This window comes from Rothia sp. HMSC073B08 (assembly GCF_001812975.1).
GTDB lineage: Bacteria > Actinomycetota > Actinomycetes > Actinomycetales > Micrococcaceae > Rothia > Rothia mucilaginosa.
In genome coordinates, this window is sequence record NZ_KV811082.1 from 1 (window position 1) to 57,671 (window position 57,671).

At 61.4% G+C, this 57,671-nt stretch carries 38 protein-coding genes and 1 riboswitch (1 of these 39 running past the window's edge); of the genes, 25 read left to right on the forward strand and 13 right to left on the reverse strand.

Translation table 11 applies throughout. The features are described from left to right. Positions 1–34 precede the first annotated feature (34 nt). Positions 35–583 carry an NAD(P)H-dependent oxidoreductase gene (locus tag HMPREF2884_RS06300; protein WP_070616308.1) on the forward strand — a complete coding sequence of 183 codons (549 nt, stop codon included), beginning with the start codon at positions 35–37 and terminating at the stop codon, positions 581–583. 387 nt (positions 584–970) lie between these two features. Further along, on the forward strand, positions 971–2,176 hold the full coding sequence (locus HMPREF2884_RS06305; protein WP_070616309.1) for a TerC family protein: 1,206 nt from the start codon (positions 971–973) through the stop codon (positions 2,174–2,176). A 114-nt stretch (positions 2,177–2,290) separates the two neighbouring features. Here the strand turns inward: HMPREF2884_RS06305 and HMPREF2884_RS06310 are convergent, their stop codons facing one another. Continuing rightward, positions 2,291–3,742, reverse strand: coding sequence for an alpha/beta fold hydrolase (locus HMPREF2884_RS06310; RefSeq protein ID WP_070616310.1), 1,452 nt, complete (start codon positions 3,740–3,742; stop codon positions 2,291–2,293). Between the two features lie 105 nt (positions 3,743–3,847). After that, positions 3,848–6,448 (reverse strand): DEAD/DEAH box helicase, encoded by a 2,601-nt coding sequence (locus HMPREF2884_RS06315; RefSeq protein WP_070616311.1) that lies wholly within the window; start codon positions 6,446–6,448, stop codon positions 3,848–3,850. A gap of 445 nt (positions 6,449–6,893) precedes the next feature. On the opposite strand from HMPREF2884_RS06315, the gene HMPREF2884_RS06320 reads away from it, so the two are divergent. From HMPREF2884_RS06320 to HMPREF2884_RS06330, 3 genes are all read left to right on the forward strand, one after another. Beyond that, complete coding sequence (locus HMPREF2884_RS06320; RefSeq protein WP_070616312.1) at positions 6,894–8,795, forward strand: ABC transporter transmembrane domain-containing protein; 1,902 nt, start codon at positions 6,894–6,896, stop codon at positions 8,793–8,795. Between the two features lies 1 nt (position 8,796). Then, entirely contained in the window at positions 8,797–10,545 is a 1,749-nt protein-coding gene (locus HMPREF2884_RS06325; RefSeq protein ID WP_070616313.1) for an ABC transporter ATP-binding protein, read from the forward strand. Between the two features lie 241 nt (positions 10,546–10,786). Further along, a riboswitch (TPP riboswitch) is annotated at positions 10,787–10,976 on the forward strand. Then, entirely contained in the window at positions 10,965–12,707 is a 1,743-nt protein-coding gene (locus HMPREF2884_RS06330; RefSeq protein WP_083309681.1) for a bifunctional hydroxymethylpyrimidine kinase/phosphomethylpyrimidine kinase, read from the forward strand. Its footprint overlaps the riboswitch before it by 12 nt. A 453-nt stretch (positions 12,708–13,160) precedes the next feature. Here HMPREF2884_RS06330 and HMPREF2884_RS06335 read toward each other — a convergent pair whose 3' ends face one another. From HMPREF2884_RS06335 to HMPREF2884_RS06350, 4 genes are all read right to left on the reverse strand, one after another. Continuing rightward, positions 13,161–13,934, reverse strand: coding sequence for a YoaK family protein (locus HMPREF2884_RS06335; RefSeq protein WP_070616314.1), 774 nt, complete (start codon positions 13,932–13,934; stop codon positions 13,161–13,163). Between the two features lie 205 nt (positions 13,935–14,139). After that, complete coding sequence (locus tag HMPREF2884_RS06340; RefSeq protein WP_005506196.1) at positions 14,140–14,913, reverse strand: slipin family protein; 774 nt, start codon at positions 14,911–14,913, stop codon at positions 14,140–14,142. Between the two features lie 284 nt (positions 14,914–15,197). Then, positions 15,198–16,040 (reverse strand): transposase, encoded by an 843-nt coding sequence (locus tag HMPREF2884_RS06345; protein ID WP_005509140.1) that lies wholly within the window; start codon positions 16,038–16,040, stop codon positions 15,198–15,200. Positions 16,041–16,042: 2 nt separating this feature from the next. Next, positions 16,043–18,460, reverse strand: coding sequence for a nitric-oxide reductase large subunit (locus tag HMPREF2884_RS06350; RefSeq protein WP_070616315.1), 2,418 nt, complete (start codon positions 18,458–18,460; stop codon positions 16,043–16,045). A gap of 594 nt (positions 18,461–19,054) precedes the next feature. On the opposite strand from HMPREF2884_RS06350, the gene HMPREF2884_RS06355 reads away from it, so the two are divergent. From HMPREF2884_RS06355 to HMPREF2884_RS06385, 7 genes are all read left to right on the forward strand, one after another. After that, positions 19,055–19,735 carry a lysophospholipid acyltransferase family protein gene (locus HMPREF2884_RS06355; protein ID WP_070616316.1) on the forward strand — a complete coding sequence of 227 codons (681 nt, stop codon included), beginning with the start codon at positions 19,055–19,057 and terminating at the stop codon, positions 19,733–19,735. A gap of 191 nt (positions 19,736–19,926) precedes the next feature. Continuing rightward, entirely contained in the window at positions 19,927–21,867 is a 1,941-nt protein-coding gene (gene uvrC / locus HMPREF2884_RS06360; protein ID WP_070616317.1) for an excinuclease ABC subunit UvrC, read from the forward strand. A gap of 175 nt (positions 21,868–22,042) precedes the next feature. Then, entirely contained in the window at positions 22,043–23,248 is a 1,206-nt protein-coding gene (metK, locus tag HMPREF2884_RS06365; RefSeq protein WP_005506182.1) for a methionine adenosyltransferase, read from the forward strand. A gap of 33 nt (positions 23,249–23,281) precedes the next feature. After that, positions 23,282–25,693: a primosomal protein N' family DNA-binding protein gene (locus HMPREF2884_RS06370; protein WP_070616318.1), complete on the forward strand. Its 2,412-nt coding sequence runs from the start codon at positions 23,282–23,284 to the stop codon at positions 25,691–25,693. A 110-nt stretch (positions 25,694–25,803) separates the two neighbouring features. Next, positions 25,804–28,395 (forward strand): aconitase, encoded by a 2,592-nt coding sequence (locus HMPREF2884_RS06375; RefSeq protein ID WP_246827940.1) that lies wholly within the window; start codon positions 25,804–25,806, stop codon positions 28,393–28,395. A 257-nt stretch (positions 28,396–28,652) separates the two neighbouring features. Then, complete coding sequence (locus HMPREF2884_RS06380) at positions 28,653–28,904, forward strand: hypothetical protein (protein WP_044143859.1); 252 nt, start codon at positions 28,653–28,655, stop codon at positions 28,902–28,904. Between the two features lie 363 nt (positions 28,905–29,267). Further along, complete coding sequence (locus HMPREF2884_RS06385; RefSeq protein WP_005509134.1) at positions 29,268–29,519, forward strand: hypothetical protein; 252 nt, start codon at positions 29,268–29,270, stop codon at positions 29,517–29,519. A 243-nt stretch (positions 29,520–29,762) separates the two neighbouring features. Here HMPREF2884_RS06385 and HMPREF2884_RS06390 read toward each other — a convergent pair whose 3' ends face one another. Both HMPREF2884_RS06390 and HMPREF2884_RS06395 read right to left on the reverse strand, forming a co-directional pair. After that, positions 29,763–30,890, reverse strand: coding sequence for a glycosyltransferase family 4 protein (locus HMPREF2884_RS06390; RefSeq protein WP_049337671.1), 1,128 nt, complete (start codon positions 30,888–30,890; stop codon positions 29,763–29,765). A 9-nt stretch (positions 30,891–30,899) separates the two neighbouring features. Next, positions 30,900–31,955, reverse strand: coding sequence for an alpha/beta fold hydrolase (locus HMPREF2884_RS06395; protein ID WP_070616319.1), 1,056 nt, complete (start codon positions 31,953–31,955; stop codon positions 30,900–30,902). Between the two features lie 246 nt (positions 31,956–32,201). Between HMPREF2884_RS06395 and leuS the strand changes: the two genes are divergently transcribed. The 13 genes from leuS to HMPREF2884_RS06460 all read left to right on the forward strand — a co-directional run bounded on the left by leuS (position 32,202) and on the right by HMPREF2884_RS06460 (position 53,660). Beyond that, a complete protein-coding gene (leuS, locus tag HMPREF2884_RS06400; protein ID WP_070616320.1) occupies positions 32,202–34,697 on the forward strand; it encodes a leucine--tRNA ligase in 2,496 nt (831 codons plus the stop codon). Between the two features lie 195 nt (positions 34,698–34,892). Further along, the gene (locus HMPREF2884_RS06405; protein WP_070616321.1) at positions 34,893–35,951 is read left to right on the forward strand and encodes a DegV family protein; all 1,059 of its coding nucleotides are present in this window, start codon (positions 34,893–34,895) and stop codon (positions 35,949–35,951) included. A 566-nt stretch (positions 35,952–36,517) separates the two neighbouring features. After that, a complete protein-coding gene (gene gap / locus HMPREF2884_RS06410) occupies positions 36,518–37,522 on the forward strand; it encodes a type I glyceraldehyde-3-phosphate dehydrogenase (RefSeq protein ID WP_005506148.1) in 1,005 nt (334 codons plus the stop codon). Positions 37,523–37,867: 345 nt separating this feature from the next. Continuing rightward, on the forward strand, positions 37,868–39,091 hold the full coding sequence (gene pgk / locus HMPREF2884_RS06415; protein ID WP_049349705.1) for a phosphoglycerate kinase: 1,224 nt from the start codon (positions 37,868–37,870) through the stop codon (positions 39,089–39,091). Positions 39,092–39,546: 455 nt separating this feature from the next. Further along, positions 39,547–40,137, forward strand: coding sequence for a DUF6318 family protein (locus HMPREF2884_RS06420; RefSeq protein WP_070616322.1), 591 nt, complete (start codon positions 39,547–39,549; stop codon positions 40,135–40,137). Positions 40,138–40,216: 79 nt separating this feature from the next. Then, positions 40,217–41,005, forward strand: coding sequence for a DUF6318 family protein (locus tag HMPREF2884_RS06425; RefSeq protein WP_246822831.1), 789 nt, complete (start codon positions 40,217–40,219; stop codon positions 41,003–41,005). A gap of 258 nt (positions 41,006–41,263) precedes the next feature. After that, a complete protein-coding gene (gene tpiA / locus HMPREF2884_RS06430) occupies positions 41,264–42,040 on the forward strand; it encodes a triose-phosphate isomerase (protein WP_005509126.1) in 777 nt (258 codons plus the stop codon). Between the two features lie 252 nt (positions 42,041–42,292). After that, the gene (locus HMPREF2884_RS06435) at positions 42,293–42,757 is read left to right on the forward strand and encodes a hypothetical protein (RefSeq protein WP_044143857.1); all 465 of its coding nucleotides are present in this window, start codon (positions 42,293–42,295) and stop codon (positions 42,755–42,757) included. Between the two features lie 108 nt (positions 42,758–42,865). Beyond that, positions 42,866–43,123 (forward strand): preprotein translocase subunit SecG, encoded by a 258-nt coding sequence (gene secG, locus HMPREF2884_RS06440; RefSeq protein WP_005506130.1) that lies wholly within the window; start codon positions 42,866–42,868, stop codon positions 43,121–43,123. 187 nt (positions 43,124–43,310) lie between these two features. Further along, positions 43,311–44,720, forward strand: coding sequence for an SWIM zinc finger family protein (locus tag HMPREF2884_RS06445; protein WP_049349690.1), 1,410 nt, complete (start codon positions 43,311–43,313; stop codon positions 44,718–44,720). 82 nt (positions 44,721–44,802) lie between these two features. After that, entirely contained in the window at positions 44,803–47,580 is a 2,778-nt protein-coding gene (locus tag HMPREF2884_RS06450) for a DUF6493 family protein (RefSeq protein ID WP_070616324.1), read from the forward strand. Between the two features lie 78 nt (positions 47,581–47,658). Further along, positions 47,659–50,568, forward strand: coding sequence for an endonuclease (locus tag HMPREF2884_RS06455; protein WP_070616325.1), 2,910 nt, complete (start codon positions 47,659–47,661; stop codon positions 50,566–50,568). 464 nt (positions 50,569–51,032) lie between these two features. Continuing rightward, on the forward strand, positions 51,033–53,660 hold the full coding sequence (locus tag HMPREF2884_RS06460) for a hypothetical protein (protein ID WP_070616326.1): 2,628 nt from the start codon (positions 51,033–51,035) through the stop codon (positions 53,658–53,660). Positions 53,661–53,774: 114 nt separating this feature from the next. On the opposite strand, the gene HMPREF2884_RS06465 is transcribed toward HMPREF2884_RS06460, so the two are convergent. The 5 genes from HMPREF2884_RS06465 to zwf form a co-directional block, all read right to left on the reverse strand. Next, a complete protein-coding gene (locus tag HMPREF2884_RS06465; protein WP_070604265.1) occupies positions 53,775–54,119 on the reverse strand; it encodes a type II toxin-antitoxin system HicB family antitoxin in 345 nt (114 codons plus the stop codon). After that, positions 54,112–54,363 carry a toxin HicA gene (locus tag HMPREF2884_RS06470; protein WP_070616327.1) on the reverse strand — a complete coding sequence of 84 codons (252 nt, stop codon included), beginning with the start codon at positions 54,361–54,363 and terminating at the stop codon, positions 54,112–54,114. Before HMPREF2884_RS06470 ends, HMPREF2884_RS06465 begins: the two co-directional genes overlap by 8 nt. 117 nt (positions 54,364–54,480) lie before the next feature. Then, positions 54,481–55,584 carry a 6-phosphogluconolactonase gene (locus HMPREF2884_RS06475; protein WP_070616328.1) on the reverse strand — a complete coding sequence of 368 codons (1,104 nt, stop codon included), beginning with the start codon at positions 55,582–55,584 and terminating at the stop codon, positions 54,481–54,483. Then, positions 55,577–56,563 carry a glucose-6-phosphate dehydrogenase assembly protein OpcA gene (locus tag HMPREF2884_RS06480; protein ID WP_005506118.1) on the reverse strand — a complete coding sequence of 329 codons (987 nt, stop codon included), beginning with the start codon at positions 56,561–56,563 and terminating at the stop codon, positions 55,577–55,579. Before HMPREF2884_RS06480 ends, HMPREF2884_RS06475 begins: the two co-directional genes overlap by 8 nt. Beyond that, on the reverse strand, positions 56,560–57,671 hold the 3' portion of the coding sequence (zwf, locus tag HMPREF2884_RS06485; protein WP_049327154.1) for a glucose-6-phosphate dehydrogenase. Its footprint extends 436 nt past the window's final position; only the last 1,112 of its 1,548 coding nucleotides appear in the window; its start codon lies beyond the right edge, outside the window — the gene reads right to left on this strand; the stop codon is at positions 56,560–56,562. The genes HMPREF2884_RS06480 and zwf overlap by 4 nt, the downstream gene beginning before the upstream one ends.

Genomic DNA, 57,671 nt, shown 5'->3' on the forward strand with positions numbered 1-57,671 from the left:
GCCTCCAACCACACTCAACTCTGAAGAGCCACATATGTCTAAGGCTCTTATCGTCTACGGTCACCCCACTCCCGAACTCTCGACCGCTAGCGCTGAAACTCTCCGTGTTGTCACTGAGACCCTGGGAGAAAACGTAGAGGTGCGCGAACTCGCATCCCACCGCGTCAACGGTTCATTTGATATTGCCGCAGAACAGCAGGCTCTCATGGAAGCGGACGTTATCGTTTTGCAGTTCCCCGTCTTCTGGTACTCGGTTCCCGCTTTGCTTAAGCAGTGGCTGGATGATGTTTTCACCTACGGATTTGCCTACGGGAGCGACGGCGATAAGCTTGCGGGTAAGACTCTCGTAGTTGCAGCAAGTGCCGGTGCAAACGCAGAAATCTATGCAGAGAAGCTACCGAACAACTTCCCTGAAATCTTCAACCCCTTGGAGAATACCGCTGCGTTTTCACGCATGAAGTGGGCGGAACCCGTGTATGTTTACAGCGCATTGAGCATGCCGGGCACCGAAGATATTGCTCGTTCTGCAGGTGTTGACCTGGGCCAGCAGCTTGTAGCACGTTTGCGTGAATTGAATATCTAAACCTATACCGCTGTTTTTAAACCGTGGAGGCTCTTCACTTGGGGAGGGGCTCGGAGTGGCAACTTCGAGCCCCTCTTCGCGCGCGTGTGGAGGTGCGCGTACTGTGCGGACACGACCTTTGGAGCCCTAAAGCGCCCTATAAATACCGGTGAATCCTTACCCTTCAAGCCGCCTAATAAACCGCCAAAAATATAAAAACTTCACTGGACCTTCATGGAATCATGAACCCTAAGGTATAATCGTTCACCGAGCAAGGGAGTATCCCACCAATCGACTCATCGTCAGCACGTTAGCCGAAGGCGCCTAACCGGTGAATCGAGCCGACCTCCATTCAGATCGGCGGGAGAGACTTGTGGTCCTGTACGCACACCACAAGAAAGGCTCCCCATGGAAGTTACCGGGTTGCAATGGTTGGTTACTATTCTCATCATCGCGGGTCTGTTGGCCTTCGACTTCGTGTTCCACGTTCGTAAGGCGCACGAACCCTCCGTCAAGGAAGCGGCCATCTGGTCGAGTATTTACATCGGCATCGCGCTGCTGTTCGGTCTGTACATTTTCGTGACGAACGGCCCCTCCGCCGCTACCGAATTCTATGCAGGCTACATCACCGAAGAAGCTCTCTCGGTCGATAACCTCTTCGTCTTCATGATCATTATGGGTACCTTCCGTGTTGCCCGTGAGAATCAGCAGAAGGTCCTGCTCTTCGGTATCGTCTTCGCGATCCTGGCGCGCGGTACTTTCATCTTCGCCGGCGCTGCGATCATTAACTCCTTCGCCTGGGTGTTCTACATCTTCGGCCTGGTCCTGCTCATGACCGCAGGTAACCTGCTCAAGGACGAAATCACCGAAGGCGACGGCGACGACGAAGCCGACAACATCATGGTCCGCCTCGCCAAGAAGTACCTGAAGACCAGCGACCACTTCGACGGTGACAAGCTCTTCACCATCGAAAACGGCAAGCGCGTCATGACCCCCATGATGCTCGTCATGGTCGCTATCGCTGGTTCCGACCTGCTCTTCGCGCTCGACTCGATCCCCGCGATCTTCGGCCTCACCCAGTCCGTCTACATTGTGTTCACCGCGACCGCGTTCTCCCTCATGGGTCTGCGCCAGCTGTACTTCCTCATTGACGGCCTGCTGGACCGCCTCGTCTACCTCTCCTACGGCCTGGCGACCATCCTCGCGTTCATTGGTGTGAAGCTCATCCTGCACGCAATGCACGAGAACAACCTGCCGTTCATCAACCACGGCGAGCCCGTGCACGTGGTCGAAATCAGCACCGAAATGTCGCTGATGGTCATCGTGGGCGTCCTGATTATTACCGTGCTTGCCTCGCTGCTCAGCCCCAAGGGCCGCGCACTGCAGACCATTCAGCGCGTTCAGGCGCTCTCCGAGAAGTACCTGGCACTGCCCGAGGATGCACCCGCCGCCGAGCGTGCGGACATCACCGCCCGCTGGCAGCAGGAAACCGAGAAGCTCAAGACTATTCCGCAGAAGCTGCGTGACGAGCTGATCGAGAAGGAAGACGAATACCACGCCCTCGTGATGCGTGCCCGCACCGCACAGGATGCGCACGCTTCCTCCTCGAAGTAGTAGTTTGAGCTACTGAGTATGCGGCCTCACCAGGCTGGCGCTAACACTAAAGCCCCTCACACCGGATCAACCGGAGTGAGGGGCTTTAGCTATATCAGAGATATCTCAGAAGAATTACTGGTTGTGAACCTCAGCCAGCATGTTCTTCAGGTGACCCAGAATGGTCAGCGAGTCAGAACCGAAACCGTCGTGGTGGTGGGTCTTCGAAGTCCACACGTGGGTGTTACCGACCCAGCGAGCGGTCTCCATGGAGTGCTCAAAGTCCACGTACACGTCCGGGTTGTACGCCGCAGCCACCACGGGAACCTCGTTCTTGTGCAGCTGTGCGTGGTCGTACAGGCGACCCCAGTCCTTCTTCTCAGCCAGCAGGTTCGCAACCTCAGCCAGCGGACGCAGCGAGGGATCCTCCTCGTAGTACCAGGGGAAGATGTGCTCGCCGGTGAAGAGCAGACGGTCCGCATCCGGTGCGAACTCGGGGCGGGAAGCCGCCACGCGAGCAGCAGACCAGTTGGTCGGCGCGGGGGAGGGGGACAGCTCGTAGCCGGGGATGCCGGGCAGAACGCCGTCAGCGGGGCCGTCAGCGTAAATGGTCTCGTGCATCAGGGCGTACAGCGGGTTCGCCTGGAAGGTCACCTCGGCACCCATAGCGGTCAGGAACTGATCGGACAGGTGGTCGTTACCCTCAGCGAAAGCGGTCTCCAGGAAGTAGTGCAGACCGCGCTCGCGCCAGCGGCCACCCAGGAAATGGCCGGCCATCTGGAAGCGGTGATCGGTCAGACGCTCACCGGTGGGCAGGTACTCCTTGTGGGTGCGCAGGTGCTCAGCAATGCGGGTAGCGAGCTCAGCGTCCTCGGGGAACCAGCTGTAGTACTCCTCAACACGTTCCTTCATGCGGTCGAAGGTGTGCTGGTAGACGTTGTCCACGGAGGTGCGAATCGGCGCCAGGCCCGCGGTGATGCGGCAGTCACGCAACGACTGCGGTGCGAACGACAGGTAGGACAGGGTCAGGAAGCCACCGAAGGACTGACCAATGGTGGACCAGCGCTTGTCGGCACGGTCAGCCAGCAGCACCTCGCGGACAGCCTCCGCGTCAGCGATGATGGAGTCCGCACGGAACAGCTCAGTGTACTCAGCCTGAACCTGCGCGTCACCCACAGCGGTGATGGTGCGGGCAGACAGCGGGGAAGACATGCCGGTACCGCGCTGATCCAGAAGAACCACGCGGTGAGTCTTCGCCAGCTCAGCAATCCAGCCGCCAATGGAGCCGGTCTTCGGCGAACCGAAACCGGGGCCACCCTGCAGGTACACAATGTAAGGACGCTTATCAGCCGAAACGGTCAGAGTCTCGTTGGTGCTCACAACCTCACGGGCGAACACGGTGATGGTCTGGTCCGCGAAACGGGAGGAGAGAGCGGCATCCTTGCCCTTGGAGAAAATCAGACCGTGGGTCAGGGGAACCTGGAACCAGTGGTCGGTAATCTCGTAGCCGTCGTGCTTGACGACCGAACCCTTGCGGTACTCAACCTTGGGAAGCGAAGAAACGGTCAACGGTGAACCTTCTTTCATTCAAATAGATAGATACTCTGTATTCTAGCCCACTACGGGCAACATCGTGGCAGAGCCTCGGGCGGAGTCTCTTTCGGAGTCTCTTTCGGAGTCTCAATCGGAGTCTTAGAACTCGCCCACGCTCAGAATCTTCAGCACCGGGTAACCCGCCTCATCGGATGCCGCCAGATCAACCTCGGCACGAATACCGAAGTCAAAGTTATCTTCGGGGTCGGCGAAGCTCTGCTGAACCTTCCACACGCCCGGGTGAGCGGCGGTGTCCTCATCCATGCTGACCAGGCGAGGCGAGCGCGCGTCGGCGTCCGTGTAGATGTCGTCGTAGGTGTCGAAGTAGTCGTCCATGGCGTCCGCCCAGCGGTCGGCATCCCAGCCGCACCACTCGTCCAGGGCGCCCAGGGCGCGGTCACGCTCGTCAGCGAAGAGCTCCACACGGCGGAAGAGGGCGTTGCGCACCATCACGCGGAAGGCACGCAGGTTCTGCGTCACGGCGGGAGGCTCTTCCTCCTCGATGGAGGCGTGCTCGGCCGCAATGGTCGCGGTGTCTTCGCCGGCAGCCAGCTTCTCCCATTCGTCCACCAGGGAGGAGTCGGTCTGGCGTACCAGCTCGCCGAGCCACTCGATGATGTCGTCGAGCTCGTCGGTCACGGCAGAATCGGGGATGGTGTGGCGCAGCGCCTTGTATGCGTCAGAGAGGTAACGCAGGAGCACGCCCTCGGCACGTTCGAGCGAGTAGTACTGCACGAAGTCGTTGAAGCCCATCGCGCGTTCGTACATGTCACGCACGATTGACTTGGGGCGCGGCTCAAAACGTGCCACCCACGGCGCGGACTGCTTGTAGGTCGTGTACGCCTGATCGATGAGCTCCGCCAGGGGCTGCGGGTAGGTGACCTTGTCCAGCTCGTTCATGCGTTCGGTGTAGTCCACGCCGTCCGCCTTCAGCTGTGCCGACAGTTCGTTCTTCGCCTTGCGTTCCTGTGCGTACAGCACCTGGTTCGGCGAATCCAAGGTCGCCTCAATGAGGGAGAGCGCGTCCAGTGCGTAGCTGGGGGACTCGGGGTCGAGCAGTTCCAGCGCGGCGACCGCAAAAGCGGACAGCGGCTGGTTCAGGGCAAAGTTATCCTGCAGGTCCTCAGTCATGCGCAGGTAGGAGCCGTGCTTGTCCGGGGTGTTGGTTCGCTCAATCACGCCGCCGGTCAGCAATTCCTTGTAGATGCCGATTGCCTTGCACAGCAGCTCGCGGCGGCGCGCAGGGCTCTCGTGGTTCTCCTGAATGATGCGGTACGCGGCAATGACCGGGTTCTCCGGGCGGTGCATCAGGTTCAGCAGCATCGAATGGGTGATGTCGAAGGAGGATGTTAGCGGCTCCGGGGCTGCCTCTACCAGCTGGTCGAAGGTCTTCTCGGACCAGCCAACGAACCCTTCCGGAGTCTTCTTACGCTTGGAGGAGAGCGACTGGTTAATGCGCTTGGTGTCGTCACCGAACTTCGCCTGAGCCTTCGCCAGTAGGCGAGCGTTCTCAATATCGTGCTCGGGTGCCTGAACCACCACGGTGCCGGCGGTATCAAAACCGGCGCGGCCTGCGCGTCCAGCGATCTGGTGGAACTCGCGGGCACGCAGACGGCGGCTACGGGCACCGTCAAACTTCGACAGTGCCGTAATCAGCACGGTACGGATGGGCACGTTAATGCCCACGCCCAGGGTGTCGGTACCGCAAATTACCTTGAGCAGACCCTCCTGAGCCAGCTGTTCCACGAGGCGGCGGTACTTGGGCAGCATACCCGCGTGGTGAATACCGATACCGGCACGCACCAGCTTATTCAGTGCCTTACCGAAGCCCGGACCGAAACGGAACTTAACAATCAGCTCGGCGATGCGTTCCTTATCTTCCTTGGAGGCGATAGCGACCGACAGCAGCGCGTTCGCCTGCTCCAGCGCCGCCTTCTGCGAGAAGTGCACAATGTAGACCGGAGTCTGCTTGGTCTGCACGAGCTCCTGCACCGTCTCCTGAACCGGGGTGGTGGAGTAGTAGAAATGCAGCGGAATAGGGCGCTCAGAATGCGCCACCAGGTCACTCTCACGACCGGTCAGCGCCGTCATCTCCTCCTGGAAGCGAGTCGTATCGCCCAGGGTCGCGCTCATCAGCAGGAACTGCGCCTGCGGAAGCTCCAGCAGGGGAAGCTGCCACGCCCAGCCGCGCTGCGGGTCAGAGTAGAAGTGGAACTCGTCCATGATGACCTGGCAGAGGTCCGCATCCTTACCCTCGCGCAGGGCAATATTGGCGAGAATTTCCGCGGTGCAGCAGATAATCGGCGCCTCCGTATTAATGGCGGAGTCGCCGGTAATCATGCCCACGTTCTCGGCACCAAAAATATTAATCAGGTCAAAGAACTTCTCAGACACCAACGCCTTAATGGGGGCGGTGTAGTAGGAGCGCTGACCGGTCGCCAGGCCCGTAAAATGCGCGGCAACAGCCACAGTGGACTTACCGGAACCGGTCGGGGTTGCCAGCACCACGTTGTGGCCGGCGGCAATGCTCAGAACGGCCTCGTCCTGGGCGGGGTACAGGGTCATACCGCGGGTCGAAATCCACTCGGTGAACGCCTCATAGATTTCTTCGGCGGTGAGGGGGTTGCCCTTAAAATCGCGTCGATTGTAGTCGCCGGGATTCTCACCCAGCGTGGGAGAAAGAAAATTCAAAATACTCATGAGGATTCCAGTCTATCGGGAATAGGGCGGACGCGGGGGCGTTATCGTTACGAGGGAACAAACGGGTACTCGCGGAGTGCTTGCGGGGTGTTCACTGCATCTTTGCAGGGTGGTTGCGGTTCCTTCGCGGGGCGTTTATAGGGCGTTCGGGAGGCGCGGTGCCGCGCTAACGCGGGAATTCCCCAAATTCGTGTAGTGTAGAACAAAGCACTAAAAGTGCAGTGGTGCAAAAACCTGGTGCTCAGAAGGTCGAAAACGTAGGCCCCCCATGCCGCATAGATTACCTCGTAGATGCAGAATCCGCCGATTGATGTCGGTGCATATTGAGCGGCTGATACAAACTCCAAAATACGTTGCATAAATAACGACACGCCCACCTATGATGCAAATAGTGTTGCGTGCCACATTGATAAAGGAATAGGGTAGGAGAAAGGAGAGACGTTGAATGACTGAATACAACGCTGACAAGGCACAAGAAAACGCTGCGCGCGAAGAAGCTACGCATGAAGAATCCATGCATAACAAAACCACGCAGGAAAAAGCCGCTCAGAAAAAAACTGCGCAGAAAAAAGCTGCACAGGAAGTAACCGGTAGCGAACAACGCAAGGCGGAAGAGGAAGCCCTCAAAAAGCGCCTCGCCCTGCGAGTCACCGCACCCGGACACAAATACCCCTGGCACCGCTGGGCAATCCCCGTCCTCGGAGAAACTACCGCGGGTATCGGCGCAATCCTGATCCCCGTCATGGTGGGCCAATTCATTAACCAGCACATCGCCGGAAAAGCCCCCGACGCCTGGCCCATGTTCTGGGTGGTCGTCGCAGCCATCACCTTCATCGTGATCAACGAGTTCTTCGGCTGGGGCACCTCCATGACCCTCAGCGCAGAACTCGGCCGCGACTGGCGCGTCTACATCAACCGACTCATGGGACGCACCCGCACAACCGTTGATGCGGGTGAAGCAGTCACCGTCATGAACAAAGACGTACGCCGCATCACGGCCGTCTACTTCTCACTGCCGCTATTCGTCAATGCCATGATTATCGCGACCCTCGGTGCCGTGCAGCTCTGGCTCATCAACCCCGTCACCGCGATTGTCACCCTCATCGGTACGCTCATCGTGGTCGGCGTGATTGCCTGGTACTCGTCCTTCCTCGAATCCAAGATTGGCGAATACCGTGAGAAGGATGGCGAAGCCTCCTCACGCGCCTCCGACATCGCCACCGGTCTGCGCACCATCGCCGGCCTCGGTGCCGAAGAACAGATGCGTGAGCGCTACCACCGCGGCACTGACGAAGTCTTCGACAGCTACATGCGCTATGAAAAGACGCACCGCTGGATGTTCCTCATCCGCGCGCTGCTCGGCGGTGCCGTGACCCTGCTCGGCGTCGGCTTCGCCCTCACCGGCCATGTCGAAAATGGCCGCTGGGTCTCCGACACCCCCGCCGCGTCCCTGGTGACCGTCGCCTCCATTATTGCGATGATGGGTGGCCCCATCTGGATTACCCAGAACTTTCTGACGGAATGGCGCTACGCCAAGATTGCGCTCGCCAAGGTCGCCCGGCTCGAAGGCCACGCGGGCGTACGCCAGGGCGTGCTGAAGAGCCCGCGCACCGACGAAGAAATGGCGCAGCTGGCACGCGCCGAACAAACAGTCGAGGCGAGCACCTTCGAGGTGCCCGTACCCGTCGCCCCCACCGGTGCTAGCAACCTGCGCATCGTGTACGTCAACCCGCGCGACTACAACCTCACCGCGCAAGACTACGCCGAGGCGCTCGCCCGCACCCTGCGACGCGGGGGAGAGGACCTCAAGGACGCAACCGGCCGCCGCGTGTTGCTGAGCGAACCGAATCCCATGATTTTCGCGGGAACCCTGCAGGAGCACCTGCGCCTGGGTACCGTGCCGAACCCCGACGAGGAGCTGGCACAGGCAAAGGACCAGGAGCTGCTGAAGATTACCGACTCCCGCGAAATCGCCTACCGACTGGGCGGACGCAACCCCGAAGACTACTTTGCCGCCCGCATCACCAGTGAAGGCGCGAACCTCTCCGGTGGTCAGCGTCAGCGTCTGGCACTCGCCCGCGCACTCGCACAGGACGCGCAGGTGCTCATCCTGACCGAGCCGCTGAACTCCGTGGACGAACCCAGCCAGCGCTACATCTACGATGCGATGGAAACCCAGGTCGGTAGCGACCGCCTGCCCGTCGGCTACCCCGGCCTGCTGCAGGATTTGGAGCAGGTCTACGTTGTCTCCACGCCCGCGGAGACGACCCGCCGCATGGAACGCGACGGCTACCCCGTCGCTCAGGCAGAAACCCCCGCAACCACTCAGAATCAGGAGGTGAACTAGCATGGCAAAGCAGCTCCCCATCGAAAGCCCCGCCTACGTGGCACGCCGCATGTGGAACTACCTCGCAGCGCATAAGGGGCGAGCCCTCTACACCTTCGTCATCTACATGGTCAGCACCCTCATGGGTGCGGTGGTGCCCCTGCAGATTGGTGCCACCGTGGACGACGTGGTGGCGGGTAAGTTCTCCAGCTACCCGTGGCAGCCGATTCTGATTATTCTGGCGGCGTTCATCGTGCAGGCAATAACCCTCATGGTCTCCTCGTACAGTGCGGCCCGATTGGGTGCGCTCGTCACCCGTGACGCCAACCAGGACACCCTCGACGGCACCCTCGACCTGGATGCACGCACCGTGGAAGAAGCCGGCAGCGGCGACCTGCTCACCCGCGTGACCGACGACCTGTCCTCGGCCGCAAACGCTGTCAGCACAGACCTTCTCGGTGCAATCTACGTGGTGCTGTACTTCATTATCTCCACGCTCTCCCTGGCGTTCGTGAGCCCGGCAATGGGTCTGATCATGCTACCCATGATTGCCGGTCTTGCCCTCATCATGTCGAAGATGCTGCCGCTCATGGCGGCACGCAACCAGACCGCCCAGGAGCGCGTGAGCGACCTCAACAGCGTGCTGACCGAGAACATTCGCGGCACCTCCACGATCCGTGAGCTGGGCGTTCATACCGCCCGCGAAGATGCCTTCGCCGGTGAGAACAAGCGCCAGTTCGCCGCGCAGCTGGGCATGGTGCGCATCCGCCAGCTGTACTTCACCGTGGACGCTATTAACGCCTGGATCCCCACGATTCTGTGCATGCTCTGGGGCGCCGCCTGTGTGGCTCTCGGCTGGGCAAGCTGGGGTGCCGTAGCGACCGCCTCGGTCATGGTTTTCAGCCTGCGAACCCTTGCCGACATGCTGAACCACCACGTCAGTAGCCTGCGCATCATGCTCGTGAACATGGGCCGCGTGTTCGGTGTGGTGTCCTTGGCGAAGAAGCAGCGTGAGGCGCGTGCACAGCACCGCGCTGAAGCGTTCGCCGCCGTCTCGGATGAAGCCGTGAAGGACCCGCAGTACGCCATTGACTGCATCGACGTCTCCTACGGCTACTCGCCGGACGCCCTCGTTCTGGAAGGCATCAACCTGAAGATTCGCCGCGGCGAGGCGCTCGCCCTGGTGGGTCGTTCCGGTTCGGGTAAGACCACCCTGGCGCGTCTGATTGGTGGTTCGCTGACCGCCCTGGACGGCACCATTAACGTGATGGGTCGCCCGGTGGGTCACGGCGACTTCCCGACCGATGCCGCCGCCGACGGCCGCCCGCGTCTGCTGGTTTGCACGCAGGAAGCGCACGTCTTCTTCGGTACCCTCGCCGATAACTTTACGGTGGTTGTGCCGGATGCAACCGTCGAGCAGATGGGTGAGGCACTGGACGCTGTCGGTGCCCGCTGGTGGCGCGACCTGCCGCAGGGCATGGACACCGTCGTCAGCGGCGCGGATTCGCCTCTGACCCGCGACCAGATTCAGCAGCTGGCGTTGGCACGTATCGTGCTTGCCGACCCACACGCCGTGATTCTGGACGAGTCCACCACCCAGCTGGAACTCGCGGACGCAACCGAATCCCTGCGCGCCGTGTTGGCGAACCGTGCAGTGCTGATTATTTCGCACGATGCGCGTATCGCCTCGCTGGCTGACCGTGCGGTCCTGCTGCACGAGGGCAGGATCATTGCGGAGGGTTCACCGGCAGAGATTTTCGCCCTCACCTAAGCTCTGGCCTAGCCCGGTGGATATGCCCGGCGATATGTCCGGCTGATAGTGCCCGGTACCGTCTAAAGCGGTGCCGGGCATTGCCTTTTAACGGGCGAGTTCTGGGGGGTGCTGAAGCCTGCGCTGGAAAACCTGAGCCGGAATGGTGGTGCAGTACCGCAATGCTCAAACGAAAATTTCGGAGAGATTCACTTGTCACCCGCAAAACTTTCAGCTACTGAGAATCGTTGTGATAACCTGGCAGAGCGATATGGGGTGCCTTGAGACGCCTGCTCCCAACCCGCTGACCCACCCAAAGACGGGCAACCAAAACAGCGGGGGCACGGAACGGTAGGCGCGCGAAACAGCGTACAAACACTCAAGGCTGAGAAAAACACCCATTGAACCTGCTCTAGTTCGAACTAGCGAAGGGATTATCGATGAAGGCAGAGCAGCCTACCGCGCCCACGTGCGCATCCACCTCTAACCCTGTACCCGGCGCGAGCGCTCCCGGAACCCCCCGGGCACCTCAGACAGCTCGGGTGCCGAGGGTCCTCTCCATTGCGGGAACCGACCCCTCCGGCGGTGCGGGCATTCAGGCGGACCTCAAGTCCATTACCGCATCCGGCGGTTACGGCATGTGCGTGACCACCTCACTGGTCGCTCAGAACACCTGTGGGGTTCGTGAAGTATTCACCCCGCCCCTGGAGTTTTTGACCGCGCAGCTTGCCGCCGTTTTTGATGACGTCACGGTAGACGCCGTGAAAATCGGCATGCTCGGCGACGCAGCCACGATCCGTACCGTCCGCACCTGGTTGAGCGAGCACCCGGTGCCCGTGGTCGTGCTCGACCCGGTCATGATTGCTTCCAGCGGTGACCGTCTGCTGCAGGCGGAAGCGGAGCAGGCGCTGCGCGACCTCGTGCCGCTCGTGGACGTGATTACCCCGAACATTCCGGAGCTTGCCGTGCTCTGTCAGAAGGAGCCCGCTCAGACCTTTGATGAGGCGCACGAGCAGGCGGCGAACCTCGCGGCGGCGACCGGAACCACCGTCATTGTGAAGGGCGGTCACCTGTGCGGTCAGGACGCCGGCAATACCGCGGTCTTCCCGGACGGCACCTGCGCGCACGTGCGCACCCCGCGCCTGGACAGCCGCAATACGCACGGCACCGGATGCTCCCTGTCCTCCTCGCTGGCAACCCGCCTGGGCGTGGAACTGCTGCAGCACACTGAAGCCGCAGAACCTGCCGCAGACCAGAAGAACACTCTGACCAGCGAAGATACCCACCGCGCACTGCAGTGGAGCACCCGCTGGCTCCACGAATCCATTGCCGCGGGTGCCGGTCTGCAGGTCGGCTCCGGTGAGGGCCACGGCCCGGTGGACCACGCCGCACGTGCCCGCCGTCTGGAGGCTGCTGCCTCCGCGTACCCGTGGCATCACCTGCTCGCCACCACCGACTCTGAGGGTAATGCCCTGGACGGCACCAGTCCGGAGCGCCTGCTGCCGGTCAGCCCCGTGCCCGCCGGTGAAGCCGTCGTAAAGCCCGCCGGTCCCTGGACTGCCGCTCTTTGGGCTGCGGGTGGCGAAACCTGGCACCAGATCCTGGACCTGCCCTTCGTGCGTGCCCTCGGTGACGGAACCCTCGACGAGGACCTGTTCTCCTTCTACCTGGACCAGGATGCCCTCTACCTGCGTGATTATTCGCGTGCGCTCGCGACCCTCTCAGCGCGTGCTGATACCGCTGAGGCGCAGGTGCACTGGGCGGCTGGCGCGCACGAGGCGATTGCCGCCGAATCGCAGCTGCACGAGGGCTGGTTGGCGAACCGCGCACGCCTGGGTGGGCCTTCGCCCGTTACGATGGGGTACACGAATTTCCTGCGCGCCTCCGCCGCCGGTGATGATTACGTGGTCGGCGCAGCCGCTATCTTGCCCTGCTACTGGCTGTACGAAGAGGTGGGCGCCGTGCTCTCCTCGCAGAACCACGCGGACCACCCGTACGCGGAGTGGTTGAGCCTGTACGGTGGCGAGGAGTTTGCCGCGGATGTGGCGCGTAGTCTCGCGGAGGTGGAGCGTGCGTTTGAGGCGGCTTCACCGGCTCAGCGTGTCCGCGCGGCGCGGGCGTACCTGTCGGCGTGCGTGTATGAGCGTGAGTTCTTCGACCAGGCTCACCGGGCACTGCGGTAGTTCGTCGGGCGCTGCGCTAGAGGCTCGCGCGGGGTTTGGGACGCCGGGGCTTTAGGTACCGATTTTTGGGCTGAATACCGCCCCGGCATGGCGTGAGATAGGTGATTGATGCTTCACTCAAGCTACCGCCGGTTCGGGGTCTGTGCCGGTTATGCTTAAGGCGTCGGTGAAAACCGTTTGCGGCAGGATTCCGGCCCTCACCCAACTGGCTGATGTACCTGCCGCGCCCGCACCTCTACGGCGTGTAACCGACCAGTTTGGCCCGTCGCAACCACCTCATCCAACCCCCGCGGCGGGTCAAACGCCTTCCTTCCCGGTTTTCGGGGCTTCGTTTGAAAGCGTGGCGTGTAAATCCCGCATAGAAATATCCCGTGCAGATATTCACCTGCACGGGATATTTTGCTGTTCTGTTTTCTGCTCTGCCGCCATCTATAGCCGCAGATTGGGTAAATCTTATGCGCCCTGGTTCTCACGAACCTCTTTCTTTTCAGCCTGGTAGCCGAAGCAGAACGCCGTACCGGCAATCAGCGCCGCTAACCAGATGGAGAATACGCCAAACCATCGGGTTATAAGCGCCATGAGAATCACGCCAGCTATGAAAGAGATGACTACGAGAGAGTAATCAATGGCTTTGAGCAGAGCCGTACGGCGCTGCGCCTTCGCCTCATTTTTTGTGACTCCGTCGGGGGTTTTCCGTGTGAAGTACAGCGAACCGGCGGTGTACCAGGCGCTGAGCATTTTGCGCCAGTTGCCGCTGGTCATGAAGAGCGAAAAGGGGTTTTCGCCAATGCGTGTATCCGCGAGGGCGTGAATCATCAGACCGACGGTGAACGCCAGCGCACCCACCTGAAAGCTATTGCTCAGAGTTCTGTCCATGAAGGGTACTGCGAAGCAAACCAGAAGGAACGGCAGGAGCGTGCCGATGCGCCAGTGCCTCATCCGGGCACGTTGACCGAGTAAGTCGTGAATGAAATGCCCTGCCAGGTACCCGAAGCTGAAGAGAATGACGGAGAGCCAGCGCAGGTGCACCACATGCGGTGCGTCACGGTGTAGGTCGGCGATAAGCAGAATAAAGTTGCCGGTCTGCGTGGCAACGAGCGCTTCATAGTGGATGTGCGAGAAGACGTCCACCGCGCCGCCCAGGGAGGCGAGGAGTAGAGCCATGACGCGCCCGTAGCGTCGAGGTGCTGGGATGCGGTGTAGCATCTCGCGGAGGTGGTGTAGCATGCGCCTTCCCTCACGGTGGGTGGGTCTGTGTGTAGCAGTAATGCCGCTGGTTCCATGCTACGGCATGGGAGGCGGTGGTATAGAGAACAGGGGAGGAGCCCCGCGGACCGGCCGCCGTTAAAGCGAAAGCCCCGAGCAGATGTCTGCTCGGGACCTTGCACGCTATTCGGTATTTAGCTCAGGGGTTTAGTTCAGAGGCAGTAGCCTACTTGCTCTCGCCCTTGAGGGCACCCACGAGCGGACCAATCACGTCCATGGGCAGCGGGAAGACCACGGTCGAGTTCTGGTCGGCACCCAGCTCCAGCAGGGTCTGCAGGTAACGCAGCTGCAGGGAGGCAGGGGACTGGCTCAGAATGTCGGATGCTTCCTTCAGCTCGCTCGAAGCCTCCAGCTCACCGCGTGCCGAAATGATCTTTGCGCGGCGCTCACGCTCAGCCTCAGCCTCGCGTGCCATGGCGCGCTGCATAGCCTCGGGAATCTCAACGTCCTTAATTTCGACGAGCTCCACCTGAATACCCCACGGCTCGGTGCGGGAACCGATGATGGAGCGCAGGTCCTCGTTCAGGTCCTCGCGGTGTGCGAGCAGGGTGTCCAGGTCAACGCGGCCGAGCAGGGAACGCAGGGTGGTCTGCGCAATCTGGCTGGTGGCAATCGGGTAGTTCTCGACCTCGAGCACGGCGTTCTTGGCGTTGGTCACGCGGAAGAGGACCACGGCGTTCACGCGGGCGGGAACGTTGTCCTTGGTAATGACTTCCTGCGGGGGAATGGTCAGGGTGATGACACGCATGTCAACGCGCTGCAGGGAGTCGACGAGGGGGAAGACGACGTTCAGGCCGGGCTTCAGCTCCGAACGCAGGTGGCCGAAGCGGAAGGAGATGCCACGCTCGTATTCGGGGATGACGCGGAACATACGAATCAGAATAAAAAGAACAATGACGGCAACTGGGATGAGGATAGTTGCCAGAGTGACGGGATCCATGGTTTTCCTTCACAAATATTGGGGGAGGACGGTATGTGTGCCCACCTGCCCGCGCCTCGTACGGTGCAGGTAGTAGGGGGTGCCCGGTATCGGGCTGTGTGGGGGAGTTTAGGGAGGGGAATTTTCCGTCCCGGCGTACATCGCGGCGGTCGGTGCTTTAGCGGCACCCCGCATGGAAAACTCAAAAGAGGAATAAAAGAGAATTCCATGCAGGGTGGCCGCCGAAGCTAACAGACGGGACCAATCGACCGGTCAGCCGCCGGAACGGAAAAACTTGTGCAGCGCTACTTCTTCGCCATCTGCTCTGCCAGCTTTTCGGCAGCCTCAACCTCAGCCAGGTTCTGCTCCTGCAGGACCTCGTTCGTGGTCTTGTGCAGTCGCTTAACCGAGGTGCCGGTGCCGCTCCATGCGGGGCGGTCCGGGTCGAGGGCAGAGGTACGAACCGGCAGGGTTGCATCCGCAATCATCTGCTTGCGGGTCTGCTCGGTACGGCGCTTACGCTCATTCGACACGCCACCCCACTTCGCCGCGAAACGGTCCATCTTCACGTTCACCGATTCGTCAGCGGTGGATGCGTGAATATGCTTCGGATCGTTCTCGAAGTTCGCGGGGGAACGCATGAGCTTCACAGCCAGCGGGTAGGTCAGCGACAGGCAGACCACCGCGGCGGCACCCTCCACCAGAAGCTCCAGCGGGGAGTGCCAGACGATGGCGGCACCAATCAGGATGACCACACCCAGCAGCGACACGGCAACCGCGAGCCCGCGGTGGAAACGACCCGACTCGGAGTAGGGCCATTCATCCACTTCGCGGGTGAGCTCGCGACCGTTCGCCGAGACGGTGCAGCTGTCCTTAATCGGGCAGGTGTTGCACACGCTGGGCTTGGCGCGGTAACGCATCACTCGGTTGTCCGAGTCGAATGCGGTCGCCCACAGCCACTGGTCTTCGGGGCAGAGCCACGCGTCGCTCTCTTGGTGGTAGGTGAACCCGAAGGTTCGCGCCGCCACCATGCGCTGGCTGGTGCGCTTGGCGAGAATATCGAAGCCCCAACCCACGGCGACCAGGCCGAGCGCGTACACGCAGGCCAGCCACACGAGGAAAGAAACTCCAGCAATCTGCTCAGGCATGGTTAGCCTCGACGATCGCTACGGTAGGGGCTGGTCTGCTCGGGCAGCTCCTCGGCAGCCTTAGCGCCGGCGAACTCTGCGATGCGAGCGTCCTCAACCACCTCGTACAGCGGCGGTTCGGGCAGCTCCAGGACGGTTTCCTTAGCGTTCTTGGAGAAGATCTCCTTGATACCCAGCAGCGCCAGCTTAATCAGCGGGATAATGCCGACCAGGAAGATGACGTCACCGGGCATACGCATCCAACCCATCACGGCGGAAGCACCGTCGTGGATGAACGCGAAGGAACGAGCCTCGTAGTAGCCTTCACCCACGGACTTGTACAGCTGAGCAATACCCAGCGGCAGCAGCGAGATGAAGGACATCCACAGCAGACCAATGTTCAGGGTCCAGAAGGAGAACTTCAGACCCTTCTCAGGCCACTTGTCCTCAGGGATCAGGTAGCGCAGACCAAACACCGCGAACGCGATTGCGAGCATACCGTACACACCCATCATGGATGCGTGTGCGTGGTTTGCGGTCAGTGCCGTACCAATCTCGAAGTAGGACACGATCGGCAGGTTAATCAGGAAGCCGAACACACCTGCGCCGAGGAAGTTCCAGAAGCCCACAGCAATCAGGAACATAACAGCCCAACGGTGCGGGAAAGGCTTGGTGCGGTTGGAGTACTGGCGAGCACCCAGCTGCATGAAACCCCACGCCTCAACGGTCAGGAAGGTCAGCGGGATAACCTCAGCAGCCGAGAAGAACGCACCGAATGCCATCTGCTCGGAGGGGGTACCGACGAAGTAGGTGTGGTGCAGAGTACCGATCACACCACCGACGGAGTAGAGCACGGCGTCCATCATGATGATGGCGATTGCGATGCGCTCGCGGACCACGCCGAGCAGCACGAAGATGTACGCCACCATCACGGTGGTGAACAGTTCGAGGAAGTCCTCCACCCAGAGGTGAACCACCCAGAATCGCCAGAACTCGGCGACGGTCACGTGAGTACGCTGACCTGCGAGCAGGCCGACCGCGTAGAACATGGGGATGGCGAGGCCGGAGAAGAGGAACAGCCACGGCAGGGAGGTCTTCTTCGAGCCCTTCAGGCGGGAGGAGAGGGTACGCCAGACGATGACAATCCAGATGAACATACCCGCGGTGAGCAGGATCTGGAAGAATCGCGGCAGGTCCAGGAACTCCCACTGCTGCGAGAAGAAGCCGGTGAGTTCCTTGGGGATGAGGCCCTTCTGAGAGAACCATTCGTTCAGCAGCGAGCCGAGGACCACGAAGACCACGGCGCCGATGAGAACGTAGGTGAGCAGACCCTGCTTCTTGGGTTCGCGGCGGGTAATCAGCGGGGCGATGAAGATACCGCCCGCCAGGAACGCGCCTGCGGTCCAGAAGAGGGAGAGCTGAAGGTGCCAGGTTCGAGATACCGTGTAGGGCAGCAACTGGCCCATGTCGATACCGAAGAAGCCGGTGAGTTCTTCACGGTAGTGCTCGGTGAGTGCACCCACCAGAGCCTGCAGCAGGAACAGCACCAGGATGGTTGCGAAGAGCAGGCAGGCTGCCTTCTGCGAGGGGGTCAGGCGAACTTCGTCGGGCTGACGGAAGTCGAGGACGGGTGCCTCTTCCGCGTGCCAGCCGATTGCGCGGGACCAGCGGCCGTAGATGGCGAACATCAGACCGGTACCACCGATGAGGGCAATCAGGGAGAGTGCCGACCAGACCATCAGATCCGCGGTGGGCTTGTTGTCCACGTTGGGTTCGGAGGGCCAGTTGTTGGTGTAGGAGTAGGGCTGGTCGGGGCGGTCTGCCGCCGATGCCCATGCGGTCCAGCCGAAGAAGGCGACGAGGTCGTGCAGTTCTTCGTCGTTCTTAATGGCGTCGGGGAACAGGCCCTGCGAGGTGTCGCCCTTCATCAGGGTTTCGCGGTAGTGCTTGAGCATGAGCTGGTAGCCCTTGGTCTCACCAGCGGACCAGGTGATGGTCTTAGTCTGCTCGTCGTACTTGTTCTCCTTGCGCCACTCGTTCTTCACGAGTTCGCGGGGGTCCTGCTTGCCCTGCTCACGGTACTCCTTGACGGCAGCATCGGTGGTCAGGCGCAGGTATTCTGCAGTGTAGTCGGGGCCGAGGTAGGCGCCGTGGCCCAGGACGGAGCCGTACTGCTGCAGACCGCGTCCCTGGAAGAGTTCCTGACCGTGCAGGATCTGTTCTTGGGTTGCGATGGTTTTGCCGTCATTGCCGACAATTTTGTCGGGTAGCGGCATGGAGAGTGCGTAGGTGCGCATTGCAAGGACTGCCATGATGGTGAAGCCCAGGAGCATCACAAACGCAACAGCCTGTACCCAGCCTTTTCCGGCATAGGCACCGACCGTGTCTGAGCGGCGGGCAATCTTTGCTGCCTCCGCACGCGAGACGGGTTTTGTAGCCATAGTGTATGTCTCCAGTGTGCGTGGAATTTTTAGGTGGAGTGGTTCCGACGCACATCCGCTGGAGGGGCGGCTCACTATGTTCAGGGTGAATCGTCCTTGAGGGAGGTGCGACAGCCCACCCTGTTTTCATTTTTGCATATTAAATGCGTATTTGAGAAACTTTGCTGACGTAGCGTCATAATGTGACACGGCTATTTGGCGGGGAAATCAGTAATCATAAGGCCGAAAACCTGAAATATTACGTTGAGGTTGAACCCTTAGCTTCCGTGCCACTTCCTCGCCTGTAGCGGGGGAGGAGGCGCCGGGATGGAAGCTGCGCAGGCGCCCTCAACCGGGGCACTCGCAGGAACCTGGGTGGGAGGCGCATCCCAGCATGTGGAAGGGGAGCGCGGCACCCCTCACGTGCCTACACTCGGGTGTGGAATAATAAAATCCGACGCTACTAAACACAGTACAAATTTTTTGCGGCACAGGTTACCGCAGTACAGATTTTGTGCTCTTTGGCGGCGTATATTCAGAAGGGGTCACTCACCCCGCATCCACGGCGGACCGCCGCCACAGCCCGCAATCTATCGGCACCTCAGGAGAGTTCACGTGCTTCTCTACAAATCCACCCAGAAAGCAATCACCGGAATCCTGCGCACCGTCTTCCGCGCCCGCGTGACCGGACTCGAAAACTTCCCCGCCAACGGCCCGGTGATTGTCGCCTCCAACCACCTGTCTTTCCTGGACTCCATCATTATTTCTGCCATGATGCCGCGCCGCGTGGCGTTCCTCGCGAAGGCTGAGTACGTGAACACCCCCGGCCCGCGCGGCAAGATGATGAAGGCATTCTTCGAAGCCGTGGACATCATTCCCGTGAACCGCTCCGACCGTTCCGAATCGCTCAAGGCGCTCGACATTGCCCTGGAGAAGCTGCAGGAGGGTAAGGTCTTCGGCATTTACCCCGAGGGCACCCGCTCCCGCGACGGCTACCTGTACCGCGGCAAGATTGGTGTGGCGTGGCTGGCGCACATGACCGGCGCGCCCGTGGTTCCGGTCGGTCTGATTGGTACCGACCGCCTGCAGAAGCCCGGCTCGAACATGATTTACCCGCGCCGCTTCACGATTCGCGTGGGCAAGCCGCTCTACTTTGAGAAGACCGGCGAGAAGATGACCGGCAAGCAGCGCCGCGTCACCACCGACGCGATCATGGATGAGATTGCTCAGCTGTCCGGTCAGGCACGCAAGCACGAATACAACGTTTCGCCCTCAGCCGCACGTGACGCAGGCTAGGGCACACGCCGCCTATACCGCGTAGACTTAAACCGCGCATCCACGCATGGGACCCCGCATTGGGGTGTTCCGTGTAGGATGCGCGGTTTGTCGTCTGTGAGCGCCTGAGATGCCCCCCGGCAGCCCAGCAGCGGCCCACACCGACCCCGGCACCCCAGCAGAAAGCCCAGTAGAGCGAGGAGAAAGTACCCATGGCAGAGCCTTCCAGCTACCGCCCCGCCCCCGGCGAAATCCCCACCGACCCGGGCGTTTACCGTTTTCGCGATGCTGACGGCCGCGTCATCTACGTGGGTAAGGCGAAGAACCTGCGCAACCGCCTCAACAGCTATTTTGCGTCGCCGCAGACGCTGAGCCCGAAGACCTACGCAATGGTGCATACGGCGGCGAGCGTGGAGTGGACCGTGGTGGCGAGCGAAATGGAGTCGCTGCAGCTCGAATACACCTGGATTAAGGAGTTTTCGCCGCGCTTCAACATTGCGTTCCGCGACGATAAGTCGTACCCGTACCTGGCGATTACCGTCAATGACGTGTACCCGCGCGCCATGGTGACCCGCGGCGAGCGCCGTAAGGGCGTGCGCTATTTTGGCCCGTATTCGCAGGCGTGGGCGATTCGTGAAACCCTGGATGCGCTGCTGCGTGTGTTCCCGGTGCGCACCTGCACGAACGGCGTGTTCAACCGCGCGAAGAATAGCGGCCGCCCGTGCCTGCTCGGTTATATCGATAAGTGCGCGGCGCCGTGCGTGGGCAAGATTAGCGCCGAGGAGCACCGCGAGTTGGCGCGCGGGCTGACCCGGTTTATGGGTGGTGGCGCTGAGAAGCATATCGCCCAGCTGACCGCGGAAATGAAAGCCGCCGCAGCTGATATGGACTTTGAGCGCGCCGCGATTCTTCGCGACGATATTGCCGCACTGACTAAGGCGTTTGAGCGTAACGCCGTGGTGCTTGGCGCGACCGTGGATGCCGACCTGTTCGCCTACGCTGAGGACGATCTGGAGGCATCCGTTCAGGTGTTCTTCGTGCGCGGCGGCAGGATCCGCGGCCAGCGCGGCTGGATCGTGGAGAAGGTCAACGACAGCACCGATGCGCAGCTCATTGAGCAGCTGATCGCGCAGGTGTACAGCGATATTGCGGCGAGCCTCGCCTCCCAGAAGGACGCCGAGAAGAGCCTGAACAGCTACGATATTCCGCGTTCCGTGCTCGTGCCGGTGGAGCCCGAGAATAAGGAGCAGCTGGCGTCCTGGCTGGCGGAGGTGCGCGGCGGGCCCGTGGAGATTAGCGTTCCGCAGCGCGGCGACAAGGCAGAACTTATGAAGACGGTTGCCGAGAATGCGCGCCAGTCGCTGACCCTGCACAAGAGCCGCCGTGCCGGTGATTTGACCACCCGCAGCGCCTCCCTCGTGGAGCTGCAGGAGGCGCTGGAACTGCCCGACCCGCTGCTGCGCATCGAGTGCTACGACATTTCGCATGTGCAGGGCACGAACGTGGTCGCGTCCATGGTCGTCTTTGAGGACGGCATGCCCGCGAAGAACGCCTACCGCACCTACAGCATTACCGGTGACGCCGCGCGTGACGATACCGCCAGCATGTACGACGTCATTACGCGCCGCTTCAAGAGGCACCTGGCGCAGCAGGCGGAACGCGAAGCTGCGCCCGTGCACTCCGGCGAGATTGACGCCTCCACGCCCGAGCCTGCGAAGTTCGCCTACCCGCCGAACCTAGTGCTCGTGGACGGCGGCCCGCCTCAGGTGGCTGCCGCATCCGCCGCGCTGAGCGACCTGGGCATCACGGACGTGTACGTTGCCGGCATCGCTAAGCGCCTGGAGGAGCTGTGGCTACCGGACGACGACTACCCGGTCGTGCTGCCGCGCACCTCGCAGGCGCTGTACCTGGTGCAGCGCCTCCGCGATGAGGCGCACCGTTTCGCTATCACCTTCCACCGTTCCAAGCGCGGTAAGGCGATGGTCGCCTCCGCCCTGGATGAGGTGCCCGGTCTGGGCGAGGTGAAGCGTGCCGCGCTGATTAAGCATTTCGGGTCGGTGGCTCAGATTAAGCAGGCGAGTGCCGAGGAGCTGACGGTGGTGCCGGGTATTGGTCCGGCGTTGGCTCAGAAGATTCTGGCGGCGCTTGCCTAAATGCCTGCTGGCGCTGACCTAATCCTCTGGCTGGCGCTGGATGAAGGCCCGCCCGGGGTGTGAACGCAGCACCCCGCCTCGTAATGGCGCTTAACAAACGTGTCATAATTGAAGGAAACCGTCATCATTACGAGCGCGCTATCTTCGCGCGCCCTCAACCAGTAGAGTGGAAACCGTGAGTAATAACCATCTGCGCCTATTCACCAGCGAGTCGGTGACTGAAGGCCACCCCGATAAGATTTGTGACCAGATTTCTGACGCCATCCTTGACGGCATCATCGCCCAGGATCCCGCAGCGAACGTTGCTGTGGAGACCATGGTGACCACCGGGCAGGTGCACGTTGCGGGTGAGGTGACCACCTCCAGCTACGTCGAAATCCCCTCCATCGTGCGCGAGACCATTCTGGGCATCGGCTACGATTCCTCCACCCGCGGCTTCGACGGCGAGTTCTGCGGCGTGTCCGTGTCCATTGGTGAGCAGTCCCCGGACATTAACGCCGGCGTGTACGAGTCCCTCGAGGTTCGTCAGGGCATCGCTGCTGACGAGTACGACCGCCAGGGTGCGGGCGACCAGGGCATCATGTTCGGTTACGCTTCGAACGAGACGAACGTGCTGATGCCCGCCCCGATTTGGCTGGCGCACCGCCTCTCTGAGCGTCTGACCAAGGTCCGTAAGGACGGCCTGCTGACCGAGCTGCGCCCCGACGGCAAGACTCAGGTGACCCTCGGCTACGATTCGAACAACGTGCCTGTCTCCGTGGACACCGTGGTTGTTTCGAGCCAGCACACCGCAAGCTACGACCTGGCTGACCTGCGTGCAGACATTGAGAAGCACGTTATCGCACCGGTTCTGGGTAGCGTCGAGCTGGATTCCTCCAACGCTAAGTTCATTGTGAACCCCGCTGGCCGCTTCGTTCAGGGTGGTCCCGTGGGTGACGCGGGCCTGACCGGCCGCAAGATTATTGTGGACACCTACGGCGGTTCGGCTCGTCACGGTGGTGGCGCGTTCTCCGGTAAGGACCCGTCGAAGGTGGACCGTTCCGCAGCGTACGCAATGCGTTGGGTTGCGAAGAACATTGTGGGTGCCGGTCTTGCTGACCGCGCCGAGGTTCAGGTTGCGTACGCTATCGGCCAGGCAGCGCCGGTCGGTCTGTACGTTGAAACCTTCGGCACCGAGAAGGTCGACCCGATCAAGATTGAGAAGGCTGTGCGTGAGGTCTTCGACCTGCGCCCGCTGGCAATCATTAACGAACTGGATCTGCGCCGCCCGATTTACAAGAAGACCGCAGCTCACGGCCACTTCGGTCGTACCGAGCCGGAATTCACCTGGGAGCGCCTGAACCGCGTGGATGCACTGCGTTCGGCAGTGTCCTCCTCCTAATATCTGTCAGGGTAGAGGAGCACGCTGATTCGGGTGACTCAGAGCAGTTCTGAATCGAACTCTTCAGCACCGTTGGGTGCTCAGCAGGAATCCCTGCAACAGCTTGACCTGTTGCAGGGATTTCCTGCTCTTCGTGATGCCCTGATTCCGGCTGCCCCGGAGCCGGTGAACGTTGCCGCCGAGTTGGAGGCGAGCGGCGTGCCGAACCCTGTGGCGCGTGTGCGTGTGGATAGCACTCTGCCGCAGGTGGACCGCACATTTGATTACCGTGTGCCCGCTGAACTGAGTGAGGATGCGGTGCCCGGCGCCCGCGTGCGTGTGCTGTTCAACGGCCACGAGCTGACCGGTTACATTGAGGAGCGCGCCGCCACGACTGATTGGACGCGCACCTCGCTGCTGCCGCTCAAGTCGGTGCTGTCGCGTGTGCCCTCTGTTGCGCCCGAAATTTTTGCGCTTGCCGAGGCGCTTGCCGACCGTTACGCCTCCACGGTGGCGAACGTACTGCGCCTGGCGGTGCCGCCGCGCATTGCCGCGCTGGATAAGAGGTACGCGCCTCTTCTGCCGGGTTACGAGTCGGCGTATTTGGGTGATTCTGCTCCGGTAAGCACTTCCGATGCTCCCGAGAGCGCGGCTTCCGAGCATGTGGCTTCCGAGAGCACGGAATCTGGGCCTTCTACCGCCTCCGCTGCCTCCAGCGCCGCTACTTCCATCGCTACCGACCCGTACGCGTGGCTTGCCACCCCCGGCGCTCCCGCACCCTTCGTGCTGGACTCGCCGGCGCTGAACCCGGACGCGCCGGATGCCGCCTCCGTCTTCTCCGATTACGAGAACGGTGCGGAGTTCATTGAAGATGTCGCTGCCGGTGCCGCGACCCGCGCCGTGATGACGGTTCTTCCCGGCCACTTGGAGCATACGTGGGCGGATGTTTTGGCGACCGCACTCGCGGCTGCTGCTGCCAGTGGTCGCGGCGCTATTGCGGTGGTTCCGACCGCTAAGAACCTGGATCTTCTGGAGGCGGCGCTCGCCGAGCGTCTGCCGGCTGACTCGTTTGTGCGTTTGAGTTCTGATTCGACTCCGCATACTCGCTATCACGGGTTTGTGAAGGCGCGCTTGGGGCAGGTGCCGGTGGTGATTGGTACCCGCGCTGCCGCCTACGCGCCGGTGGCGAACCTGGGCCTGGTGGTGTGCTGGGATGACGGCGATTCTTCGCTGGTGGAGCAGCGCGCCCCGTATTGTCATGCCCGTGATGTGTTGCTTCTGCGTGCTTCTGCTGAGAATACTGCGGCGCTGTTTGCCGGGTTCAGCATGAGTAGTGAGGCGGCGCGTCTGGTGCGTACACGCTGGGCGTCTCATGTGCGTGCGCCGCGTGCGTTGGTGCGTGATTTTTCGCCGCGTATTTTTTCGACGGGTTCGGAGTTTGAGTTGGCGCGTGACCCGTTGGCGGCGATGGCGCGTATTCCTCACCTGGCGTTTGAGCATGCTCGTCGGGCGTTGGCGCGTGGTCCTGTGTTGGTGCAGGTGGCGCGTAGCGGTTATATTCCGTCGTTTTCGTGCGAGCGTTGCCGCATGCCGGCGCGTTGTGGCGAGTGTAGTGGGCCTTTGTCGGTGGCTTCGGGTTCGTCGGTTCCGTCGTGTTCGTGGTGCGGTCATTTGGCGCAGCAGTGGCGTTGTTCTGAGTGTGGTTTTACGCATTGGCGTTATTCGGCGGCGGGTGCGACTCGTACTGCTGAGGAGCTGGGTCGTGCGTTCCCGAATGTTCCGGTGATTTCTTCGGCGGGTGATCATGTGCGGGCGTCGGTTGGTCCTGAGCCTGCGTTGGTGGTGGCGACTCCGGGTGCTGAGCCGGTGGCTTTTGGCGGCTATGCGGCGGCGCTTCTTCTGGATGCCGATAAGATGCTTCGTTTTGATTCGTTGCGTGCTCCGGAGGCGGCGTTGCGTCGCTGGTTGAATGCGGCGGCGTTGGTTCGTCCGGCGGCTCTTGAGGGTACGGTGGTGACGACTGCTTCGCCGTCGCCGGTGGAGCAGGCGCTGGTGCGTTGGGATCCGGCGTGGTTTGCTCGTCAGGAGCTGGAGGAGCGCGCGCAGACGGGTCTGCCTCCGGCGGTTCGTACGGCTGCGGTGACCGGTGCGGAGGCGGATGTTCGCGCCTTCATGGAGGAGTTCTTGGGTTCTTCTGCGTTGCCGGAGCGGGTGCGTGAGCAGTTGCGTATTGTGGGCCCGGTTCCTCTGGATCAGGGGTATTTTGCCTGGTCGGAGTCTCTTGAGGAGGATTCTGAGGAGGCGCCGGTTCAGGGCGATTGGCGTACCCTGATGTTTTTCTCGTACGGCATTGCTCAGCAGGTGACCCGTGAGTTGCGTGCTACGCGTGCAACGATTGCGGCGTTGAAGAAGAACGTGGGGGAGCGGCCGGTTCAGATTCGCTGTGACGGCCTGGACGTGCTGTGATTTTCTAGTCGTGCTGTAGTGTTCTAGTGAGGGGCGGTTTTTGCCCCGGGTTGGGCGTTGGCACGCGGGTTTGCGGGCGCGCTGTGCGCAGAGGCGAGGAGGTGAGAGGCATGTCGAAGGTGCCTCATCTGCTGAAGGGTAGTGCGCTGCCTGACGGTGAGCAACGGCGGCTGGCTGAGTATGCTTCTGCGCACCCGAAGAGTGCCCTGCACCGCAAGGGTCAGCATCATGATGCGGCGGTGCTACTGGTTCACGGTATCGGCTACCAGAATCACGGCGAGACGCTCGCGTATTTTGGCAAGCCGGTGGCGCATAGTGTGCAGACTCTGCTGGCGCTGAACACGGATTCTGTCGCGCTCTCCGAAGAGAACCCCGCCGCGGAGGATTCTGCGCGGGTTCGTGTTGAGGTGATTCCTGACGGCGATACCCTCCCGCTTGCCGCCGAGGTGAACCCGCTGAGCCACCACAGCGAGTTGACGTATTCGTTGACGATTGAGCGCACGGAGTACCCTGCTGACCCGGTTGAGGAAAGCCCTCAGGTTGAAGAGAACTCCGCGCAGGAAGAACCCGCCGAAGCCTCCGAGCCCAAAGAATCTACAAAAATCAGTCTGCCGAAAATTGAACTTCCGAAGGTGGAGCTGCCCAAAGTGGAGTTGCCCAAGGTGGAACTGCCTAAAGTGGAGCTCCCTAAGATTGAGCTGCCGAAAACTGAGCTTCCCAAGGTAGAGCTCCCGAACATCGATTTCCCGAATATCGAGCTGCCGAACCTTGAGCTTCCGCGCCTGCCTCAGCCGAAGCCGCGCCCGGTTCGCACGGTCACTCGCCGCAGCCTCCTTTTTCAGGAGGGCTTCTGGCGGCCCAGACATTACCGCCCATTGAAGGAGCATTTGCCCTGGTTGGCGTCGGTTTTGCCGCTGTTTTTGATGTTCTGCTTCTACTATGAGCGCCCCGGCGCGACCTGGCGTGAGCGTGCCGGGCACCTGCTGCGTTCTACTGCTCGATTCGTGAACGTGGCGCTGTGGCTGGTGCTGGCGGCTATGGCGCTCATGACTTTCCGTGATGCTTTTGTGGCGTCTCTGGGTACTCCGCAGGGTGCATTTACGGGTCTGGCGGCGGCGCTCGGCCTGGGTATTGTGGGCTGGGTTTTGGCTCGTCGTGCCCGTGAGCTGTGGGCACTGGTGAAGGCTATTCCGACGCAGCTGATTCAGACGGCGACCAGCCCGGAGTCGCGCGATTTGGAGCGTATTTATGCGCGTCTGGATCGTCAGCTGGACGATTTGAGTTCCCGTAGCGATGCGGTGGGCATTATTGCCCATTCGCAGGGTGGGTATTTGAGCTATGAGTTGCTGCGTCGTCGTGCGGCGGCGGGTAAGAAGCCGATTCGTTTCTTCTACGGTCTGGGTAGTGGCGTGGTCCCGATTAGCATTATCGCTAGTGACCGCAACGACATTCCGGGGCACCTGGATGCTGCGGGCGGCTACCGTAACCGCGCCATGCTGCTGTGGGTGAGCGCGGTCGCGGCGTTCTCCTGGCTGGTGGAGGCGTCCCTGCTGTTTGGTCCGTACCGTTCGCTGCTGCACTATACGATGCTGATGCCCCTGGCGTTGAGCGTGGTGCCGCTGGTTGCGAGCGTGCCGGGTGCCTTCAAGGGCAGGGCGCGTATTGGCCGCAAGAGTGCACGGGAAAGCGCCTCCGCAACTACCTCGGTAAACACCCCGGAAGATGTGCACCTGGTCAACCCGTACGGCACGCGCGCCTACGTGAAGTGGCTGATTCCGTTGCTTTTCGTGCACGGCGTTTTCATGCTGTACGCGGTATTCATGCTGCTGCTGGTTCAGCTACGTGTTGAGGGCTCGGTCCCTGAGCTGACCGCCGCCTCCGTGGCGTTTTGGGGTGCGCTAATTCTGGTGCTTATGATGTCGGTGCGTAGCGCCTGCCACCTGTATGTGCGCGCCTACGCGCCGATGTTGCAGGATCTTGATGTGGCTGACCGGTGCGAGATTTCCGCTCGTGGTGACAGTATTGGCAGGTCGAATATTACTCAGCCCGCCGATGTAGACGTCAGCTTTGTGACCCTGCCGGGCCCGTCGGTGAATAGCCACATGCAGTATTTTGATGCGTGTTCGCCGGTGCCGTTGATGCTTGCGCACCGCCTGGTGCCGCATATGATGCCGGCGGGTGAGCAGGCGCAGAATGCGGCGGCTTTCACCGATATTGGTACGGAACTGAACCACGGTTTTGCGCGCGTGAAGAAGTGGATGCGCACCATGCATTACGGGCTGTATGCGGTGCTTCTGCTGATGCTGTCGGTGCTACTGAATGTGGCGTCGCCGGTGAGCCTGTCCGCGTTGACGGGGCTTGATACGTCGCGCCTGCATTCGGAGGGCTTTGACCGTCTGGTGGCGGATGCTCAGCAGCTGCGTGAGCAGGCGGGTTCTTCGGATCTGCTGCTGTGGATTCTGGTCGGCATTTTTGTGGTGGAGGCGCTGCTGATGATGGTGCTTTCGCCGTGGACTCAGCGGCGTTTGCAGCGTGCGTTCATGATGCGCAAGGTGGACCGCACGGGTCAGCTGAGCGAGTTCAATCCTTTGCCGATGGTGACGGCTCTTCTGGGTCTTGACGGTGAGGATGAAGACGCTGAGGATGCAGAGGAACATAACCTCGCAGGGGAGAAAAAGCAGGAGAGTAAAGCAGGAGAGTAAAGCAGGGCAGAGCGCTGTAGTTTAGGGTGCTTAGGTGGTGCCGTTGGAAGGGCACCCCAGAATTTTTATGCATTCGTGTGCACCTAAGATTTGCTGGGGATTTGGCTGGTTCTAATTGGCGTAGTCTCCGTATCCACGGTAATATATTCACCACTGCGGATACTATTTCGGCGCTTGTCGAGGTGGTATTGGCAGTATCTATCACTCAACTTCGCGTACGCCTCACAACCGTGCGCACCAACGAAAGATGAATACTGGTGACTCAGACTATGATCACCCCCGCATACGAACCGGCATGCGGCGGGTCTGCTTCTGTACACAATTACGGCGTCATGCACCCGGACCCCGTGTTGCTTTCCGACATGACCAGCGCAGAACGAGGAGCTGTTTACCGCTACTTGGCGCGCTTCGCTGAGCTGGATGACGCAAAGATTTTCTACGCGTATGGTCACGCTTACGAACTGGCTCGTAAGGATGCTGAACGCGGTCTCTACGCAACTATGGCGTAGCCTGCATAATTAGCTTTGGAAATGTTGCTGCACTCTGTGTGAGTGCGGCAGCATTTCTGCTTTTCGGGCTGGCTTTCACATTGGCTTTCGGATGGGCTTTAGTTCGGTTGGGAACTCGGCGGTCCCATGCCGCTATGACGCCCCTGATTTCTTCCTGACAACCGGGGACGTGTCCACTATGGGGGCGTTCCCTGATGGTTCTTGAACATTGATTAGCTCTTGGGTAGTTTAGAGATATCACAACCACTACTGCGAAGAGACTTCCGATGATCTCCGTAGGTTCTTTTCGCGGTGTTACCTCCGGTAGCGTCTGCATTGTTGCGGTGCTGCCCTAAGAAACGCCCTAAGGAAAGGTTCTCGCCGATGAGCTTCACCAATATTGCCTATGATTACGAGCCGGAACTTGGCGATTCGGCACCGAGCCGCGACAACGGTATTACTCACCCGGACCCTGTTCTGCTGTCCTCGATGACGAAGGCTCAGCGTGGCGCGGTGTGCCGCTACCTGGCTCGTTTTGCTGAGCTGGATGACGCGAAGATTTTCTACGCGTACGGTCATGCGGATGAGCTGGCTGCGAAGGAAGCGGCTCGTACCGGTAGCTTTGCTACGGTCTAAGGATTTCTGCTTCGGTGTGATGCGGTGAGGCTGCACCTTCCGGATGCGCCCTCAGGGTGCCCGAGCTCTGCGAGGGCGGGTTCCCTGCGTCGGCGCGGAGGAAGTGTGTAGCGAACCGCCGCTGCGCATCGTTGCCGTAAGCCGTACGCACCTACCGGCGACCATGAATTGAATACGAGATTGCCGCCGCACCCTCCCGAGTTTTGGGGGAGTGCGGCGGCATTTCTTTGCCTAAAGCAGGCCCTAGAGCCCGCGCACGACCTCCAGCAGTTTGAGTGCCGAGTCGCGCCAGGAGTAGCGGCGCACATCCGACAGGCCGTCAATAATCACGCGCTCGCGAACGGCGGTGTCCTCCAGGGAGCGGATAGCCTTGACCCAGTCGGCGGCGTGTGCCTCCGGGGCACCGTCAACCGGCGCGAACACGGCGTGCGGCGCAATCTCACGGAAAATCGGGATGTCACTAATCACCGCGGGGCAACCGGCAGCCTGAGCCTCAACCACGGGCAGGCCGTAACCCTCCTCGCGGGAAGCAGTCACCAGGGCGTGCGCCTGGCGGAGCAGCTGCTGGTACTCCTCGTCGCTCACGCCGTTGTGCACCTCCACGTTCTCACCGATGAGGCGCTCGTCGGTGAGCTGCACCAGGCGCTGCGGCGGCATCTTCGACAGCAGATGCAGGCGGTAATCAGGCAGGGAACGCATCGCCAGCAGCAGGGTTTCTACGTTCTTGTACGGCATGAACGAACCCATGTACACCAGGTGCTTGACGGGCTGCTCTTCGCGGGTGGTGGCGCGTTCCAGCGCGGTCTGGCGGGAGACGACGCTACCGGGCTGCGGGGCGTTGGGCACCACGAACAGCGGCTTGGTGGTCAGCTCATGCTCACGAATCAGCGAGGCGGTCGACTCGGAAACCGTCACGACCGCGTCGCCGTGGTTGAGCAGAAAACGCTGCGGGGTGTAGGTCTTGTGGAAGAGTCGCCAGCCCACGCGCACCGGTGCGGGCAGGAACCCGGGCGGGGTCGGGTGCGAGTAGTAGATCAGGTCGTGCAGGGTGAGAATCAGCTTGAATTTGCGTCCGGTGGAGCCGATAGTCTGCATGGGGGAGAACACCACGTCCGGCGCGTACTTATTCAGCTGCAGGGCTGCGGTCGGTTCGAGCGGGCCGGTGGGCGAGCAGATCTTCACGTGCGGCAAATCCGGCAGCATCTCCAGCTGACGCTCATCGCTGATGATCATGGTCAGGTCGAGGTCGGCGGCGGCTTCGTCACCGGTGTCGATGAGGGTTTTGAGCGCGCCCAGCAGGGACGCGGTGTAGCGGCTGATGCCGTCGTGGAAGCCGATACGGGTGTATCGGGCGTCAACCATGAGTTTCATGTTGGTTCCTTACTTCTCGTTCCCTGAGTGGCCGGCGGCGAAATCGGCGATGAGTTCCGCGGCGCGGCGAGGGGTTTCGTAGTGGATGAGGTGCCCGACTTCGGGAATCATGTCCAGGCGCTCGCGGGGGCCGGCCGATGGGGCGGGCAGGTTGCGGGAGGTGAGCGTCGCGTACATGGCGCGGGCCGTTTCGGGGGTGCCCAGGTCGTCGTCTTCGGCAACGAGCATCTGCACCGGTACTCGGATGGCGGCGGCGTATTCGGCGGCGGTGTGCGTAATGGACGCTTCGTAGGCGCTGAGCACTCCGCGGCGGGAGCCGAAGGAGCCGAAGTAGGCGGCGTGCTGGCCGTTGATGAAGCGGCGCATTGCCTTGTCTTTGGTGCGCATCATGACTTCGCTGGAGGCGCGGGTAATCAGCTGCGAGCGCAGCAACGGGTAGCCAATTTTTTCGGGGAGTGCCGCGCCGGCGCGGTAGTAGAGAGATGCGAGGCGGGAGGCGACGCGCTGGCTACCTTCGAGGGCAGGCTCGCTAATCGGGTTGATGAGCGAGAGCAGTGCGAGCGAGTTCGGGTGTGCGGCGGCGAAGGCGCTGGTGACGATGGAGCCGAAGGAGTGGCCGACCAGGTGTAGCGGCAGGGGCAGTGCATCCTCGCGGGCGGGGTTAGTGTGCTTCACAAAGTCGTTTAGCCACGCCACGTACGCGTTGATGTTGTCTGCGCCCTGAGGGTCTTTGCCCTGACTGTTTTCGGGCAGGTCTGCGGAGCGGCCAAAGCCGGGCAGGTCGGGGCTGATGATGCTGACGTTCGGAATGAGCTTCAGCAGGTAGTTCGCGATGATTTCCAGGCCGTGGTGGTCGCCGCGGAAGCCGTGCACGAGCAGCACAGGGTAGGAGCCTTCGGGGAAGGTTCCGTCGTTCATGCCTTTGCCGTACTGCCAGTAGCGGGTCATAACCGCCTGCGCGCCGTCACCAATGAGGGCGTCATGGCGGGTGCCGGGAATGAGCGGGCCGGGCACACCCTCAAGAACTGAGGTGTTGGGGGAGTCCGGGGTAACGGTGGAGGTCATGGGTACCTTTCGCGGGTTGGGTACTGGGACGGCAAAGTCCCGTTCTTAATTCTAGGGGAGAAGCCTGGAAGGGCTCTGAAACCCGCCTGCCGCATCGGTGGTTGGGCGTGTGATTGCGCAGGTGGTCGGGCGGGTGGTGCCGTCCATTTGGTAGTCGAGGCGGCCTCAACTCTGGCGCGGTGCGGGTTTCGCGTTACACTTGGAGGGTTAAGTTTTTATCAACCTGTCTTTATTTAAGGAATCGCTGTGTCTGCTCAGGTAGAGACCGAACGCAACGAAAATGCGTACGACTTCCGCGCTATGGAAGCCAAGTGGCGCCCCTACTGGGACGAAACGAAGGTTTTCCAGCCCACCGGTGACGCCCCCAAGGGCCGCAAGTATGTGCTGGATATGTTCCCGTACCCCTCCGGTGACCTTCACATGGGTCACGCGGAGGCATTCGCTATTGGTGACATGAACGCCCGCTACTTCAAGCAGTGCGGCTATGATGTTCTGCACCCGATTGGCTGGGACTCTTTCGGCCTGCCCGCTGAGAACGCAGCCATTAAGAACGACACTCACCCCAAGGAGTGGACGTACAAGAACATTGAGACTCAGGCTGAGTCCTTCAAGCGTTACGCTATTGCCGCTGACTGGAGCCGTCGCCTGCATACCTCGGACCCCGAGTACTACAAGTGGACTCAGTGGCTGTTCGAGCAGTTCTACAAGAAGGGCCTGGCGTACCGCAAGGACTCCATGGTCAACTGGTGCCCCAAGGACCAGACCGTGCTCGCGAACGAGCAGGTTGTGAACGGTGTGTGTGAGCGTTGCGGTACTACCGTGACTAAGAAGTCGCTGAACCAGTGGTACTTCAAGATCACCGACTATGCGCAGCAGCTGCTGGATGACATGGAGCAGCTGGAGGGCAAATGGCCCGACCGCGTGCTGCTCATGCAGCGTAACTGGATTGGTCGTTCTGAGGGTGCTGAGGTTCGCTTCGAGATTGAGGCGACCGAGGATCAGGCTGCTGAGTCCTTCACCGTGTTCACCACCCGCCCCGACACCCTGTACGGCGCAACCTTCATCGTGGTTGCTGCGGATGCGGCATTCGCCGAGCAGATCGTGGCACCCGAGCACAAGGCTGCCCTGGAGCAGTACCGCGAAGACATTAAGGCACTGAGCGATATTGACCGCCAGTCCTCCGACCGCGAGAAGACCGGCGTGTTCACCGGTCGCTACGCAATCAACCCGCTGACCGGCGCGAAGCTGCCCGTTTGGGCTTCTGACTACGTGCTCGCCGATTACGGTACCGGCGCGATTATGGCTGTGCCCGCGCACGACCAGCGTGACCTTGAGTTCGCCCTGAAGTTCGACCTGCCCATCGTGAAGGTCCTGGACGTTGAGGGTGCTGAGGACCCGGCTACCAGCGGTGTTGCCGCAGCTGGTGACGGCGTGCTCATCAACTCCGGTGAGCTGACCGGCCTGCCGAAGGCTGAGGCGCTCGCTAAGGCTATTGAGCTGGTTGAGGCTGCCGGCACCGGTGAGGGTAAGGTCATTTACCGTCTGCGTGACTGGCTGCTGTCCCGTCAGCGTTTCTGGGGTACCCCGATTCCGGTGATTCACTGTGAGGATTGTGGCGAGGTTCTGGTTCCTGAGGATCAGCTACCGGTGCTGCTGCCCGATAACCTGCGCGGTGAGCAGCTGGCTCCTAAGGGCCAGTCGCCTCTTGCTGCAGCCGATGACTGGGCTATCGTGCCTTGCCCGAAGTGTGGCAAGCAGGCTCGTCGCGACTCGGACACCATGGACACCTTTGTGGATTCCTCCTGGTACTTCCTGCGTTACGTTTCCCCGAACTACGACAAGGCTCCTTTCGACCCGCAGGCTATGAGCGAGTGGGGTGCCGTCGACATGTACGTGGGCGGTGTGGAGCACGCTATTCTGCACCTGCTGTACGCACGCTTCTTCACCAAGGTTGTTCGCGACCTGGGCCTGATTAAGCACGATGAGCCGTTCAAGGCGCTCATGAACCAGGGTCAGGTGCTCAACGGCGGCAAGGCAATGTCCAAGTCGCTGGGTAACGGCGTGAACCTGGGCGAGCAGCTCGACAAGTTCGGTGTGGACGCTATCCGCACCACCATGATTTTCGCGTCCCCGCCCGAGGATGACGTGGATTGGGCGGATGTTTCCCCGGCTGGTTCGCAGAAGTTCCTGGCTCGCGCGTGGCGTGTGGCTCAGGACATCACCAGCGAACCCGGCGTGGACGCAACCACCGGTGACCTGGAGCTGCAGAAGCTGATTGCTCGAACCGTGCACGAGGTTCAGGGCCTGCTGGATAACGGCAAGTTCAACGTGGTTGTTGCTAAGACCATGGAGCTTGTGAACGCTACCCGTAAGGCTATTGACTCCGGTGCTGGCGCGGCTGATCCGGCTGTCCGTAAGGCTGCTGAGACTATCGCGATTCTGCTGTCTCTGTACGCACCCTACACCGCTGAGGACATGTGGCACGCTCTCGGCCACGACACCCCGGTTCTGACCGCGGGCTTCCCCGAGGTTGACCCGGCTCTGCTGGTGGATGACACCGTCACCGCTATCGTGCAGATTAAGGGCAAGGTCAAGGCTCGCCTGGAGGTTGCGAAGGATATTTCCGAGCAGGAGCTTCAGGAGCTGGCTCTGGCGGATGCCGCTGTTCAGCGTTCGATTGGTGACGCCGAGATCCGCAAGGTGATTGTGCGTGCGCCTAAGCTCGTGAACATCGTGATCTAAGCTTTTTAGATAAAGAAGTTTCTTAGATAAAGTACAAGCCCCGCTGTGGCTTCGGTTCGTTCAACGGAACGAACCCGGAGGCGCGGCGGGGCTTTGCTGTACTGCGGTAGTGATGAGTGCCATAATGTTCAGGGAACGCTAGGAGAGGGTTCGTCATCGAATCACGCACTGACGAACCGGAAGAAGGGCCGGAATATGGAGCGAGAGAACAACGCAGAGAACCGCATTGCCGTGGTGACCGATAGCGCCGCCGCCCTCGACCCCGAGCTCGTGCAGCGCCTGAGCGCTCGCGGCAATTTTATGCTGGTTCCGATGCCGGTGACTATTCGCACGCCCGGTGCGCCGGACCGTCAGTTGCAGGATTTGACCGCCGCCGAGGTAGACGAGGCTATTATGCTCGCGCACGTGATGGGTCAGACCGTGAGCACTTCCGGGCCCGCGCCGGGTGTGTTCGCTGATGTGTATGACGAGCTGGCGTCGCGCGGTTTTACGCACGTAATCTCTGTGCACCTGTCCGGTGAGCTTTCGGGCACGGTGGAGGCGGCACGCACCGGCGCCCGCCTGAGCCGCCTGGGTTCCGAGGGCGTGAGCGTGGTGGATAGCCGCACGGTCGCCGGCGCCTACGGTCACGCGGTGGTGCGCGCCCTGGAGGTGCTGAACTCTGCATCCTCTGATTCTGTTCCGAGCCATGACGACCCGAGCTCTGACTATCCGACTGCGGTGCAGCTGGTGGACTACATTCAGTCCGTCTGCGAGCAGTCTACGCTCTACTTCTATATCCCGACCCTGGATGCTCTGCGCCGCGGCGGTCGTGTTTCTCCGGCGTTGGCGATGGTGGGTCAGATGTTCCAGATCAAGCCGATTGGCACGATTACCGAGGGCAAGCTGGCGTATGTGGAGCGTCCCCGCACGGCGGCGCGCGCCCTGGAGCGCCTGGTGGAGGTGACGGTGCAGGCCTGCCGCGAGCATCGGCATGCGGCGGCGCTCAGCTCTGCTTCCGTGGGCTCTACTGCCGCCGACCCCGCTAACTCTTCTCTTAGTGCAACCCCGCGCGGTGAGGTGGTTGCGGTGCATCATGTGGGTAATGCGGCGCAGGCGGTGCAGCTGTATGAGCAGGTTCAGCAGATGCTGGGGGAGAGCTCCCTGGGTCATGATTCTGTCACTTCTTCGGCGCCGGAGTTTTTGGTGAGCGCGCTGCCGCCGGTACTGTCTGCTCATTCGGGCCTGGGCGCTGTGGCGCTGGTCGTTTATTAGGATCGTGTACTAGCCACCTATCCGGTGTGCTCAAAGTTCGTCCCGTGTAACATGTCCCCGCGCCTCGGGCGACACGAAACACGACACGAAAACTGTGTGCCGGGGGTGTTTTTACCCCGTTTTGGGCTGTGGTGTGTCTTACGTTGGGGTCGTCTGTTTTCGCGTGAGAATTTGCACTGCCCGTGAGTTCACGGGGCCTCTTTGAAAGCCATTCGCAAGTGAAAGGGTATTTTTTACCCTCACATTTTGCCTTGATATGGCGCGGTTTTCGACAAATGTGCGTTTCATGTGTGTTTATGTTGCCGTGACCGTATCGCAACATTTTCTAAGCATGAACACAACGCAAACCAACAGAAAACAACGGGTTTTTGCCGGTTTTTATGGCACAACTCACAAAAATTTCTCGATAGAACACACCAAAACACACACAAACTAGGGTAGGATTATTACCAACAACGGCGGAACGCACCGGGCAACATAGAGCACGGACGAATCCGACTAAACCAGAGCCCACAAGGCATCGGATTTGTACACCGCCACCAACGCACTGACAAGGAGATACTCCAGTGACTGTACGCGTAGCAATCAACGGCTTCGGCCGCATCGGCCGCACCTTCTTCCGCGCAGCTCAGACCGAGGGCGTCGGCTTCGAGATCGTCGCAATCAACGACCTCACCGATGTTGAGACCCTGGCACACCTGCTCAAGTACGACTCCATCATGGGTCGCTTCAACGCAGAGGTTGAGGTCAAGGAAGGCGCGCTGGTTGTTGACGGCAAGGAAATCAAGATCCTCGCTGAGCGTGACCCCCAGAACCTCCCCTGGAAGGACCTGGGCGTTGACGTAGTCCTCGAGTCCACCGGTTTCTTCACCGAAGGCAGCAAGGCAAAGGCACACATCGAGGCTGGCGCTAAGAAGGTTATCCTCTCCGCTCCCGGTAAGAACATCGACGGCACCTTCGTCATGGGCGTGAACGACGACCAGTACGACGCAGCTAACCACCACATCGTCTCCAACGCATCCTGCACCACCAACTGCCTCGCTCCGATGGCTAAGGTCCTGAACGACGCATTCGGCATCAAGCAGGGTCTGATGACCACCATCCACGCATACACCGCTGACCAGCGTCTGCAGGATGCTCCCCACCGCGACCTGCGCCGTGCACGTGCAGCAGCTGTGAACATGGTCCCCACCTCCACCGGTGCAGCAGCAGCTGTTGGCCTGGTTCTGCCTGAGCTGAAGGGTAAGCTGGACGGCTTCGCAGTTCGCGTTCCCACCATCACCGGCTCCATCACCGACCTGACCTTCACCGCTGAGCGCGAGGTCACCGTTGAGGAAGTCAACGCAGCAGTCAAGGCAGCAGCTGAGGGCCCCATGAAGGGCATCATCAAGTACAACGAGGATCCCATCGTGTCCAAGGACATCGAGGGTGAGCCCATCTCCACCGTCTTCGACGCACCGCTGACCAAGGTCATCGGCGACCAGGTGAAGGTTATCGCTTGGTACGACAACGAGTACGGCTACGTTGCACGCCTCGTGATGTTCACCAACAAGGTTGTGGCATCCCTCTAAGCCCCAATAGGCTTACGACGCTCACCGAGTGTAAGCGTCACCCCGCGTAACTAACGCATAGTGAACCCCGGCACCACCGCATCAAGCGGGGGAGTCGGGGTTTGCTGTACCAAGACTCTTTTGTAAGGGTCTTGAATAAACCTCTTAAAAACGTATAAACATACTATTTTCCGTCGCTCTTTTTGGGTCAAAAATACTGTAAGAAAATAGGTTTTAGGGAGTGCGAATATCCGCGATATTCTGCGGAAAAACACCATATAAAAGCTATTTTTTAGGCTGTCAAACACCCTATTATTCGGTATGATGGAAACGGTATATAAACCCACCTATCCAGGAGGAATTCCTATGGCTAAGGCACTGTCCGAACTGCTCGAAGAAGGCGTCGCAGGCCGCCACGTTCTCGTCCGTTCCGACCTGAACGTACCCCTGAAGGACGGCGTTGTCACCGACGACGGTCGCGTCCGCGCATCCCTGCCCGTCATTGAGAAGCTTGCCAAGGCTGGCGCACGCGTTATCGTGACCGCACACCTGGGCCGCCCCAAGGGCAAGGTCGACCCCCAGTACTCCATCGCACCGGCAGCTGCACGCCTGGCCGAGCTGGCATCCGTGCCCGTGAAGGTTGCAACCGACCTGGTAGGCGAGGACGCAAAGGCTAAGGCAGCAGCCCTGGCTGACGGCGAAGTTCTGGTCGTCGAAAACGTCCGCTACGACGCACGCGAGACCTCCAAGGATGACGCAGAGCGCGGCGAATTCGCTGACGAGCTGGTCGCACTGACCGGCGAGAACGGCGCATACGTGAACGACGCATTCGGTGCAGTTCACCGCAAGCACGCTTCCGTCTACGACGTTGCTAAGCGTCTGCCCGCATACCTGGGTGACCTGGTGAAGAAGGAAGTTGACGTTCTGGCTAAGACCCTGAACGACCCCGAGCGTCCCTTCGTTGTGGTCATGGGTGGCGCTAAGGTTTCCGACAAGCTCGCCGTGATTGACAACCTGATCGGTAAGGCTGACACCATCCTCATTGGTGGCGGTATGGGATACACCTTCGCATATGCACAGGGCTACGAGGTTGGCCAGTCGCTGCTGGAGAAGGACCAGGTCGACAACGTTCTGCGTTACCTGAAGGAAGCTCCCGAGAAGGGCACCGAGATCATCACCGCAGTGGACGTTGTCTGGTCTGACGCATTCTCCGCTGACGCTAACACCGAGGTCCGCCCGATTGAGGACCTGACCGGCGGCAAGCTGGGTGCAGAGGCTGAGGGCCTGGACATTGGCCCCAAGACCGCTGAGATTTTCGCTGAGAAGATCAAGGGTGCAAAGACCATCTTCTGGAACGGCCCCGTTGGCGTGTTCGAGATTGCTCCCTTCGCTGAGGGTACCCGCGCAGTGGCTCAGGCTATCGTTGAGTCTGACGCGTTCTCCATCATTGGTGGTGGCGACTCCGCTTCTGCAGTCCGTAACCTGGGCTTCAAGGATGAGCAGTTCGGCCACATCTCCACCGGTGGTGGCGCTTCCCTCGAGTACATTGAGGGTAAGACCCTGCCCGGCCTGGAGGCACTGGGCGCCTAATCTGGGCGCGCATCATCTGACTACGTACAGTAGCGCAGAGTTTTAGCGTAAGAAACCCCCGCTGGGGCGGTATTTCGGTACCGTTCCGGCGGGGGTTTCTGCATGCCCGCTCATGCCCGGATAGTCCTGCGCGGGCAGGGGGCGGGGCTGTTTCCTGGCTATATGCTGTGGATTCCCTGGATTCGCCGCCTGTATCGGGGAGGCTGAGGAGCGGCTTTACTAGACTGGAAATGTAGAGGGCCTCGGCGCTCACCGGGCGGTACCCATACGGTTACCGCGGGGGGGATGAAGCAGGGAGCACACGCACCTCTACCGACAAGCAAATACAGGCGGGCGAAGACGCCCAGGTGCTGAGCCCAGCCGCCCCGAGCAGCCCAGAACCGCCTCGGCAGCTCGCAAACTCAGCAGCTCGTGTACTCAGTAGCTCATGAACATGGAATCCAGGGAGGGAAAGAATGCCCATAGACACTCAAGCGCTCTTTGACGAAAAAGACTACACCGGAACATACCCGTACGTTGCCGATGGCGTGATTGGACCCTACACACCCGCAAACCGGGACCACCCCGCCTACTCGGCACCCGCCCCGGGCGTGAGGTACAGGCCGAGGCACTATGCGGCGAGGAACCTGCGCCCCTACCTGGGCTACTACTACGCCTGCCAAAACTACATGATTCTCGCCTCGGAACCGGCAGTTCTGAGGATGGACAATATCAGCGAAGAAATGTTTTTCCCCGCCATTCAGGACCTCTACGAAGAAGGTAAAGGCTGGGTCATTACCCCTAACCCCCAGATTCTGACCATGAACCTGCTGGAGGGGCAGCCGCGCCTCATCGACGAGACGCTAAAAATTGTGGAATGGAACGTGCGGTTCGATATCCTTCCCGAAGTTCAGGTGTACCGCAAAGACACGAACCAGGTGTACCCCATCACTGATTTTGATACGCGCGGCCTGATCCGTGACGGCGCAATCCACGGGACTCTACGCACACAATTCACGAATGAGTGGAGGCCCGTCCAATTCATTCCAGAAAATAGCCTGAGCTAGAGGAGGGGAGAGAAGCATGACGAATAACTTTGGCGGACCCGGATATAACCGATCTGGATATAACGAGCAACGAGCGCTCATGAGGTCTGTGATTACTCGCGCCAAGTTTATACGAGCTGGCGTGTTCGCTGGTGCCGCCCTCGTTGCGGTGGCTTTTGGTTGGGGTACTAAACTGCTCAACGGGACGGGTTCGGAGTCTCAAGCCGATAAGAAGCGTGACCAGGAATTTGTGCGCCTGGAACCCACGGAAAAGTACGATGAGCTCCGTACCTTGGGGACCTCTTCCGGGCCGTTGGTTTACACGGCGTTTGAGCGTAAGGGTCGCTTCATTCCTGCCACCGAGGCGCAGGCGGCGCAGAACGTGCCGTACCCTATTCAACAGCCCGGAATGGATAACTACGACCGCGCTGGCCTGTACGCGTTCTTGGCGTACTACTTCGCGTCGATGAATTACTTCTACCACACGGGCGATACGGAGCCTCTTTCTAAGGTCACGGACCCGGAAAAGGTGCTGCACCCCGAAATTCTTCGCCTGTACAGGGAGAAGCGCGGATGGGTTATTTCGGCTGACAAGAACGTGCTGAGCGCCAACGTTGTTGATGATCTTATTGCGGGTGAGAAACCTAAAAATACGAGCCGAAATATCCTGGTGAGCACCCTGTACACGAATAAGGCTACGAACCTCGCGTTTTATGTTAAGGAGACGGGCGAGAAGCAGGATATTCACAAATATTTGAGGTACCTGGGGCGTTTCTCGCTGGCTGTGGAGCATCTGCGCGGGCAGTGGGTGATTGTGGCTGACCGCGACGGCTACAGCATCCGCAACACCTACGAGCCGATCTACCCGCAAGGATTCGGGCAGCTGTAGCTTCCAACAAACCGAGGAAGCGCATCCGCAGGGGAAGTCGATATGAGGCTTCCCCTGCACCCGTTTAAATGGCTACAGAACCCGCAAAACGGCAAGGGTCGAAAGAAACCGATGAACGCGGGGTGAGAATAGTCAAGGCACAGCATAAAACCGCGCCGAACCAGTGAAAATATGCCGCCAACCCTCTAAAATAGAAAAGGAAAATTCCGAACAACAACCCCGCACGGCATACCGCGCGGGAAAGCTAAGGAGCGAACTATGTCGCGTAAGCCCCTCATCGCAGGCAACTGGAAGATGAACCTCAACCACGCAGAGGCAGTCACCCTCGTCCAGAAGCTCGCATGGACCCTCGACGACGCAAACTTCAACTTCTCCGCAACCGAAGTAGCCGTCTTCCCGCCCTTCACCGACATCCGCTCCGTGCAGACCCTCGTCGAAGGCGACAAGCTGGACATCCTCTACGGCGGCCAGGACCTCTCCGTCCACGACTCCGGCGCATACACCGGCGAAATCTCCGGCGCATTCCTCTCCAAGCTCGGCGCAACCTTCGTGCTCGTCGGCCACTCCGAGCGCCGCACCTACCACCACGAAAGCGACGAGCTGTGCGCAGCAAAGGTCCAGGCAGCATACAAGCACGGCCTGACCCCCGTCCTCTGCGTCGGTGAGCCCCTCGAAATTCGCGAAGCAGGCACCCACGTCGAGTACACCCTCGAGCAGCTGCGCGGCTCCATCGCAGGTCTGACCGCAGAGCAGGCAGAGACCCTCGTCATCGCATACGAGCCCGTCTGGGCAATCGGCACCGGCAAGGTCGCAACCGCAGACGACGCTCAGGAAATGTCCGCAGCAATCCGCGCAGAAATCGCTAAGCTCTACTCCGCAGACGTTGCAGAGAAGGTCCGCGTTCTCTACGGCGGCTCCGTCAAGTCCTCCTCCGCACCCTCCATCATGGGCAAGGAAGACGTGGACGGCGTGCTCGTCGGCGGCGCATCCCTGCAGGCTGACGAATTCGCAGCAATCGCACGCTTCGACGCATAAAACCCCGACGCACCACAGCGTCTCATAGCGTTACAGCGCCCGGCGGGTACCCACCCGACCGGGCGCTGAACCATTTAACCGCCACCGGAGATAGCGGTTGACGTACGAGGCGGGCGTAAGAGCCGGGTGCATGAGTCAGGCGTAAGAGGAGGGTGTATGAGGCGGGGGAGAAGAGCCGGGCGCGTTCGCCCCTAACCACAAAACCCGCCCAAAACACGCCGACTCCGCGGTTCGCCCCGTACACTTAACGGCATGTTCAGCTTTGGTTTTTCCCTGGTCATCGCAGCCCTCGTCGGCATGATCCTCTACAGCTACCTGCGCAACCGCAAAGTGAGTGCCCCGCGCCTACCCGGCAACGACGGCGGCAACATCGGCTACGCAGGCGGCGCAGAATACCAGGAACCCTCGCCCGAATACCAGTACTTCGAGAGCCGCCGAGAAGCATTCCTCGACCAGCTCTACAGCCGCACCTCCTCACCGGAAATCCCCGTCACCCTCACCCTGCGCGACTGGGTAGACCAGGGCTTCTACGCTGAAGGAGGCGCCTACTGGGCAGCCGCGCAGCAGTTCACCTACTACCTCATCGACGGCGGATATGTGCGCGCCTACGACACCGAAGGCGACGAACTCACCGCCCAGCGTGTGCTCACCGACCGCCCCGCAGCACTGCAGCTGACCCCCAGCGAATACCAGCGCCGCAGTAACCGCGCCGCGTAAAAAGCCGCCTCAACGTGACCGAATGGCGGCTGTAGCGTATAGTTAAACCCGTCTGTCTGCGCCCCGCAGCCCAGGCACCCCACCAGAAGACAACGAAGGAAGGTCCCCATGGACGTCATCATGAACGTACTCATGGTCATCATCGCCATCACCAGCGTGATCGCAGTAATGCTTGTGCTGCTCAACCGCGGTCAGGGCGGCGGCCTCTCCGACATGTTCGGCGGCGGTATGACCAACTCCCTGAACTCCTCCGGTATGGCGTCCAAGAACCTGATCCGCCTGACCGTCACCGTGATCGTCATCTGGGTTATCGCAGTGGTCCTGTACGGCCTGGCAATGCGCTTCAACGGCCAGATCGTCGTCTAGCCAGCCTCTACCAGAGCCCACGCCCACCCCATCGCGGGTGAGCGACAAGAGCTTCTCCCCGGCACTTCTCAACCGAGAATGCCGGGGATTTTTTATGCACCAAACGGCAATGACGAAAGCGGTAGCGGGGCGCGAATCTTTACGGCATGATAGGACGTATACACCACATACGAAAGGCAAAGAAGCCATGAGCGCCTACACCCTCGACTACACGTACACCGCCCCGTCAGCCCTCATCGACGGCGCCGACTCCCGCGCGCTCAGCCTCGCCACCAGCGGCGGCAGCACCCCCGAAGGTGCCGCCTCCCACCCGTACTTCTTCTCCGGGTTCCTCGAACGAGCAGACGTCTACGCCACCGCACTACTGGTCGTCGCCCGGGTCGCCCGCACCCGCTTCTACGTACCGCCCAGCTCCCTCGCCGGAGCCCTACGCGCCGCAGACCCCGTCGTCACCAGCACCGCCGAAGGCCTACGCTTCGAATCCTTCAGCGCCTGCTGCGGAGTGTACGCGCGCCTCGACGTTGACTCGAGCGCGCTCGACGCCAGCCACAGCGCCGTAGGTGTCACCAACGTAGACGTCAACCCGCCCCTGCGCGCCGCGCTCGCCTCCCTCAGGGCAGGGGAGCCCATCCACCTGAACGTCGGCGACGACGGGCTGCTCACCACCACCCTTGACGGCTCCGTCATGGAAGAAAAAGTGCCGCTGCCCATCCGCTGGCTCAAGGGCTTTGCAGAAACGCAGATGCTCTCATCCCGCATGAGCCCCGTGCACAGCCTGGACGCTGCCGCCGCCCGAACCTTCATCCACTCCCTGCCGCGTAACTCCAGCACCAAGGCGGTCCTGTGGGCGACCCGCGCGGTGCGTTCCCTGCGGCTTGCCACCCGCGCCACCGCCGGATCTGTATGCGTGGCGGGCCCCGAGCGTCTGCGCGTGCTTGAGCCGCTCATCCGCCACATTCAGCGCCTGGACGCGTACAGTGAGCCCGTGACCGCTGGTAACGCGCCCGTGCCCAGTGTGTGGGTGGCGCACCTGCCCGGCGCACGCCTGAGCATTGGTTTGAGCCCCGAAAAGTCACGCGGATTCTCCGGTGAGGGATCCGTGCTGCAGGCGCTGTCTAACCCGAACACCGCGCAGAATGCTGACATGCTCAGCGTGCTGCTTTCCTTCGAGCCGCGCATTGACGTGCCCGTCATGTCTGCCCGCGCAGGCCTGGATGAGGCGGCAACACGCGACGCCCTCGCCCTGCTGGCTTCCTCCGGTCAGGTTGGTTTTGACGCGCATGCTGGCGAGTATTTCCACCGCCCGCTGCCCGTGCATCCGGAGGCGCTGACCGCCATGCACCCGCGCCTGGTCGGCGCGAAAAAGCTTGCCGACTCCGGCGCTATTGAGCGGGTCGGTGCGGGGGAGCACGGCACCGGCGAGTACAGTGTGCGTAGCGGCGCGAACACGTACACCGTGGTGCTGCCCGCCGACCCGTACGCCGTGGAGGGGTACCTCTGCTCCTGCCCCTGGTGGTTGAAGTACCGCGGTACGCGCGGCCCCTGCAAGCACGCGCTGGCGGTCAGTATTCTCTACCGCGAACACGCCGCCGGCTAGGGTAAACACCCCGACACACCACGCACCGCACTAAAAGACGACGTCCCAAAAGCTCCCCTCAGCTTCCTCCCGAAAGACCACCATGAGCAAACGCCCCGAAACGCATACCTTCCCCGAAGGTGTCATCACCGAGCCGCTCCCCGGCGAAGTCATTTACCCGCTCACCAGGCAGCAGAAAACCTGGAGCGACATCATGCACTTCAACCGCAACCTCGCCAACATCCTGGCGGTCGGCGGTACCCTCGAACAGATTTACCGCCGCTGGCAGTACTTCGACATCACCACCACCCCATACGGCTCCCAGCTCGGTAAAAACACGCCCGGAACCGTCACGCAGGACCGCGTTAAAGCCTACGCAGAGTTCGGCTGGTTCACCGGAGGTGTTGCCATGCGCCTAGCTGAGCTCTACGGCGGGGCGCGTCTCGAACACAACGAGGAATACTACACCGCCCTCATCAACTGCGACCGCGAGCTGATTTTCCCGCTGCTGCGTGAGGACGAACAGCTCCGCGAAGAACTTATCTGGGGTATGCTCGCCGTCGAAGGTAACCGGGACGTATCCCTCACCCAGCGTGACTCCTACAAGCCCGGGCAGAAGGTCAACACCCCCGGCTGGTCCTGCGCTCTCATCGAAGCCACCGAAACCGGGCTGATTAGCCGCGACCGCCTCATTGATGCGCTCCTGAGCTCCCTCATGAGCGACTTCCCGGCGTACCGGGTCGGCTGGTTCTCACGCCTGGTCACCGGACTCAAACTCACCGCCGAAGAAATTGCGGCACGTCAGAGCGAATTTCTGACGCTTTTCTCCTCGCCCATCGGCCCGAGCGTAACCCTTGGTGTGCAGCATATTCACCGCCTCTGGAGCAAAAACCCGCAGGCGCTGGATGCTACCGCCTTCGCCTACGCGGCACCCGCCGTATGCGCCGGAACCAAAGCAAACGCACTTAAAATCCTGACCATGCTCCAAGCGCTGTACCGGGCGGGAACCCTCGACGCTGCCGCCTGCGAAGACGCCGTGGTCATGGCGCTCAGCCACACCCACGCGCAGGTTCAAGCCGCCGCCCTCAACCACCTCGAAGAATGGGTGCAGGCGGGCGCCGCAGACGATGCGAGCGCCGACGCTATCGTGTTCGCCGAGCGTGCCCGTGAACTCTACCGCGATTACCGTTCCCAGCTGGATCCGCTGGTTGTGGCGCAGATTCAGGAAAAGGGCTCGCCGCTGCTGGCAGAGGCACAGAACACCGGGCAGGGGAATAGTCAGGGGAGCGGCACGGAAGACGCCGCCCTCACTGAAGCTGCTGACATTGAGGCCGCCGCCGCGGAGGCGCTCGCCGCCTCCCGCGCCGTAATCCACCGGTACTGGGACACCCCCGTGCGCCCCGTGACCGCATCCGACGTGCAAGAACGCGCCCGCGCGCTCCTGCACCACCAGGTCGCGCCCTGCGCTACCCCCGACACGCTCAACGAAGCAGACCAGCCCGAAACGCACGCCGGATGCGAGCTGGAGCTGGAACTACTCACCGCCTACCTGCTCAGCGCCGACGGCACTGCACAGAGCCCGAACCTGCTCGAACAGCTTGTTCCTATCTGCCTGAAAAAGCTGAACCACTGGGGTTTAGAGTGGTTCGACATGCGCGCGCACATGACGGTTCTTGCCGCCGCCGGGAAGCTGCGTGAGCGTGCGAAGGCGTCGGAGATGACCCCGAAAGAAGACCCCGGTACGGTGCCGAACCTGCACACCATGTACTCCCGCCACGCCACGTTCTTCAGCACCGGATTCAAGGACGCCCTCGGCGTGCTGCAGAGCAGGCAGAGCTACACCCCGCTCGCCACCCCCGAACTGTTCGGCGGGTGGGTGCATCCGGATACCCTGGTGCGCCGGTACGCCAAGAACCTGGCTGACGGAGCCCCCATCCTGCGCCAGGATTTCACGGCGGCGCTACTGCGTGTGCGCGTGCCGGAGGTTCTGCCTCCGTACGCTACCGACGAGCAGCGACAGGATGCACAGAGCCGCCGAGCTGAGGCGCTGACTCTGCTTGAAAGCCTCGAAGAGCAATACGTGAAGAACGCTGAGGAAGACGCTCCGCGCTCTGCTCCTACCCAGATTCGCGTGCTCCGCTCCGCCCTCGACGGCACCCTCGCCACCGGGCGCGTCAACCCCTACCTGGAATCCATCACGGTATCCCAGAGGGAGAAAAGCTGGGGCCTTCAGCTGAACGGGGTGGCGCACGGTGCTTCCACCCCCGAGCTGAATGCTTTCCGCGGCCTCGCCACCGCCCACCACAGCGAAGAAGGACAGTACGCCCTGCTCTACCCCTCGCGGGCAGAACCGCTGGCTTTCTACTGCGCCAGTAGCAACTGGTACATCTTGGATCACAGCGCCTTCGACCGAAGCCTGTATTTGGCGTTGGCGGCGCACCCCGGCGTGTGGGGTCCCGCCTGCGCGTTCGTGTTTGCCGCGGGCTTCTCGGAGCAGCGCGTCGAGATTCGTTCCCTCGCCGTGGAAATCATGCACCGCGTGCTGGACGACCAGCTCAGCCTTGAGGACGCCACGGCAGGCTTCGTGAACTTTGTGCCGCTGGCGATGCTGAACCGTTGGGCGCTCGCCCTCACCGACTTCGCCCAGCTGGATGCGCGGGCGGCGGTGCGCTTCTTCGCGCGCCTCATACCGCACCTGGATACCGGGGCGAACTCGCTCGGTAAGCTGCTGGGCGCCTTCAGCCAGGCGTTGGCGACTCTCGCCCCTGCCACCCGTGCACAGCTTGTGGATGAGCCGCTGCGTGCCTGGTTGGGTTCGCTGACCGGTTCTTCGCAGAAGGCGCGGTACGCCCGGAATATCCTCAACCAGGTGCAGGGCTAACCGCTCAACCGGCCCCCGTTCGACACTTCCGTTTAACTCTTCACAACCATTCACCATCAACTCCGAAAGCAGGTACCGATGACTGATACCGCCCAGCCGCACAACCCTAACGAGCGCAGCGCCAGCGAGCATAACGCAGGGGAGCGCACCCTCGAAGAGCGCCGCGCCGCCCTCAAAGCCCTCATCGCGGCAGAATCAACTGACGTGCAGGAATACCACGCCGTCATCACCGGCGCCACCGAGGAGGAACGCGCTTCCCTCGCCCGGACCCTCACCCCCAAGAGCGTCATCGGTAGCGACCACATTAACCGCACCCCGCTCGCCGCCTACGTTGCCGGGGCGCTCGTGCGCACCCCCGACGGCGACCCGTGGGAATACCACCGCTCCGCCGGCCGCGCCATGCGCACCCTGCTCTGGGAGGGACGCCCCGACCAGCAGCTGATTGACGCGTTCCTGCTCGGCGCCACCGAACGCCCCGACGAGTGGATTCTGCGTTTTATTGAGGGGCTGCCCAACTCTTGGGCTCGCTCGAAGAAGATTTGGGAAACCTGCTACACGCTGCTTCGCGCCCGCAACCTGAGCTGCGAGGCCCCCGAATACCTGGTTCTTTTCCTGCACGAGGCCCTGCCCTGCGTGAAGAAGGGAAGCGCCAGCAACCACGCCCAGCTCAAGACCTTCTTCACCCGCGACATGACCCTGCTCGACCAGGAATTCTGGGCGGTCTTCCGCACCGAGGGGGTACTCTTCAAGGGCTACGGCAACCACATGGGCGAAAGCGCGGAACTCTGCCGCCTCATGGGCGAATACTTCGATATTCGTGACGAGATTCTGGACGCCCTGCTACGCGGCCTGACCAGCGATTTCAGTGCCTTCAACTCGGCTGCGTTCCACTCCGTCTACACGGACCTGCAACCCACCGACGCAGAAAATCGGGCACGATTCGGGCAGCTCATGGCTGTTCTCACTGCGGAGCCCAGCGCCTCCGTCGGGTTCGCGCAGACCATGCTGCAGAACGTCCTCAAAGCCTGCGCACCCGCCGCTCTGCAGAAGACCCCCGACCTGCAGCCCCTCGAACAGATCGACCTGGAACAGCTCATCGACGCACTCGGCGCGAACCTCTACCGCACCGAAAAGAAGATTCAGCGCGGCGCCCTGCGCCTGCTCAAGCTCATCGCCACCCAGTACGCCGGCGTGAGCAAGGCCAAGCGCAAGAAGGCGCAAACCGCCGAGCAGCTGGCGCTCGCCAACTACATTGCTGAGCGCGTCCTCGAAGCCTACGAGGTGCTACCCCTAGAACTGCGCGGCGCCGCGGAAGCCTGCCTGCCCGAAGACCGCCTACCCCAGCAGGAAGAGGCGGAGGCGGCGGGCGCCTCCGTAGAGGTGCCGCCGGTGCTGTTGCCCGGCGTTGAGCATCGAGAACCTGTTGCATCCATCGCAAATTTGGAAGAGTTCTGCACTCTGCTGACGGAGGAGTCGAACACCACCTCGGGTCGAATTACCGAGGACGAATCTCCCAGCACCCGGGGAGAGAACCTGTCGCGTCTTTACCACTTTGCCGCGACCGACAAGCTGGCACCAGTGGAACAGCAGCAGCTTCGCACCCTGCGCAAGATTGCCAGCGAATATTACTACAACAACGTCGCGTACATGCCTGCGCTGTGCGCCGTGCTGGTAGCTAACGCCGAGGCCGCGGGATACGAGTCGTGGGAGTTACCTGAGCTGACGCCGCTCCTGCAGTATTCCGACCGTAGTGAGATGGTTGCACGAGCCTGCCCGAGTAACGCGCTCCTGAGCAAGGAAGAGATGATACGTCTGACTATTCAGAATAAACACCATCTCTGGAATGCTGACTACAAGCCGTTGAAGGGTTACCGCGACCTCCACGAGATTTTCCGGGAACAGATGCGTGCCGTCGCCGCCGGGGGAGAGTACCGCACGGAAGGACGCACGGTGCGTCTGCTGAGTGCCCCGCTACCCGCCCGGCAGCTGACCTACAGCAACTGGACTTATCGCACTGTTTCTGCCCTGGACATCCCCTGGAGTGGCTACAACCGCGGTCTCGATTTTGATCGAATTGAGGAATACAGGCAAGCCAGCCAGGAAGGTCGTCTTCGCGAGGCCGGCTTCGAAAACTTTGACGCCGAGAAGTTCGTGGAGTACCAGCCCATGTGGCAGGTCAAGGGCGACATTGCGGATACCGCGGATAAGGCGCGCGAGGTGCTGAGCCACGCAACCGCTGGCATGAGCCCCGAGGAGGCTACCGCCTACGAAGCTCTTAACACCGCCTTCATTCCCTTCGTATATTTGCTGAATCTCGACAGGGTCGACAGCTGGCTGGGTGATTTCCTCCCGGCACTCACCGAATGGGCGTCCTGGTTGCTTCAGAACAACCCGGACTTGCTCTCGGCATACTTCTTGTTCGCGGGGAGGGCTGTACTCGACTATAAAAATGCGACTCCCGTATTGCCGCTTCTGCGCGCGCTGAGGGAGTCCACCGTGCAGGTGGGCGCCCCGACCTGCACCCTGCTCGGCTATGTGGCGAGCGCGAAGAACCCTGAGTACCGTCTGGCGGCGGCAGAGGCCATTGCGGCACTCTTTGAGGCGGGCCTGCTGGATACAGGAACCTTCGCAGAGACCCTGAAGTGGGCTCTGGAGGACGGGATGGTTCTTCCGAACCGCCTGGTGGCGACCCTGCGTGAGGTTTCGGCTATTAGTCCGCTGGCGGGTTGGCGTGTGTTGCAGGTTCTGCGCCTGCTGTTGCCGATGGTCGGTGAGCTGACGAAGGGCGGCGACTATGTGCGCTTGGCGGTGGAGCTTGCCGAACTGTACGGCACGCCGGTTGAGATTCCCGCGGTCCTGGAGCCGAAGATGAAGGGCTCCACGGTGCTGGCGAAGAGCCTGCGTGCCCTGGCCGCGGTGACCCCGCGCGTGACGGAGGAGGCGCTTGCCGCCCGCGAGGCAGCGCTCGCGCTATTGGGTGAGTCCTAGCCCGAAAAACCTACCTGCCGGTGAGGCTACTTGCCCCTTAGCTAGAGCCTCACCGGCGGGTAGAAACCCCCGAGCATGCTTCGGCGACGAAACGGCTTGACCGCCGTCACGGGGCGGGAGTACTCTATAGGTAATGGCGGATCATGAAGAGTCCTACTTTCTGAAATATCTTTTTCTTATATTTGTCGGATTCTTCGCTTCCCGCCATTTTTCTTTTAACCCCCGTTCCCGCGCGGCCGGCAGGATAAGCGACCGACAGATAAGCGGCTGATGGACAAGCACGCGGCGGATAAGCGCCGCCCCGGCTCCGCGATACGTAACGGTCGGCTGCTCCCCGCGAATATTTACCCCGCAGGTCACCGATGACCAAACCCAGCGACACCCCGCGCCCACGCCGCTACGATAAGAACATAGACACACCACCGACGGTGACAGTCGGGTGAGACCAACGGAAAGGACGACCCGTGACCACTCCCTACGACGCATCCCCCTACCTGCAGGAATCACCCTACCTCAACGAATCCGCCTACCTTCAGGGTGAAGCCCCCGAGGGTCTCAGCCCCCTCGTGCGCCTCATCCTGATGCGCCGCTACGGCGTGTACGTCTTCACCGACCTGTACGACCCCTCCTACCGCTCGAACTACTCGAGCATTAATGAGCGGCACCAGGCCGGCGTATTCGACACCGACCTGGGGCGAGTGTCCGCCCTGAGCAATTGCGGCCTGACCCTCAGCGAGGAATCCCTCGCCCAGGCGCTGAAGGTCAGCGCCAACGAATTTGCCCTGTTCTTGACCATCTGGTCCTACGAGTACGGGTACCGTCCCGGCCGCGTGTTCCGCCGCGACTTTGATCTGCGCGCCCTGGCGCTCCCCGAAGAGCAGCGCTACACCGAGCAGATCATGCACTACCTCTCCAACCCGTACTACAACCCGGACGGCACCGAGCGCATCGTTGGCGGCCTGCCCGAGAACTATGTGCCCTACGAGTGGCAGCAGCCGATGAGCCGCGCCAACTTCACGAGCATGGAACGCAACCGCCGCCCCCTGCAGATGGTCAGCGGTGTGCAGAACGCCCTGATTATGGCGGACGCCCTCTACCGGCAGCTGCTCAGTCAGCAGCAGGCGTACAACCAGACCGACCAGCGCGACCTTGTGGCGTTGCGCCGTTTCCTCGCCCAGCATGACGCGCTGCCGGCTGCCCGACCGGAGAACACCAGCCGCGAAAACCGCGTGTTCATCGCCGCCTGCCTGCACCCCGAAGACGCTGAGCACCTGCGCACCATGAAGGAGGCACTCGCCCTCGCCGCCGCCTACTCGCGTCTGCGTTCCAACGGCACGGTGGGGGACCTGAGCCTGAGCATCGCGCCGCGCCTGAAGCTGCGCCGTAACGAACGCACCCGCATCGCGCACCTGCTCAACCGCATTATTGATGCCGACCCGGTCGGTGCCCGCTACGACAGCGCGCCCAATGCAGAGATGTACAAGCGCCTCGTCAAGGCGGTTCACCCCGGCGACTACCCGTCACTGACCGCGCTGAGCCGCTGGGCTGACGACCTGTACCGCGGCGAGGTGTACAGCTTCGAGTCGCTAGTGGACCGCGCCTACGCAACCCGGGATGCGCAGAACGTGGCACGTCTGCTCTCGACCCGCCCCGGCGTGTTCGCACGCCAGCTGGTGCGCGCCCTGACTGCGTTTGAGGTGCCGCGCTACGGCATCGACACCGCACCGAGCCCCGGCCAGCAGGTCATCTTTGACGCGTTCGCCGCCGTGGCGCCGCGCGTTTCCGCGCCCATCCTGGTGCAGATCCGCAACCTGGTGACCCTGCAGCGTAACGCGCTCGCGAACCCGCCGAAGGAGCGCCCCGCCAACCCGGTGGCGGTGCAGGAGGACCGGGAGCTCGCCGACTATGCGCGCCGCAACCCGGAAGGCGTCGCGAGGGTTCAGAACCTCATGCAGAACGCGGGTATCCCGAACCCGCTGGGCTCGTTCTTTGACCGTAACGCCGGCCTATCTAACCCGCACACTTCTGTCCCCGAGAGCCCGCGAAACGCTCAGCGTACCGCGGCCTCCACTCAGAAGGCTCAGCCTGCCGCCCCGCAGCGCATGAACCTATCCAAGACCGGTATCGCCACCATGATTCCGGCGCGCGAGTACAGCCCGGCGGTGCTGGATCTGCTGGAGCGTCTGGTCGAGATTGGCCTGTCCGGCCGTCTTGCCGAGACCAGCATCTACCTGCCCGACGAGGTGGGCGATACGATCATGCCGCTGAACACCCGCAGTGCCCGCCCCTCCCTGGCTGGTATGGGCCGATACAACACCTCGACGGTGCATCTGCCGCCCACCGGCGTGATCCGCCTCTTCTGCTTCTGGGATGAGGGCGTGGACATTGACCTGTCGCTGATGATGTTCGATGCCGAAGGCAACTACATGGACAAGATCAGCTACTGGTCGCAGACCGTGAAGAACAGCCAGGGCGCCATTTACGCGCACCACTCGGGCGACATTACGGACGGTACCGGCGGCGCCTGGGAGTACATCGACATTGAGGCGCGCAAGGCGCTCAAGGCGGAGGTGTGCTACCTCGTGCCGGTGGTGCAGCTGTACTCCGGCTTCGGGGAGGCACACACCCTGGCCGCGGTGAACGACCTGCAGGCGGGCTTCATGGTGGTGCCCGCCGTGGGCGTGGGCGAGGTGCACGAGGTGAGCCAGGTGCACACCAAGTTCACCTTGCGCGCTGAGAGCCGCGGCGTGCTGCCGTTCATCGTGGACCTGCAGAACCGCGACCCGTACGACATCCCGGAGGAGACCGACGCCATCGTGAAGGTGACGGATATTGGTCTTGCCCGCGGCATTAACGTGTTGCAGTCCGGCGCGAATATCACCGCCGTGCGTGAGCACTTTGACTGGGCGCAGCCCATGACGGTGCGCGAGTACCTGCAACTGACCGGCGCGAAGCTCACCCCGAGCCCCGAGGAGGCGCAGGAGGTGCTGGAGGCGACGGTTCCGTCGCTGGCGGCACTGTACGTGGGCTTTGAGGCGGATGAATCTTCGGAGGAGCAAGAGCCGCAGGATCCTGCCGCCGCTGAAAAGTAGGCGGGCGTAGCAAGAGTGGAGCCCCGGATAGTCGAAACTATCCGGGGCTCCACTCTTTTGTCATGTCATAACATTTTGGAATCTTCGTTGGATGATGAAGATGTACTGGCTTACTTAGGCGACTGCTTCGAGCTGTTGGCTCACGTACTGGTTCAGGCTCTGGTGAGAAAGCGCTGCCTGCTGAACCAGACGACGATGCAATTGCGGTGAAACACGCAAGTTGAATCGTCCTGAGAAGGAACGCAGGGAGAACGGTTCGGGTGCCTCGCGGCCATCTTCTTCAAGAATCTCAAGGGTATCGGCGACGACTTCTCGAATACCCGCGAATGCCTCGGTAGAGGTTGGGGCCAGGTATGAGAGGCTGGGGAATTCGGCTACGGTTCCGACGAATTCCTGGTCGTCTTCAGACCACTCGACGCGGTAGGTGTAGAGCTCTTGGCGGGGGAGAGTACTAGTCATCGTTATTCTCCAGTTTTTGAATGGCAGTTAGAACCTGCTTGACTTGGTATTTCTTTGCTTTACCGGAGTTTCCCTGTTGAATGTTGACAATAGGGTCACCATGCCAGGGGGTGCTGTAGTAGTGGTGAGATCCGCGGATACGCGGCGCTCCAAAGAAATGGGTGCATACCTTTTGAAGTTGAGTGAAAGTAACGTTTTGAGGGCTGGAGGCCATCTTCGCAACTAAATCTTCAATACTCGGCATACTTCATGGTACCACTTCTAGTACCATTCGGGCTGGTTTAAAAACCATAGAGAAAAGCCCCGGATAGATGTCTATCCGGGGCTCCACCCTTTATCCAATGCAGTTCAGAACCGAACCTTACGGGCGGTTCTCAGGAGCCAGCGACTCCTCGGTTGCAAAAATCAGGGTCTGCTTCTTACCGCGCGCACCCACCGCCGGGGTTTCCAGCAGCAGCTCCGCGTTCAGGTCCTCAGCGTCCAGCTTCGCGCCAGCCAGGAGGCGGCTGGTCGCATCCTGCTTATCCTCACCGGTGATGAGGAAGAACACGTGACGCGAATTGTTGATAATCGGCAGGGTCACCGACACGCGCTCAGCCGGCGGCTTCGGCGAATCAGAAACCATCACGGTCACAGCCTTACCGCCCTCAACCGGATCCTCCGGCAGACCGGTACCCAGCAGAACCTGCTTACGGCCCGGGAACAGGGAAGCAATATGACCGTCCGGGCCCATGCCCAGCAAGGTGATGTCAAAGACCGGTGCGGGCCACTGGCCGCCACCGCCACCACCGCAGCCTCCGCCGCCGCATCCGCAACCACCGGCGGATTCGGAAGCCTCAGCAGCCTCAGCATCAAATTCGTCCAGGGTGGTCTCTTCAATGGACTGCTCGGGTGCGGAAGAACCGCAACCGCCGCCGCCACAACCACAGCCGCCGGAGCCGCCGTGTTCGTGACCCGCGCCGCCACCGTGACCGCCAGCCAGCGGCAATTCGGTTGCGCCCTCGGGCATCTGCACGCTCACAGCCGGTGCGGAACCAGCGTAGTCGCGCATCTCAAAGGCGTAGTGCTCAGCGGCAGCCTCCAGGCCGGTGAAAATATCGGACGGACCCATGCGGTGCACATTGCCCACGACCAGGCCGTGCGACAGCAGGGGAGCGAGCAGCACCTCAATAGCCTGACCGTCATTACGTTCGGGGCTACGCTCGGGCACGTAACGCTCATCGGAGAACCAGAAGTGCACGCGGGACCAGTCGATATCATTCACGCGCTCGTTCTCAGCCCACGCCTTCAAGGTGGCGATACCCATGGTGCCGCCGGTCAGCGAAATGTGGGCGATCGTGCGCTCAGAGAGCACGTGCTCAATGATGTCGAGGATGCGGGTCACCGCGTCCGCTGCGAGAGCGTCGCGGGTCGGGTGCGCCACCAGGGTGGGGGTGGATGCGCCCATGTTCTGAATCTTAGGCATCGAAAACCTCCGGGTATTCTTCGAGGTCCAGCATGTCTTCAGGCTGGCAGGTGTCATCGACGAGGGTGACGGTGCACAGCGCCTGCTTCAGCACGTCACCGTAGGTGTCGTCCGGGTCGAGGCGGCGCAACTCCTCAGAGATGCACTCGGCGAGGGTACGCACCGGCAGCGCAATCTGCTGATCGGGCGCGTACGGGGTGGAGATGGTTGCCACGGAAATGCCGGGGCGGAACATCGTCACCGAACCGTCTTCACGCTCAATGCTGACGCGGTACAGGCCGCGGTTTGCCGCGCCAATGGTGGCGAGGTGCACGGGTGCTTCAAGCTTCCAGCCGAGCCACGTACCGAGCAGCACCACGGACGGGGACTTGCTCGAACCCCACACAACCACGCGGCGCACGGGGGAGGAAGGCATCTGCTCCATGAGCGCTGCCAGCTGGGTGCGCCACAGGGTGAGGCGGGTCCACGCCAGGTCGGTGTCGCCTGCACGGAATACGTCGGTGAGCTTGCGTAGCGCTTCCTTCGGGTCGTCGGCGCGTGCAGAGTCGGTAATGCGACGCTGCGCGATACGACCGATGGAGTGCTGTGCCGGGTTCTCGGGCACCGAGTGCGGCCACCAGACCACAATCGGGGAGTCCGGCAGCAGCAGACCGGAGATCAGTGCTTCGGTCGGGCGGGATGCGCTACCCCAGCCGCGCAGAACGATCATCTCGGATGCGCCGGTGTCGCCGCCGAGGTGGATTTCTGCATCCAGCTGGTCGGGGTCGAGCGGGTCGTGGGAGATGTGCACAATAATGCGGCTCGGGTGTTCGTGGGAGGCACGAATTGCGGCGCGCATTGCTTCGCGGGAGTGGCCCTTTTCCGCGAGAACAACGAGGGTGAGTACTCGTCCGCTGCTGAGGCTACCGTTGGCGGCAGTCAGGTGGCTCAGTTCTTTGTTGATGGCGGAAACGGTGGTGTTATGCAGGTGCGAGATCACGGGCGCCTCCAAGCGCGGTTGTCACGCTCAAGCATCTCGTGTGCTGAACGCGGACCCCACGAACCGGACTCGTAGGGTTCAGGCTTAATGCGGTTTTCTTCCCAGTACTCTTCGAAGGGGTCGAGGATCTTCCAGGAGAGCTCAACTTCTTCGTGGCGGGGGAACAGCGGCGGCTCGCCGAGCAGAACGTCCAGGATGAGGCGTTCGTAGGCTTCGGGGGACTCTTCGGTGAAGGAGTGGCCGTAGCCGAAGTCCATGTTGACGTCGCGGATTTCCATCTGGGTGCCGGGCACCTTCGCGGAGAATCGGATGGTCATGCCTTCGTCGGGCTGCACGCGGATGACGATGGCGTTCTGGCCGACCTGCGGGTTTTCACGTTCGCCGAAGAGACGGTCGGAGGACTTCTTGAAGACCACGGCGATTTCGGTGACTCGGCGGCCCAGGCGCTTGCCAGCGCGCAGGTAGAAGGGGGTGCCTTCCCAGCGGCGGTTTGCGATGGACACCTTCAGCGCTGCGAAGGTTTCGGTGCGGGAGTCTGCGGGGATGTCGTTCTCGTCGAAGAAGCCGTTGACGTGCTCGCCGCCCTGGTAGCCTGCGGCGTACTGGCCGAGTGCAAAGGAGTTCGGCAGGTCGTCGATACGGACTGCTTCGAGGACCTTCGCCTTCTCGGCGCGCAGGTGCTTAGCGTCGAGGCTGAGGGGCTCTTCCATGGCGGTAAGGGCGAGCAGCTGCAGCAGGTGGTTCTGGATGACGTCGCGGGCCGCACCCACGCCGTCGTAGTAGCCTGCGCGGGAGCCGATGCCGATGTCTTCAGCCATGGTGATCTGGACGTGATCCACGTAGTGGGAGTTCCAGAGGGGCTCGAACATCTGGTTGGAGAAACGCATCGCCAGAATGTTCTGAACGGTTTCCTTGCCCAGGTAGTGGTCGATGCGGAACACGGCATCGGGCGGGAAGACTGCCTCCACGATGGAGTTCAGTTCGCGTGCGCTTTCAAGGTTGTGGCCGAAGGGCTTCTCAATGACCACGCGGCGCCAACCGTCGACGGGGTTGACGGTGTCGTTATCGCGCGATGCGAGGTCGTGTTCGGCGAGCTTGGTGAGGACCT

Coding starts and splice junctions, on each gene's coding strand:
- HMPREF2884_RS06340 (WP_005506196.1), bottom strand. CDS start 14,913: ATGGATCCCGTCACTCTGGCAACTATCCTCATCCCAGTTGCCGTCATT.
- HMPREF2884_RS06330 (WP_083309681.1), top strand. CDS start 10,965: ATGAAGGCAGAGCAGCCTACCGCGCCCACGTGCGCATCCACCTCTAAC.
- HMPREF2884_RS06320 (WP_070616312.1), top strand. CDS start 6,894: ATGACTGAATACAACGCTGACAAGGCACAAGAAAACGCTGCGCGCGAA.
- HMPREF2884_RS06390 (WP_049337671.1), bottom strand. CDS start 30,890: ATGAAACTCATGGTTGACGCCCGATACACCCGTATCGGCTTCCACGAC.
- HMPREF2884_RS06350 (WP_070616315.1), bottom strand. CDS start 18,460: ATGGCTACAAAACCCGTCTCGCGTGCGGAGGCAGCAAAGATTGCCCGC.
- HMPREF2884_RS06395 (WP_070616319.1), bottom strand. CDS start 31,955: ATGACCTCCACCGTTACCCCGGACTCCCCCAACACCTCAGTTCTTGAG.
- tpiA (WP_005509126.1), top strand. CDS start 41,264: ATGTCGCGTAAGCCCCTCATCGCAGGCAACTGGAAGATGAACCTCAAC.
- HMPREF2884_RS06425 (WP_246822831.1), top strand. CDS start 40,217: ATGAGGTCTGTGATTACTCGCGCCAAGTTTATACGAGCTGGCGTGTTC.
- HMPREF2884_RS06335 (WP_070616314.1), bottom strand. CDS start 13,934: ATGCTACACCACCTCCGCGAGATGCTACACCGCATCCCAGCACCTCGA.
- HMPREF2884_RS06450 (WP_070616324.1), top strand. CDS start 44,803: ATGAGCAAACGCCCCGAAACGCATACCTTCCCCGAAGGTGTCATCACC.
- secG (WP_005506130.1), top strand. CDS start 42,866: ATGGACGTCATCATGAACGTACTCATGGTCATCATCGCCATCACCAGC.
- HMPREF2884_RS06475 (WP_070616328.1), bottom strand. CDS start 55,584: ATGCCTAAGATTCAGAACATGGGCGCATCCACCCCCACCCTGGTGGCG.
- HMPREF2884_RS06405 (WP_070616321.1), top strand. CDS start 34,893: ATGGAGCGAGAGAACAACGCAGAGAACCGCATTGCCGTGGTGACCGAT.
- uvrC (WP_070616317.1), top strand. CDS start 19,927: ATGGCAGAGCCTTCCAGCTACCGCCCCGCCCCCGGCGAAATCCCCACC.
- HMPREF2884_RS06325 (WP_070616313.1), top strand. CDS start 8,797: ATGGCAAAGCAGCTCCCCATCGAAAGCCCCGCCTACGTGGCACGCCGC.
- HMPREF2884_RS06305 (WP_070616309.1), top strand. CDS start 971: ATGGAAGTTACCGGGTTGCAATGGTTGGTTACTATTCTCATCATCGCG.
- HMPREF2884_RS06300 (WP_070616308.1), top strand. CDS start 35: ATGTCTAAGGCTCTTATCGTCTACGGTCACCCCACTCCCGAACTCTCG.
- HMPREF2884_RS06375 (WP_246827940.1), top strand. CDS start 25,804: ATGTCGAAGGTGCCTCATCTGCTGAAGGGTAGTGCGCTGCCTGACGGT.
- HMPREF2884_RS06455 (WP_070616325.1), top strand. CDS start 47,659: ATGACTGATACCGCCCAGCCGCACAACCCTAACGAGCGCAGCGCCAGC.
- HMPREF2884_RS06445 (WP_049349690.1), top strand. CDS start 43,311: ATGAGCGCCTACACCCTCGACTACACGTACACCGCCCCGTCAGCCCTC.
- HMPREF2884_RS06310 (WP_070616310.1), bottom strand. CDS start 3,742: ATGAAAGAAGGTTCACCGTTGACCGTTTCTTCGCTTCCCAAGGTTGAG.
- HMPREF2884_RS06345 (WP_005509140.1), bottom strand. CDS start 16,040: ATGCCTGAGCAGATTGCTGGAGTTTCTTTCCTCGTGTGGCTGGCCTGC.
- HMPREF2884_RS06385 (WP_005509134.1), top strand. CDS start 29,268: ATGAGCTTCACCAATATTGCCTATGATTACGAGCCGGAACTTGGCGAT.
- pgk (WP_049349705.1), top strand. CDS start 37,868: ATGGCTAAGGCACTGTCCGAACTGCTCGAAGAAGGCGTCGCAGGCCGC.
- HMPREF2884_RS06435 (WP_044143857.1), top strand. CDS start 42,293: ATGTTCAGCTTTGGTTTTTCCCTGGTCATCGCAGCCCTCGTCGGCATG.
- HMPREF2884_RS06465 (WP_070604265.1), bottom strand. CDS start 54,119: ATGACTAGTACTCTCCCCCGCCAAGAGCTCTACACCTACCGCGTCGAG.
- HMPREF2884_RS06470 (WP_070616327.1), bottom strand. CDS start 54,363: ATGCCGAGTATTGAAGATTTAGTTGCGAAGATGGCCTCCAGCCCTCAA.
- HMPREF2884_RS06315 (WP_070616311.1), bottom strand. CDS start 6,448: ATGAGTATTTTGAATTTTCTTTCTCCCACGCTGGGTGAGAATCCCGGC.
- HMPREF2884_RS06420 (WP_070616322.1), top strand. CDS start 39,547: ATGCCCATAGACACTCAAGCGCTCTTTGACGAAAAAGACTACACCGGA.